Source organism: Jiangella aurantiaca (assembly GCF_004349105.1).
GTDB classification, from domain to species: Bacteria; Actinomycetota; Actinomycetes; order Jiangellales; family Jiangellaceae; genus Jiangella; species Jiangella aurantiaca.
On the sequence record NZ_SMLB01000041.1, the window covers coordinates 1 to 55,643 of the forward strand.

The window sequence follows — 55,643 nt, forward strand, 5'->3', positions numbered from 1 at the left end:
CCAACCCTCCCGCCCGCGGCTGGTCCACACCGTTCCGACGAACGTCGCGGCCGACGCATTCCTCGCGGCGACTCCGATGTGGCAGGCACCGATGACGCCGCCCTGGAACAAGGTCAGAGTCGACGTGTTCTCCACGCCGATATGGCAGTGCCCTATACGGACGTCTTCGAAGGTCACGTCGTCGAACGATCCGCTCGGATAGTCGTTGGGGTCGATGATCCCGCCGATTCCCCGGTTCGAGAAATGCTCGATCCGAAGATTCCGCACCCGCGGATTCTTGACCTTCAACGGTGACGGGCCCGGATTCGGGTCGCCGATGACGAGGCCGTCGTCGATCCAGGTGTCGCCATCGATCGCGCCATCGATGTAGAGCTCCTCGAACCCGGCTGCCGCGTGGGCGGAGATGCGCGCGAACGGAGAGAAGTTCGCGGCGGCTTTCAAGTAGCTGATCTTCGGGTAGTGGGTGACGAGGTCGCCCCGGACGAGCACACCGGTTCTGTTGTTGTCGATGGTGCCGGTGATGTAATACGTGCCAGGCTGTAGGTAGACCGTCCCACCTCCGCTGTCGCCGACGGCTTGGATGGCGGCGTTGATCTGTGCCGTGTCGTTCGTGCCGTCGGTCTGGAAGTCGTCGGTGGACTCAGGGCCGACGGTCACCCAGATCCTCGACTGGAGCCCGTTGGGTGCGGCATGTGCGGTCTGTGCGGGCAGGCCGCCCGCTCCTGCGGCGGCCGCGCCGACGACACCCGCGGCTCCGGCGCGGAGGACATGTCGGCGGGTCGGCGGCGTCGGTGCGGTGGTGGGTTCCATGCGTATCCCTCCCGACTCCGCCCGCTCACCGGACGCTCTGAGATCGGGAGGTCTCGCGCCAGGACCAGCCGTCCCAGATCAAGGTGAGGATGTCGACGGCGTACGACCCGGTGGAAAGCTCCAGGCTCCCGCCGGCCACCTTGAGGTTGTCCGGCCAGGTCGCCTGGTGCCCGCCGGCCGCGTCCTGCGTGAGCTGAAGCGTCAACGTGTCGCCCCGATATCCACCCTTCGGAAGCGTCACCTGGATGTCATCGGTCAGGGTCGCCGCGATGTGCTGACCCCGGACCCGATCGAACACCACGGAGCCGGCGACGGTCCCGTACGAGTGGTGCGTGTTGTCGTTGTTGAGCACGTTGCCGATGTTGACCAGCGGATCATAGGTCTCGCCGCCGGCGAGGGTGCAGCCGGTGATGGCGATGTGCCGGCTTCGGATGTGCGTTCGTGAGTCCTGCCAGGCCTTGTTCCCGGCTCCCAGAGCGAAGACGCACCCGGTGACGGTGATGTTGTGGGTCGGATACGTGTCCGTGTCCTGGAAGTGGATGCCCACGGCCGCGGTGTTGAACTCACAGTTGACGATCTTGATCTTGTTGCTGGACTTGATGTTGAGCCAGGTCTGCACCGAACCACCGCTGAACCACACGTTCGATATCCAGCACTGAGTCTGATACTGCAGGTCGATGCCGATCCCGGAGTTCGCCGACACGATGCTGTTGGAGATGAACAGCGCGCCTGGAATGGTGGGCCCGGTCGGATCGATGTCCGGGTCCGCGTCCCATACGGTGGTGATCGAGTTCGTGGCGCCCCGCATCCGGCAGAGATTCACGACAGCGCAGTCGGCATTTCCGAGCTTGAGCAGGTTCGTCGTCCGCCCGCCGCCGTCGAGCGTGAGCTGCTCGAACTGGACCCCGTGCGTGAGGTCATCGTTGGCTACCGGATTCGGGTCGGCGGCCGAGGAGAACATGTCGGTCAGCGGTGCGGCGGCGACGAGCGCGGTGCCGCCGACGGTGTTGCTTGCGGACTTCACGAACTCCTCACCGACGATGCGCACGTGCGGATCGAAGGGAAAGGTGATCGTGGACGTGATGTTGTAGATCCCAGTCCGGATGTAGACGATCCCGCCGCCCTGTCCGGCAACGTGATCGATCGCCGCCTGGATCTGTGCGGTGTCGTTCGTGCCGTCGGTGGGAAAGTCGTCCGTTCCGTCGTTACCGACGGTGACGAAGGCTTTCGCTTGCAATCGACGCACTCGCGCGGCGTCGGCCGTTGGCGCCAGGGCGGCGACGGCTCCCATGCCGACCAGGCTTGCGGCTCCGGCGCGAAACAGGTGACGACGCTGCGTTCCCTTCGGGGTGGATGTGGCTTCCATGCCGTGCTCCTCTCTGAGACGGGACAGCTTTGAGTCCGGGTTCGGTTCCGTTCACGTCGATGTCGCGTCGATCAGCTGGGGTCGGGCCGGGTGCCGGCCGCACGACGTGGTGCGGATCTCGTTGGGCCAGGCCAGCGGGACTCCCAGGCCGGCGGTCAAACGGTGTTGGAAGTCCGCGAGCCGCCGGCGGTCGGCACGGACGGCTCGCGGCGGGACGCCCCTGGTCAAGGATTCGGCGACCAGTGCCCCCACGGCCTCGCCGATGCTCCACTCGACCGGATGGAGGCGGTAACAGCCGTTGGTGATGTGTGTGGTGCCGACGTTCTTCGCCGCCGGCAGGAGGTTCTCCACCCGGACCGGCAACAGGGCACCCAGGGGGATCTGGAAGGGATAGCAGTCGACATCGACATAGGTCCGGCCGGCCGTGCTGGGGTGCAGGTCGATGCGGTAGGACCCGATGCCGACACTGTCGTCGAACACCTCCGATCCGGCGAGGCCGCCTCTGGCGTCGACCCCGACGTGCTGTTCCACCACTGTGAACTCGGCCTTGATCCGGCGCGCCTCCCGGACGTACGGCATCTTCGCCAGGCCGTCGGCGGTGTCGACGACGTCGGGCCGCAACCGCAGGCCGGGATATCCGTGGCCGCCGTCCACACGCGGCGCCTCGGTCTGCATCCAGTACAGGAAGGACAGCGACAGGTCACGCGCACGGTCCAGGGCGCGTTCCCGGGTCTGAGCGTCGACACCCAGCAGGGGGAGCTCCCAGTAGTCGATCTGAGGCCAGTTGACCAGGGTGATGTCGGACTCGCCGATCTCGGCGGGATCCACCGGACCGGCCATGGCGCCATCGGCGCCGCCGTGGTGGTCGAACAAGTGGCTCGCCAGAATGCGGCGGTAGCGCCACAGATCGCGCGCACCGTTCTCCCGGACGCTGTCGAAGATGAAGCGGTCGCGCCGGGCCAGGCTGATGGGTTCGACGTCGGTCCACGACAGCTGCGGCCCCGGCCAGAAGGGCGCCACCGTCGTATGCCAATCGTCGTAGCCGACCGGCTTGTCGGTGAGGTGGTTCTCGCCCGCTCGATGTTCGATGGGGAAGCACCACGAGATTGCCTGCTGATCGAGTGGGTCGGCGTGCGGGGCGGCGTGTGGCTCGCCTGTCTCGTCCTGACCCTCCGCTCCGATAACGTGCTCCACACCGGCGAGCTCCAGCAGGTCACCGAGCTCCGTGGCATCGACGACGTAGTCAGCGGCGATGTTCACGCGGGCACCGTCGGCGTGCCGATCGAACGAGACCGCTTCGACCCGGTCGCCGGCGCAGCTCACCGCCGCCGGGCGATGCCGCATGAGGGTCGTGAGGCGCCCGAACGCGCGCCAAGGCGCCAGCATCTCGTCGATGGCCGCAACGGCTACGCGGGGCTCGTGACACAGTGGGCTGACGTAGCCCAGACCGGGATTCAGCAGAAGGTCGGCCGCGGCCGGTTCCCGGAGCGGATAGTTGCGCCGGTAATAGTCGCGGATCTTCCGGCGTAGCCGCCGGTAGCTCGGCGAGGAGTAGCGAGACTCGATCCACGGATGCTCGTCCGGCGGTACCGCTTGGCTGGTCAGCTGTCCACCGAGCCAGTCGGTCTCCTCGGTGAGCACCACCGTGGCGCCGAGCTGAGCGGCGGTCAACGCCGCAGCTACGCCGCCGAGCCCGCCGCCGACGACGAGCACGTCGCATCGCAGGTCAGACATGGATCACCCCTTCACGCCACCTTCGGAGAGGCCGGCGATGAAACTGCGCTGGTTGAAGATGAAGACAGCCACGACCGGCAAGACCACCAGCACCGCGCCGGCCATGGCCGGGCCGTACATGACATTTCCACCGGTCAAGAACTTGGACAGGGCGAGTTGCACCGTCTCCGCCTCGAGGGAGCTGGTGACGACGAGGGGCCACAGGAAGTCGTCCCACACGGCGGTGAAAGAGAAGATCGCCACGACGGCCACGAGCGGACGAGCCAGCGGGACATAGATCCGCCAGAACGTGGTGAGCTCGTTCGCCCCGTCGATACGCGCGGCCTCGCCGAGATCGTCGTCCAGGCCCAGGAAGTATTGCCGCGCGAGGAAGATGTTGAGCGGGGCGATCAGGTGTGGCAGCACCACCGCGCCCAGTGAGTCCAGTAGACCCGTTCCGCCCTGGCCGAGCAGGTCGTTCCCGCCGACCAGTGGAAATCCCTTCGTCATGAGGAACAACGGGATGAGCGTGACCGCGACCGGGACCATCGCCGTGGAGATCATCAGGAGGAAGACGAGCGTGCCCCCGCGAAACGGCAGCTTGGCGAAGGCATAGCCGGCCAGCACCGCGAAAGTGCAGTTGACCAGCACAGCGACGCCGGCCACGATCGTCGAGTTGATCATGGCCCTTCCGACGTTCCCGGATGTCCACGCGGTGGCGAAGTTCTCGAAGGTCGGATCAGCCGGCAGGATCTGCGGAACGTCGGTGAAGACCTCGGCCTCCGGCTTGAACGCGATCGACAGCATCCACAGGAACGGCATCATGACCAGCACCGTGGCGATCAAGAGCACGAGGAACGTCCCCGGCCGCCGACGGGTCGCCCACCGCAGGCGGATCCGTCCACTACCGGCCATGCTTGCCGACGTCATGGGTTCCTCCCCATCCGGCGCAGGACCATGAACGAGAACACGAAGATCAGCGCGAACAAGACGAACGCCATCGCACTGGCCGTGCCGAACCGGTTGTTCTGGAAGGCCTCCTCGTAGATGAGGAAGTTGGTGGTCGTCGTCGAGCGGAGCGGTCCCCCACCGGTCAGGATGAAGATCTCCGCGAACGACTGCGCCAGATAGACGATGTTGAGAATGACGACGTAGGTGGTCACCGGTCGCAGGCCAGGAAGCGTGACGTAGCGGAACCGCTGCCACGCGTTCGCGCCGTCCATGGTCGCGGCCTCGTAGAGCGCCCGTGGAATCGCCTGCAGACCGGCGAGGAAGAGCACCATGTTGCCGCCCAGGGCCTTCCAGATCCGCATCCCGGCGACCGCATGAAGTGCGCTGCCCTCGTCGAGCAGCCAGGTCCGGGGTTCCAGACCCACCTGCCCCAGCACATGGTTGAACCAGCCGTCCGGCGAGTAGAGCCACAGCCACACCAGGCTGACCGCGGCCAGCGGAACGATGCGCGGGAGGAACAGCCCGGCCCGGAACAGGCCGATCCCTCGGGTGCTGCGGTTGGCCAGCAACGCCAGACCAAGAGCGAACGCCACGGCGAACGGCAGCACCTCGGCGACGAACTGGACGGTGACGCGGACCGACGCGTGGAAGTCCGCGTCATTCAGCAGGCCGGCGTAGTTGTCGAAGCCCACGAGTTCCGGACCGCCCCGGTCCAGCGGGCTGTAGGTGGTGAGGCTGAGGTATAGCCCGTAGAGGACCGGGAACAGGTGGAAGATGCCGATGTAGCCGGCAGCCGGAGCGACGAAGAGCATGCCCATCAGCCGCCGCTGCGACGCTGGCCCTCTCCGGCGCGGGCGCCCCGACCGGCGCGGGATCCGGTGCGGTGCGGGTGCCGGCGGGCGTACCGCAGTAGTCATGCCTCTACTCGCCGGCCAGCAGTGGTCCGGCCTCGGCGGCGGCGTCGTCGAGCGCCTGTCGAGGTGAGACCTCACCGTGCAGCGCGCGCTCGAGATGCTTGTCAAGGAGGTTGCGCACCTCCACCCATGCGGGAACGTTCGGGCTAGCGACGAACTGGGAACCCGCCTCGATGAACGACGCGATCAACGGCTCGGATGCGACGTAGTCGCCGTCCACCGCCGAGGCCCGGACCGGGATCTGGCCGGTGACCTCGGCATAGCTCTCGGCGACCTCCGCCGAGAGCATGAACTCCATGAATGCCCAGGCCAGCTCCTTGTTGTCCGAGTCCTTGCTCATGAACAGGCCGGGGCCGGGCCCACCGAACATGACAGCGTCGGCGGCTCCACTCATCGGCTCGATGAGTGCGATCTGCTCGGCCAGCTCCGGACGGGCGCGCGCGATCTGGACGGCCTGTCCCGACGTGACCATCACCATCGCGGCAGCTCCGGTGGCGAGTGGGTTCTGGGCCGCCGGCTGGTTGGCGAAGTCCGCGCCGAGCAGGTCAGATACCGGCGAATCACCCTGATGCAAACCGACGAAGTACTCCAGCGCGCGCACGCCGGCGTCCGACGTCCACGCCACCTCCGTGCCGTCCTCGGAGAGCAGTTGACCTCCTTCGGAGCCGAGTAGGCCCATGAAGGACTGGACGCGCTGGATGCTCCCGGTCTGCAGGATGAGCCCGGCGGTGTCGTCGTCGGTGAGTTGGACCGCGGCGTCGTAGGCGTCGGTCCAGCTGGCCGGCGGACCGTCCGGATCGAGCCCCGCCGCGGCGAACAGATCCTTCCGGTAGGCGATGAGACGGCCCTCTCCCCCGAGCGGGATCATGTACTGCGTGCCGTCGACCTGTCCGCCGACGAGGAAGGACGCGAGGTCGTCGAGGTCCGCGGGGTCCATCGTCTCGACGAATTCGTCGAGCGGTTCGAGTCGATCCGCCTCCACGAGCCCCGCGGCGGCCGCCGGGCCGTGACCGAACACGTCTGGCGCTGTGCCGCCGGCGAAGCCCGTGTTGAGTCTGGTGGAGACGTCCTCCCACGGGACGAACGTGACCTCGACGTCGGCGTCGTGCATGGACTCGAATCGCGGTACGAGCTTGTCGGTGACGAGTTCGATCTCGTCAGGGTTGTTGCCGGGGAACCAGACCGTCAGGGATCCGCCGTCATTGGATTCTGCGTCGTGGGTGCCGGCGCCGGTGTCGGCACTGCCGCCACCGGTGCCGCACCCGGCCAGCACCAGGACCGATGCTGCCGTGAGTGCTGCCAGCCAAGGCTGGCAAGACATTGTGCGCATGAGTCTCTTCCTTCCGTGACCGTCGACGATGCCCACAGGCAACCGCCGGTGATGGAGTGGAGGGACTGTTCAGTCGTGCGACGACGAGCTCAGCGCCTGGGTGGCGCCGCCGCGATCGTCGAGTCGTCTGGAGCCGTGCAGGGCAGAAGGATCTGGAACTCTCGCGGCACGTCCGGCGCGGTGAGCATGTCGACGAGTAGACGTACCGCCTCGCGTCCCATCTGGTTGCGCGGTATCCCCAACGTGCTCCAGCGCCGTGACGCAGAGGAGCCGCCGGAGGCGCCGATGAGCGCTATGGACAGGTCGTCCGGGATCGACAAGCCGCGTGCAGCCGAGTATTCGGCGATGCGCATCGCGACCTCCTGCCTCTCGACGAGAAATGCCGTCACGCCGGTGGCGAGACTCCGGTCCAGCCACTGCGCGGTGACATCGTCCTGTTCGAGGTATGCGACGCCCGGAGTGATTCCATTGCTCGCGCACCCGGATCGATAGCCGGCCTCTCTGTCCCGGGACGCCTCGTACCGCTCGGCATAGCCGACGTAGCTGACCTGGCGATGACCCAGTGTGGTCAGCCTTCCGACCAACTCGGCGGTCGCCGACGAGTAGTCGGCACCCACCCACGCGATCTCCGTGTCGGGAACATCACGACGTCCCACGTGGACGAACGGATAACCGTCTGCGGCGAGGCGAGCCAAGTCGGAGTTGTTGCTCCCGATACCGAGAAGCACACTGCCGTCGGCCACGTTCAGGCGGTTTGCGCCGTCGCGATAGACCCGACGCTGGCCGGTGGGGTCCTCGGTTGAGGTGAACAGGACCAGGTCGTAGCCCACGGCAACGGCCTGCTCTTCGATTCCGATCAGGAACTCGTGATAGAAGTCGCGCTGGCTGATGGGAAAGACCGACTCGAAGGTGTGCACGCCGAGGAGCCGATTGCGCTTCCCCTTCAAACTGCGCGCTGCTGTGTTGGCGACATAACCAAGCTCCCGGGCGGCATCCATGATCCGCTGAGCGGTCTCACGCGGTATGCGCTGCTCCGCCGACCGTCCGCCGATGACCGCCGAGACCGCTCCTTGGGACACGCCGGCCGCTCTGGCGATGTCAGCCTGCGTCGGCGCCTGACGGCGGTGTCGGACTGCCACGGTTGCCCCCTGCTTTTTCGTAATAGCCATGTGCGATTCGAAGCTGCTGTAGTGCTAATACGTAATAGCGAAGATTAGACCTGTCGTGCCCGGCTGTCAACCAATTGGCCTGAGGACTTACGCCTGCGGGGGCCCGACCTGCCGATGGACGGCTGGGCTGGATCCATCTAGACCATCCTGATCACCGACCACCAGGTCACCGTCGTCGAGCGATCCACCGGCGAAATCCTGGCCACCCACACCATCGACCCGACCCGCACCTACTGGCGCAACGAACGGGTGTCCCGACATCGCGCTTCCTGGTCGAAAGCCGCACGTTCGACGGCCGGATCCAGTTGCTCGAGTACGTTCCCACGGTGCTCGATGGGCCACCTGGCGCCGGGGACTGGACACGTCGAGGGACCTGACCGAAGGGTCCGAGCCCAGGCCGCGCCGTCAGCTGCGCTGGATGAACTGTGGCTCGATCAGCTCGGTGCGGTTCGGGTGCGGGCCTCGATTCGTTCCCGTGCGCCGGGCGGCCGGAATCACGCCATGGAGCAGCGGATCCTGCGTGGCGTGCTGCCGGCTCGAGAGCCGCTCGGCGAGATCCTTCTCGATCTCGGCCAGCGATTCGGCACCGGCAAGGTTGTGCGTCTCGTGCGGATCCGCTTCCAGGTCGTACAGCTCGACGCGGGGACGTGGCGCCAGGTCGTCGATCCCCTGGGCCGAGGGCGACAGGGCGACGCATCGACACCGTCACCGAGCACAGGTGCGCAACCGCGATCAGCAGGCCCTCGGAGGAGACTCCGCACGATCGTGAGGAGGGCGGCCAAGCCGAGCTTGAGACCATTGCAGCACGACAGCAACACGACGAGATGCAGCCAGCCGGGCCCGCCGGACGCCGCGCCGTACGCGCACAACGCGGCGACCACGAAGAAGCCGGCGGCCAGCAGCTCGCCCCACGACGACGACCGCTCGATCCGCGCGCGAGTGCATCGACGGCGACGCCGACCGCCACCGCCTACGGATCGAGGAAGCGCTGAGCCGGCCGGAGACCGCTCAGAAACTTGGCCACGTATTCCCCAAGAACAGCCGTAGAGAGCCGCCTACAGCCGTTGACGGCCGACAGACGATAACGGCCCCTCACCTAGGTTCTAGCAGGTGAGGGGCCGTTTCATGAGCGTAGCCCCGACGGGATTCGAACCCGCGCTACCGCCTTGAGAGGGCGGCGTGCTAGGCCGCTACACAACGGGGCCGTTGCGACCGTGGTCGCGAGGTGAAACTGTACCCGAGCCTCGCTCCGACTCCAAACCGGCTGGAGATCGTCGCCTGGGCCGTGCCGGGCGCTGGGGTACCAGGACTCGAACCTAGACTAACTGAACCAGAATCAGTCGTGCTGCCAATTACACCATACCCCACTGGATCGCACGGGTTTCCCCACGCGACCGCCCGGTAAGGATAGCGGTCGGGCCGCGTCCGAACCAAACCGGCGGCCCGGCCGCCATCCATGATCACGCCAGCCGCAGCAGCAGCCGGTCCAGCCCCACCAGGAACCCGGTGGCCGCGGCGTTGCGCCCGGTCAGAGTGAGCGTCAGCGAATGTGCTCCAGCCGACAGCTCGAGCGACCCGAGCGGCACCGGGTCGGCGATCCGGACGGCGTTGTTGAAGCCGTCGAACGCGGGCCCGATCGGCGCGCCGTCGATCGACAACTGGACGATGCCGTAGTCGATCGCCTGGGTGAGCACCGCCGAGAGCTCGTACCGGCCGGTCGTCGGCACGTCGAAGCGCAACGTCGCCGCGTCCGACGCCGACGAGGCCCGGAACCACAGCTGCGCTCCGCCCGACCACGACACCCCGCAGCAGTTGCCCTGGGGCTCGATCGGCGCGGTGGCCGAGACCGCGGGCAGCAGCGACTCGGCCTCGACACTCAGCGTGCGGCCGCTCGTGCCGCTCACCGCGTCCGAGTAAGGACCGGCGTTGCCGGACGAGTCGACGGCGCGCACGCGGTAGTGCCAGGTCTCCCCCAGCCCCAGTCCAGCATGGACGAAGCCCGGGGACGTCACCGTGCCCACCAGGGTCGACTGCGACGGCGTGAAGCCCGGCTCCCGCGACGCGTGTACCTCGTAGCGGGCCACCGCCACGTCGTCGGTCGCGGGGTCCCAGCGGACGGAGACGGCGTTCGCCTCTGTGCCCTCCGCGACCACCCCCGACACCGGCGACGGCGCCGACCGGTCCGCGAACGGGCGGACGTGCGACAGGATCTCGTAGGACGCGGCGGTCCACGCAGGTGCGCCCTCGATCGGCGACAGTGTCACCGTCAGTGACGACTTCCCGGCCGTCAGTGCCGGCGGCAGCTCGAACTCGTCGTGCAGCCAGCGCGAGTGCGTGTTCCGCAACGGCTGCCGCCACACGCCCGCGGCGACGCCGTCGACCGACACCGTCACCGCCTGACCGGCCTCGGCCTGGTCGGACAGCCGCCGCAGCCGGACGCCGCCGTTGCGCGGGTCGACGTCCACCTCGTACGACACAGCGGCAGAAGCGTCCGACACCGTCGCCGTCACCGGGACCACATCGTCGTCGCCCTCGAAGGTGGAGGTCAGCATCCGGCCGCCCGCACCGGCGGGCACGGCGTCGGTGACCCGCAGCGCGGCCTCGTCGCGGTGGCCGTACCAGAACGCCGTCGATCCGTAGACCGCCGGCTCGTTCGCCGTCGGGCCGTGCTCGATGCCGAACCGCAGCCCGGTGCGGAACTCCACGGCGTCGGTGATCATCAGCCGGTACGCGGCGTCGCACTGGTACTCGCAGCCGAACCCGCGCGTCTCCATCTCCGGCGCGCCGTTCATCGGGTTGGAGAACTCGTTGCGGTTGAAGTACCAGCCGCCCTCGTAGAAGTCCTCCGAGCCGGTGCCGTTGATCTGCGGCGTCCGCGCGCCGTCGACGTACACCCGCTCGTCGCCCTCGAGGTAGTTGCGGACGTTGCCGCCGGTGATGCGGCCCTCCATGGTGTGGTTGACGCCCACGAACTTGCCGTGGCCGACCACGTCGAGGAAGACCCAGTCGCGGCCGGACTCGGTGTCGCCGCGGCGGCTCTCGGCCCGGAAGTAGCCCAGCGACGGCGACCCGCCGCGCAGCCCACGCGCGACCGACGGGTCCCGGGCGTAGGTGATCGACGACGACCCTGCCTCGAGCGCCACGTCGGACTCGTTGACCAGCGTCACCTCCGCCGACCGGCCGTACGGCATCGGCCACCACGCGCGGTACCAGCCGTCGTCCGCGGTGTCCATCGCGTACATCAGCGACCGCACCTCGTTCTCGCCCAGCCCGGAGCCGAAGAACTCGCCGACCGGCGCGTCCACCGTCTGCTCGCCGTCGAAGGAGATCCGCAGCCGCAGGCCGCTCAGCAGGGCGTCGGACGCGGCGACGACGGGCTCCTGGCCGGGGTCGGCCGGGTAGGTGTACGTCCGCTCGCCCTGCCACCGCTGCTCGACGATGACGTAGTCGTGCGCGACCTCGCTCTCCCGAGCGGCCGCCGACGCGCCGACGTCCACCTCGTCGGTCCGCACCGGCGAGCCGTCGACGACGGAGTCCACCCAGTAGCGGAACTCGTTGTAGTCGATCCCGGCGGAGACGAACGTGTTCGTGATCGTGATCTCCGACTTGCCCGCGGTGGCCGACGCCGGCAGCTCCACCGTCTGGTCGGCCCACTCCCCGCCGGTGCCGGGCAGCGGCTGCCACTCCGCCACCTGGACCCCGTCGACGGAGACCGTGGCACGCTGGTCGGCCGAGAACGTGTCCAGCCGCCGGGTGAGCCGCACGCCGTCGTTGTCCGGGTCGACGGCGACGGTGAACGTGCTGGTCCCGACGTGGGCGCGGCCGTCGTCGGTGACGCTCGGGCCCTCCTCCGGCCCGACCACCTGCGGCAGCTGGAGCGCGAGCTCCGTCAGCAGCCCGGAACCGCTGAAGCGGCCCAGCCGGACGCTCTCCCCCGCCGCCAGCTCGAAGTCGCGTTTCGTCGTCCGGGCGTCCGGGCGCGCGGGCTTCGGGTCCGCCGTCCCGTAGGCCTCGAGCGTCGCCAGCACGTCCTCCGGCACTGCCGCCGGGTCGAACGTCTCCACGCCCTCGGCGGTGGCGAACGTGCGGTGCGTGACGTGGTGGAACAGCGGGTTGTTCGTGGTCGAGACGCGCATCGACTCGCGGTACGGCATGGGCACCTTGATGGTGACGCCGCCGGAGCTCTGGTCGGCGTTCGCGACCAGCGGGAACACGAACGGCGGGCCGAGCTCGCCGTCCACGACGTCCTGGAGCGGGGCGTCGAGCACCACCGCGCCGTCCAGCTCGACGACGATGCTGCCGCTCGCCGAGACGTTGCCGCCGTCGCGGGTGAACCAGATCGAGTCGATCTCGCCGGCGCCCGTGTGCTCGGCGATCACGCAGCCGTGCTCGCCCTGGCGCAGGCACGAGTAGGTGCCGACGAACCCGTCGTCGTTGCCGCCGGCGCGGTCGTGGCTGGAGAACTGCTCGGCGCCGACGCCGGTGTGCAGCTCTGGCAGCCGGTCCAGCTGCCGGAAGACGTCCCAGCCGACGGCTCCGTTGGGATTCCCGACGGGCTCAGGCGCGGCGCCCGCGGCCGGTGCGGCCGCGGCCGGAGCGGCGACGAGGGCGGTGATCAGGATCAGTCGTGCCAGCTTCATGTCACTCCCTACTGGGTGGCGTTGCGGGCGTAGACCTCGGCGGCGTTCTCCTGGGTGATCAGCTCGGTCTCGAGGATCTGTTCCTTGTCGACGTCGGCGCACTCGACGAGGATCTGCTCGGCGGTGGCGATGGCCTCCTTGCCGCCGGTCGGGTAGACGAACGTCGCCGACAGCCGGCCCTCCTCGACGGCCTTGATGCCGCCGGACGGGATCGGCAGCGCGTCGATGCCGATGAAGGCCATCTCGGACTCGCGGCCGGCGGCCTGGGCGGCGAGGTAGGCGCCCTCGGCCATCGGGTCGTTGTGCGCGTAGACGACGTCGATGGACTGCTGCGCCTGCAGGATCGCCTCGAACTGGCTCTGCCCCTTCTCGCGCAGCCAGTCGCCCACGCCCTCGGCGATGATCTCGATGTTCGGATTGGCGGCGACGCCCTCGCGGAAGCCGTCGGCCCGTTCCTGCGCCGGCGTCGACCCGGGCAGCCCCTTCAGCTCGGCGACGGTGCCGCCGTCGGGCAGCAGCTGAGTGGCGACGTACTCGCCGGCCGCCCGGCCGATCTCGGTGTTGTCCGCGCCGATGAACTGCGTGTAGGAGTCACCCTCGATCTTGCGGTCCAGGACGATGACCGGGATGCCCTCGTTGTAGGCCCGCTCGACGACGGCGGTCAGCGGCGCCGCCTCGTTGGGGCTGATGATGAGCAGGTCGATGCCCTGGGTAAGGAAGTTCTCGACGTCGGCGACCTGCTTGGCGTTGTCCTGGGCGGCGTCGGCGAACACGACCTCGAACTGGCCGACCTCGGCGGCCGCGGCCTCGATGTCGTCGTCCATCTGCTGGCGGTACGGCTCGGCGACGTTGGCCTGGCTCATGCCGATCAGGTACTCGCCGTCGGCGCCGGCGCACTCCGCGCCCTCCTCGGGCGAGGCGTCGCCGCCGGCGGACTCGGGCACGTCTGACTCGGTGCCGCAGGCGGCGGTGAACAGCAGCGCGGTGCCGCACAGCGCGGCCAGGCTACGAGTGGATCGGGACATGGGGGGTTCCTCTCGTGGGAGTCACTTCTGCTGGGATCGGAAGGCCTGGATGCCGGCCGCGGCGACGATGATCACGCCCTTGATCAGGAGCTGGACGTTGGAGTCGATGTTGTTGAGGGCGAGGATGTTGTTGAGGATGCCGAGCAGCAGGGCGCCGGCGAGCGTGCCCGACACCGTGCCGACGCCGCCCATGAGGCTGGTGCCGCCGATCACCACGGCCGCGATGGCGTCCAGCTCGTAGCCCATGCCGTCGTTGGGACTGCCCTGGTTGAGCTGGCCGGCGTGGATGATCCCGGCGAGCGCGGCGAGCAGCCCGGAGATCGCGAACACCGTCACCTTCACGCGCGTGACGGGGATGCCGGACAGCCGGGCCGCCCGCTCGTTGCCGCCGATCGCGTAGACATGCCGGGCGAACACCGACTTGCGAACGACGATCAGCGCGATGACGCCGACGCCGGCGAAGATGAGCGCCGGGATCGGCACCGTCCCGTTGAACGTCCGCGAGTTGAGCAGCGAGAACGCCCGAGGTGCGACGTCGGCGCCGTCGCCGTAGGCCAGCGCGATCCCCTGCCCGCCGGACCAGATGCGGGCCAGGCCGCGGGCCACCTGCAGCCCGGCCAGGGTCACGATGAACGCCTGGATGCCCAGCCGCGCGGACAGATAGCCCTGAGTGGCGCCGAAGGCCAGCCCGATCGTCAGGATGATGAGGATCGTCATGGCGACGCCGAAGTCGTGCACCATGAGCAGGCTCGCCGTGCCGGTCGCGGCGAGGCCGAGGATCGCGCCCACCGACAGGTCGATGCCCGCGATGAGGATGACGAACGTCATCCCGATGGCCAGGATCCCGATCTCGGAGACCGCCCGGACGATGTTGAGCAGGTTCTCCGAGTTCAGGAAGACGATCTCGCCGCCGCGTCGTGGTGAGAACACGATCGCGGCAAGGAAGACCAGGATCAGCGCCACGTAGCTCTGCAGCGTGAAGAACCGCTCCGGGATGACGAACCGGCGCCGCTTGGTCGCGGCCTCGGCCGTCGGTTCGGTGGTGTCGACGCTCATCCGGCCTCCACGGTGGTGTGCTGTTCGAGGCTCGCCGCGGCGAGGATCGCCTCCTGCGTGGCGGTCCGGCCGTCGAGCACGGTGACGATGCGGCCGCCGCGCAGGACGGCGACGCGGTCGCAGATGCCCAGCAGCTCCGGCAGCTCCGACGACGCGACGAGCACGGCCATGCCGCCCGCCGCCAGGCCGGCGAGCAGCCGGTAGATCTCGGACTTGGCGCCGATGTCGACGCCGCGGGTTGGGTCGTCGAGCAGCAGCAGCCGCGGCTCGCGCAGCAGGTGCCGGGCGAACACGACCTTCTGCTGGTTGCCGCCGGACAGCGTGCCGACGGCGGACTCGGCGCTCGCGGTCTTGATGTGCAGGTCGCGGATCGACGCCGCGACGGCCGACCGCTCCCGCGACGCGCGCCGCCAGCCGGCCCGGGCCAGCGTCGGCAGCGCCGAGAGCACGATGTTCGCGGCGACCGACTCCATCATCACCAGCCCGCTCACCCGCCGGTCCTCGGGCACGTAGCCGATGCCCGCGGCGATGGCGTCGCGCGGGCTGGCCAGCCGCACCGGCGCGCCGTCCAGCTCGACGGTCCCGGCGAGCCGGTGCCCGGCGAGGCCGAACAGCGCGTCCAGCAGCTCGGTCCGGCCGGCGCCGAGTAGCCCGGCGAGGCCGACCACCTCGCCGGCGCGCACCTCGAGGTCGACGTCGCGCGGCTCGGTGCGCCCGCCGCCCGGGTGCTCGGCGACGGTGAGCCCGCGGACGCCGAGCCGGACGGCCTCGCGCGGCGGCTCGCGGTCGGGGAAGAGCTGCTCGATCGGCTGGCCGACCATCATGCGGATCACCTCGGCCGGTGCGGTCTCGGCGACGACGAACGTGCCGGCGTTGCGGCCGTCGCGCATGACGGTGCCGCGGTCGGCGATGACGGCGATCTCGTCCATGCGATGGGAGATGAAGACGACGCCGACGCCGCGGCGCCGCAGCCGCGGGATGATCGCGAACAGCCGCTCCACCTCGGAGTCCGACAGCGCCGACGTCGGCTCGTCCATGACGAGGATCCGCGCCTCGAGGCTCAGCGCCTTGGCGATCGCGACCATCTGCTGCTCGCCGACCCGCAGAGAGCTCAGCGTGCGCGCCGGCGACAGATCGATGCCGATGTCGTCGAGCAGCTCGCGGGCGTGCCCGCGCATCGCCGCGCGGTCGAGGGTGCGGAACCGGGTGCGCGGCTCGCGCCCGAGGAAGAGGTTCTCGGTGACCGTCGCCTGCGGCACCAGGTCGAGCTCCTGGTGGATCATCGCGACGCCTGCGGCCTGCGCGTCGGCCGGCGTCGCGAATGCGACCGGCTCGCCATCGATCTCGATCGCGCCCGCGTCCGGCCGGACGACCCCGGACAAGACGTTCATCAGCGTCGACTTGCCGGCGCCGTTCTCGCCGAGCAGCGCATGCACCTCACCGGCGCCGACCGTCAGGTCGACCCCGCGCAGCGCGTGGACGCCACCGAAGTGCTTCACGATGCCGCGCATCTGGAGCAACGGTGCGAGCAATCGATTTCTCCTCTCGGTGCGGCGGGGCCCGGCAGTACTCGCGGGGGTGGTTACGCTCGGTCGGCCGCCGGGAGGCGGTGGGTCGGAGTCGGGTAGGACGGCGCGAACGACGCGGGCGGCCCGGTGGCCGCGGTCGACACCGTGCCCGTGGCGACGTCGGCGGCGGTCACGGCGGCCTCGACCGCCGCGTCCAGCTCGTGCGGGCGGCACGCGATGCGGGCGTTGAGCACGGCGGTCATCGGGCTCCCGGCGGGACGGGCAGCGTGCGGGCTGGCGTCGAGGTCGGCGACCGGCCGACGCGCCGGGTCGACCAGGCTGAGCTTGGTGAGCCGGCCGCCGGTGTCGATCGCCACCTTCGCGTGCCCGATCGTCCAGCCGTACCGCGCGGCCGCGGCGCCGAGGTGAGCCAGTGCCGCCTCGCCCCAGCGCGCGGGCGCGACGGGCGCCGCACCCGCCGGCTCCAACCGCAGCGCGTGGTTCAGCCAGGCCAGCTGGGCCTCGGCGGCGGCGTAGCGGTCGTAGTCGATCTCGAGGTCGCACGGCCGGGCGCCGCCGCCGTCGCCGGTCAGGACGTCCACGAGCGCGGCCAGGCCCTCGCCCGTCGCCGCCGAGCACTCGAGCACCAGCGCGTGCGGGCACCGTCGCCGCAAGCCAGCGGCGACCTGATCGACGTCGAGCCGGGGGATCGCATCGATCTTGTTGAGCGCGACGACCTCGGCGTCGGCGAGCTGCCGGTCGTAGAGGTAGGCGAGGTCGGACCGCTCGTCGCTCAGCCCCAGCGAACGGCCGAGGCCGGCGTGCCGGAGCGGGTCGACGACGGCCACCAGCGGCGCCACCGTGAGGCCGGCGCCGTAGCGCCGGCGCAGCGGCCGGATCACCGTCGCCTGCAGGTCCGTGCAGCTGCCCACCGCCTCGGCCAGGACGGTGTCGGCGCCACGCTCGATCGCCGCGGTCACCACCGACTCCAGGTCCTCGAACCGGCAGCAGAAGCAGCCACCCGTCACCTCCGCGACGTCATCGCTGGTGAGCGCGGCGACGCTGGTGTCTACCAGCTGCTCGCCCTGGTCGTTGGTGACGACGGCGACCCGGTGTCCGCGCGCCTGCAAAGCGCGGGCCAGCGCCCCGAGCGTCGTCGTCTTGCCCGCACCCAGGAATCCGCTCAGCGCGACGAAGCGGACGCTCATGCGACCGTCACCACCAGCGTGTCCGCCGTGGTCAGCTCGACGTCGCCGGCCAGCGTGACCAGGACCCGCCCGCCGTCGGCGCTGACGCCGGCGACGTCGAGCCGGCGCCGCCGCCGGTCGGTCACCAGCTCGGCCACGACCTGCCGCCGGCCCGGCCGCTCCGGCACCGCGGTCGCGAACGTCCGCACCCGCAGCCGGCCGTAGCGCAGCTCGACCTCGCTGCGCTGCCGGTCACCGGTGCGCCGCTGCCGGTACAGGCCCCAGCCCTCGGCGACGGTGAACGCGGCGGCGACGTCGGACGGGTCGCCGAGCCGCGGCGCGAAGCCCAGGTGGCCGCGCGGGCCGTGGTACTCGTAGCCGGTGGCGGCCAGGTAGACCGCGTGACTCATCATGGCGCGGGCGTAGTGGTCGGAGCACTCGATCTCGTTGTACGGGTTGCGCTTCTCGGCGCTGTAGCGGTCGTGCACCGCCCGGATGACCGCCAGTGCCTCGTCGGCCATCCCCTCGGCCAGCAGCAGCGCGGCGAGCTGGTACTCCTGGCCGGTCCAGACCTCGTTGAAGTAGGCGACCAGACCGGGATCGCCGTCGCCCGGCGCGCTGTCGGCGCCGCCGAACGGCCAGGTGCACATGACGGTGCCGGCCTCGCCCTCGGTGCTATAGGTGCGGCCGCCGACGATGCCGGACTCGTCCTGGTAGGCCTGCGCGTCCGGCAGGTGGTTGTTGCGCACGAGGTTGGTCAGCGCCGTCAGCGTGTGCTGCCGCTCGAACACCCGCGGGAGGCCGAGCTGGTGGGCGTAGGTCTGCCCGAACAGCTGGTCGATGTGGCAGCCGCGGTTGGAGTTGGTGGCGTCGGCGTGGGCGGGGTCGACGACGTGCTCGTAGTAGCCGTACGTGTCGTTCCACAGCGTGCCGTCCAGGTGGGCGCTGCCGGCGTCGGCGAGCGAGCGGCAGCGGTCGGCGAACGCGGAGTCGCCGACGTCGACGGCCATCTCGGCGGCGGCGCGCAGCGCGGCGACGTACAGCCCGGTGATCCACGGGATCTCGCCGTACCAGGAGGCGTCGAGGGTGTTGTACTGCTCGGCCTCGAGGACGCCGTCCGGGCTGCCGCCGTCGCCGCTGCCGTCGTGGTCGATCAGGTACTCGGTGGCCTTCTTGACCTGCGGCCAGATGCGGCCGAGGAAGGCGCCGTCGGCGGACATCTGGTGTTCGCGGTAGGTGCGCAGGATCGTGCCGCACTGGCCGTCGTGAGCGACCCGCCGGTGCGCCTCACCGCGGTAGTCCATGGCGCCGGTGTCCTCGTGGAAGGCGATGCCGTAGTCGACCCGCTCGCGGGCGTCGCGCTCCAGCTCGGGGAAGAGCCGGCCGACCGACTGCGCGTAGTTCCACACGTGCGTGCACGTGCCGTCGCAGCAGTAGATGCCTTCCCACGCGTAGAACCGGCCATTGTGGAAGCGCAGGCAGGTGCCGGTGGCAACGGTCGAGGCGGGGATCAAGGTGCGCTCGAGGAACCAGACCGGCAGCGTGGCGTCGTCGTACCAGGTGGTCGCGAACGTGTGGGTGGCGGATGCGAGGTCGTCGCCGCGTTCGGCCAGGTCGGTGACCACGGCGGCGGCGTCGGCGTACGTCTCGGCGTAGTGCCGGCGCAGCGCCGCGGCCCCGGCGATGTAGCCGAACCGGGTGCCGATCTTCGGGAAGTGCCAGGTCAGGGCGTACCGTACGGTCTGCTCCTCCCCCGGCGCGAGGGTCACGGGGACGGTGACGGTGCCGGCGAGCGTGCCGCTGCCGCCGTCGATCTGCAGCGGCCCGTCGGCGGAGTCGAACCACGCGTCGGGGCCGGACCAGTCGGCGATGGACGGCCGCACGGTGGCGTCGGGACGGCCGAAGACGGCCAGGCCGAACGTGCCGGCGTCGGGCAGCTCGTCGAGCGGCCGCTCGTTGATCGGCACGTCGGAGAGCCAGATGCGGTCGCAGTTGACGTGCGCCCAGCCCCCGACGCCCTCGTCGTGCAGCTCGATGACCGCGGTGCGGCCCTCGTAGGCGCTGACGTCGATGGCCTTCGCCCGCATCACCTCGGAGTTGTGGCCGGTCAGCCGGGCGACCACCTCGCCGTCGACGACGACCTTCAGGCCGGCGTCGACCCGATTGCCGCCGGCGATGTACGCCGCAAGGTACCGGCGCTCGATGGCGAACGGCGCGCTGGTCAGCGTGCCCTTGTGGTCGTCGGCGGGCGGGCCGCCGTCGCGCCAGTTGTGCGAGGTGACGAAGCGCTGGCCGTTGACGTTCAGCGGGCCCTCGCGGCGGAAGTACGCCGGCGCCTCGGCCTCGGTGACGGGGCCGGACCCGAATGCGGTGCCGGTGGCGGTCCATGGCGCGTACGTCGTGCGCTCCCAGTCCTCGAGGACGACGTCCGGGCGCGGCGCGGGCCGGTCGGTGAACAGGATGCGGTCGACGTTGACGTGGCCCCAGCCGCCGGTGGCGGTGTCGAGGATCTCGATGGTGGCGGCGCGGCCCTGGTGGGCGGAGACGTCCAACCAGTAGGTGCGCAGCAGCTCCTCGTTCGCGCCGTCGGCGGAGGCGACCACCGCACCGTCGACGAGGACGTTCAGGCAGGTGGCGCCCGCGTGGTCGCCGCCGCCGACCCGGACGACGATGCTGGACCGCTCGACGGTGAACGGCGGGCTGGTCAGCCGTCCGGTGTGGGTGTCGGCCTCGACGATGTCGTCGCCGTCGCGGAAGTGGTGCGTGCTGACGAAGCGCCTCCCGCTGACGCCGAGGCCGCCGCCGCGCAGCATGTAGCCGGGCAGCTCGTCGACGGCGACCGGGCCGGGGCCGAACGCGGTGCCGGTGGCGGTCCACGGCGCGTAGGTCTCGCGCTCCCAGTCCTCGAAGACGATGTCCGGGCGCTCCGGCTGAGGGCCGTCGTAGGTCGCAGCGGAGTGGACGAAGCCGGCCGCTCGGGCTTCGTCGAGCGGGCCGGTCGTCAGCAGGATCGGCTGGGTGTGCCGGCTGTCGAGGCAGACCGGGTTCTCCGCGACGCCGAGCAGCTGCGCGGAGACGGTGCGATCGGACCGGTTGCGCAGCGTGTACTCGAACACCGTGGCCGGCAGCGACGAGTCCGCGACGTTGGTCGGCACGAACGGCGAGAACGCGTCGAGGTCCACCTCGAGCGGGCAGCCGTCGTCACGCAGTTCCACGTGCCCGATCGGGTAGCGGCCGCGGAACCTGACGTCGCCGAACCCGTCGCCGTCGAGGGTCCGGGTCGTGGCCGCGCCGCCGTCGCTCCAGCGCAGCGCGAAGCCGGTGGTGAAGACCGGGTCGAAGTCGACCGGGCCGGCGTAGTGCAGGCCCTGCCAGTCGTCGCCGCCCCAGCGGAAGCTGTCGGCGTTGAAGACGTCCCAGAGCCAGGTGCGGCCGTCGCCGGAGAGGTACACCTGTCCGGTGCACGCGCCGCCGACCGGCATACCGACTCGGCGCAGGGCCCTGCCGGTGTACTCGGTCGCCGTGCCGCGCGCGGCCAGGCCGTCCAGCCAGCGCCGGTCGAAGTGGCTGGTGGCCGGAACGGCGCGGGTGTTGACGGTGGCGTCGGCGCTGGTCGGCCAGAGCCCGAGGGCGGCGCCGGCGCCGGCGGCTCCGAGGGCCGACAGCGCGATGAACGAGCGCCGGCTCAGGCCGTCCGGCTCGCATGATCCGCCGCCGCCACAGCACGCCGCGGTCTCGGGGTTCGTCGGGGTGAGATCGATGCCCATCGCGTCCTCCGGGGGTTGGACGACAGACCCGCGAAATCGATTGCTGAGGACCCTAGGCGGTTTGTGACAACTGTGTCAATGGCCGATTACAGGCAGGTTGTCCATGCGTCGGTGGCGGTGTCTGCGCGCGCGTCGCACACCCCGGTCACGACGGTCGCGCGGACATGGCGCCCCGGCCCGCCATGATGGAGGCCGTTACGAGGACTTCTCTCCGACGATCGCCTGCATCACCAGGATTTCTGGAGCCTCGACACGATTGCAGTCGTGGTGAGGCTCCAGAAAACGTCGTGATGTGCTCCGGATCGGGGTGGAATCTCACAAGGTGGACGCCGCGCGGGCACCCGGCGCGGACCACGAACCGGCGCGGAGTCAGCTGCCGACGCGGGCCAGGGCGGCGTCGAGGCGGGTCAGCGTCCGCTCACGGCCGAGCAGCTCCAGCGACTCGAACAGCGGCGGCGACACCCGGCGGCCGGTGACGGCGACCCGGACGGGGCCGAACGCGTGCTTGGGCTTCAGGCCGAGCTCGTCGACCAGCGCCGACCGCAGCGTGGCCTCGATCGACTCCGTCGTCCACTTCTCGTCGGCCGCCAGCCGCTCGCGCGCCGCGCGGAGCACCGGCCGGGCGTCCTCCGTCAGCACCTTGGCGACGGCGTCCTCGTCGAACGCCACGGCGCCGGGAGCGAACAGGAATCCGAGCATCCCGACGGCCTCGGCGAGCACCGTCATCCGCTCCTGGACGAGCGGCGTCGCGGCGCGCAGCAGGTCCATCGACTCGGCCGGCACCTCCGCCGGCAGCACCCCGGCCGCCTGCAGATACGGCGCCATCCGCTGCGCGAGGTCGTCGGGTGCGAGGCGGCGCAGCCAGACGCCGTTGATGGCCTCGGCTTTCTTGAGGTCGAACCGGGCCGCGGCGGAGTTGACGCGCGTGACGTCGAAGGCGGCGGCCATCTCGTCCATCGAGAAGACCTCGCGGTCGTCGCCGATCGACCACCCGAGCAGCGCGAGGTAGTTGAGCAGGCCCTCGGGCAGGAAGCCGCGGTCGCGGTAGAGCTGCAGCGACGACTCGGGGTCGCGCTTGGAAAGCTTGCGGTTACCCTCGCCGGTCACCAGCGGCAGGTGCCCGAACCGCGGCAGCGGCCCGGACGCGAACCCGATGTCGCGCAGCGCCTGGTGCAGCACCAGCTGCCGCGGCGTCGACGACAGCAGGTCCTCGCCGCGCAGCACGTGGGTGATCCCCATGAGGGCGTCGTCGACCGGGTTGACCAGCGGGTACAGCGGCTGGCCGTTGGCCCGGACGATGACGTAGTCGAACAGATTGAAGCGGTCGACGGTGATCTCGCCACGGATGAGGTCGACGAACGTGACGTCCTGGTCGGGCATCCGCAGCCGCAGCACCGGCTGCCGGCCCTCGTCCTGGTAGGCGGCGACCTGCTCGGCCGTCAGCGTCCGGCACTTGCCGTCGTAGCCGCTGGGCCGGCCGGCGGCCCGGGCGGCCTCGCGCCGCTCGTCCAGCTCCTCCGGCGTGCAGTAGCAGTGGTAGGCGTGGCCGGTCTCCGTCAGCCGGGACGCGGCCGCGGCGTAGATGTCGTGCCGCAGCGACTGCCGGTACGGCGCGTACGGGCCGCCGATGTCCGGGCCCTCGTCCCAGTGCAGCCCGAGCCAGCGCAGCGCGTCGAGCATCGCCTCGTACGACTCCTCGCTGTCGCGCGCGGCGTCGGTGTCCTCGATGCGGAACACGAACGTGCCGCCGTAGTGCCGCGCGAACGCGGAGTTGTAGAGCGCGGTCCGGATCACCCCGACGTGCGGGTTGCCCGTGGGCGACGGGGAGTAGCGCACGCGGACGTCGGCGGGGGCGACGTCACCGAGCACGAAAGCGTCCGACGAGCCGGCGCCGTCAGTCACAGCAGATCACCTTGCGTTCTCATCATTTCGAAGCAGACAGACGTGGATGCAACCGCAGGGTACCGTCAGTCCGCGGCGACGACGGGGTTGGCCAGCACGCCGATCCCCTCGATGGTGACGGCGACGTGGTCGCCCGCGGCGATCGGGCCGACGCCGGCCGGTGTGCCGGTGAGGATGACGTCGCCGGGCAGCAGTGTGAACGCGGCGCTGATGTACTCCACCAGCGTCGCGATGTCGAAGATCAGCTGGGACGTGCGGCCGCTCTGCCGTTCGTCGCCGCCGACCCGGCAGCGCACCGCGAGGTCGCTCGGGTCGAGGTCGGTCTCGATCCACGGGCCGAGCGGGCAGAACGTGTCGAAGCCCTTGGCCCGGGCCCACTGGTTGTCCGTCTTCTGCAGGTCACGGGCCGTGACGTCGTTGGCGCAGGTGTAGCCGAAGATCACCTCTGAGACGCGGTCGCGCGGCACCGATCTGGCGATGCGCCCGATGACGACGGCGAGCTCGGCCTCGTGGTGCACGTTCTGCGACTGGGGCGGCAGCACGATGGGCTCGTCCGGGCCGATGACGGACGTGTTCGGCTTGAGGAAGAGCAGCGGCTCCTCCGGGAGCGGGTTGTCCAGCTCGGCGGCGTGGTCGGCGTAGTTGCGCCCGACGCCGATGACCTTGCTGCGCGGGATGACCGGCGCCAGCAGCCGAACGTCCTCCAGCGCCAGCTTCTCGCCCGTCAGTTGCGGAGACCGGTACAGCGGGTCGCCCTCGAGGACCGCGATGACGGTCGCTCCGCTCTCGTCCTGCCCCACCGCTCCGAAGCGTGGGTCGTCCCCCGTCGTGAACCTCGCGATACGCACGACGGCGAGCGTATCCCGACCGCGGCCCGGGCGGCCGAGACCCTAGCCATGCACGGGCGTCACACCTAGGGTCATGGTCCATGACCGACGCCTCGACGACGCGGCACACGGCCCGTGAAGGCTCCGAGACTCCGGACGTCGGCGAGCTCATGGCCAGCTACGACGAGGAGCTGCCCGCCCGCCGGTTGTCCGGCCGCGTCGCGCTGGCCGTCGGCGTGCTCTGTTTCGGTGTCGCGGTGTTCGTCCTGCGCCAAGTGTTCTGGCCGCTCAGCGCCGGCAATCAGTACTACCTCATGCTGTTCCTGGCGTTCGTGCTGCCGCTGATCTTCCTCTGCTACCGCCCGGTGACGAAGCGCGCGCGAGCCGACCTGGCCGGCCTGGCGGACTCCGCCGGACGGCCGGCGGACAACCCCGGCCCGCTGAACTGGGCGCTGGCCGCGGTCGCGCTGGTCGCCTGCCTGTACCCGGTCCTGCCGGTGACCCTCGGCGAGTCCGGCGGCGGGTTCGACGCGTTCCTCGACCGCCAGGGGTCGCTGACCGGACTCGACGTCCTCATGGGCGCGATCGTGCTGGTGCTGGTCATCGAGGCGACCCGGCGGACGACGGGCTGGATCCTGCCGATCGTCTGCGTCACGTTCCTGCTGTACGCGTACTACGGCGGCTTCCTGCCCGCCTCGATGCCCGGGTCGCACGCCGGCATCGACTTCGACCAGATCATCAACGCGCTCTACAACGACCCGAGCGGCTTCTACGGCGTCCCGCTCGACGTCTGTGCCACGTACATCGTGCTGTTCACGATCTATGGCGCCGTGCTCGACCGGACCGGCGCCGGCCAGTTCTTCATCGACCTCAGCTTCGCGATCTTCCGCCGCTCGCGCACGGCGCCGGGCCGGACGGTAGCGCTGTCCGGGTTCCTGCTGGGGACGGTGTCTGGGTCCGGGACGGCTACGGCGGTCGGCCTCGGCGCCGTGACCTGGCCCGTGCTGAAGAAGGCCGGCTATCCGCGGGAGAACGCCGGCGGCATGCTGGCGGCGTCGGGCATCGGCGCGATCCTGTCGCCGCCCACGCTCGGTGCGGCGGCGTTCATCATCGCCGAGTACCTGGGCCGCTCGTACCTCGAGGTGCTGGTCTGGGCGCTGGTGCCGACGCTGCTGTACTACCTCGGCATCTTCCTGGCCATCGAGATCGACGCCCGCAAGGCCGGGGTCGAGGCCGTCGACGTCGAGCGGAAGAACCCGTGGCGACTGCTGGCGCGGTCGGGCTATCACTTCCTGTCGCTCGGCATCATCGTGCTCTTCCTGGCCGTCGGCATGACGCCGTTCCGCGCCGTCGTCTACGCCACCGCCATCGCCGTCGCGTTCGGGGTGATCGACGCCGTCGTCAGCCGGCGCGGCCGCGACTGGCCCGGCGTCGCAGCCGACACCGCCCGCGTCGTCTACCTCTCGCTGTCCGACGGGGTCCGCTCGGTCCTGCCAGTGGCCGCCGTGTGCGCCGCCGCCGGCATCATCGTCTCGACCATCACCAAGACCGGCCTCGGCCAGGTGCTGTCCGACCTGCTCATCGACGCCGCGTCGGCCGCGACCGACAACCCCACCGTCGTGCTGATCCTGAGCGCCGTCATGGCCGCGATCGCGATCCTGATCCTCGGGCTGGCGGTGCCGGTGACGGCGTCGTTCATCATCAGCTGGGTCGTCATCGGCCCCGCGCTGTTCGACCTCGACGTGCCCGCTCCGGCCGTCGCGATGTTCATCTTCTACTTCTCCGTGCTGTCCGAGGTGTCGCCGCCGACGGCGCTCGCCGCGGTCGCGTCGGCGGCCATCACCGGCGGGCGGGTCATCGCGACCATGTGGCAGGCCTGCAAGTATGCGCTGCCGGCGTTCCTGGTGCCACTGGCGTTCGTGCTGACGGACAACGGCTCGGCTCTGCTGCTGGAACGCCCGGCCGGCGACGTCGTCTGGACCGTGGCGGTGTCGGCAGTCGCCGTGGCCACGCTGGCCGCGGCGGCGGGTGGCTGGCTGGTCCGGCGGGCCGGGCCGGTCGAGCGCACACTGTGCTTCGTCGGCGCCGCGCTGCTGCTCTACCTGCAGCCGATGTCGATCGCGATCGGCGCGGGCGTGCTCGCCGTCGCCGTCGTCGTCCACCTCGTCGTCCCGCCACGCAACCCGCAGCTGACCCCGTCGTCGACCCCGCCCCCCGCTCGAGAGGAGACCCCGACATGAGAACTCGCGTCGTCACCCGGTTGATGGTGGGCGTGCTCGCGACCGGCCTGGCCGTGTCCGCCTGCGGCGGCCGGCAGACCACGGAGCCCAGCGACGAAGGCGGCGGCGACGCGGGCGCGTGCGAGGCCGGTTCGGGCCGCATGACCATCGCGACCGGCAACTCGACCGGCGTCTACTACGTGCTCGGCGGCGGGCTCGCGCAGCTGATCGGCGACGAGACCGACATCACCGCGACGGCCGCCGAGACCGGCGCGTCGGTGCAGAACATCCAGCAGCTGGTCGCCGGCGATTACGACCTCGCGTTCTCGCTGGCCGACACCGCCGCCGACGCGACCGAGGGCACCGGCTCCTTCGACGAGCCGCAGCCGGTGCAGGCGCTCGGGCGCATCTACCCCAACTACACCCAGGTCGTCGTGCGCACCGACTCCGGCATCACCTCGGTCGAGGACATGGCCGGCAAGACCATCTCGACCGGCTCGCCGAACTCCGGCACCGAGGTCATCGCGAATCGCCTGCTCGAGGCCGCCGGCCTGGACCCGGCGAGCGACGTCCAGGCGCAGCGACTCGACCTCACGAAGACCGTCGACGGCATGAAGGACGGCTCGATCGACGGGCTCGTGTGGTCCGGCGGCCTGCCGACGGCCGCCATGACCGACCTGTTCACCTCCCTGGGCGACGACATCGCGTTCATCGACGTCACCCCGCTCCTGCCCGCCCTGCAGGAGATCAACCCCGTCTACACCGAGGGCGAGATCCCGGCCGAGACGTACGGGACGGACGCCGCGGTGCCGACGATCGTCGTGCCGAACGTCCTGCTGGTCCGGGACGACCTCGACGAAGGGACGGCGTGCGCGCTGACGAAGCTGGTCTACTCGAACGTGGAGGCGCTGACCGAGGTTCACGCCGCGGCCGCCGACATCGACATCTCCCTGGCGACGGAGATCGACCCGATCCCGCTCCACCCCGGCGCCCAGCAGGCCATCGACGAACTGCAGTGAGTTCGTAGGCTGGGTGGGTGATCCTGGCCGAGGAGAGGTGGCGGGCGCGGACGGCGTCGCACGAGGCGCGCGTCGACGCGCTGGTCGGGGCGCACCTGAAGCGGCGGCGGGCCGGCCGGGCGCACCCCGTCCACGACTTCCTCTTCACCTACTACAGCTTCAAGCCGGCCCAGCTGCGGCGCTGGCACCCGGGCGTGGGCGTCGCGCTCGCCGGGTCGCCGCCGCACGCGTCGTGGTCGGGCTACGTCGAGGGGCCCGACGGCGTCATCGTCGGCCCGTCGGTGGTCGAGCGGCGCGCCGCCACCGTCGCGTGGGTACGCGCCCTGCTGACGGCGACCGCGTCGCGGCCGGCGCACCACGGCTGCTTCGGCCTGCACGAGTGGGCGATGGTGTACCGGATGGCGCCGGGCGACGTCCGGCACGAGGCGTACCCGCTGCGGCTCGGTCACGACGGCACCGACGCCGTGGTCGAGGCGCACGAAATCAAGTGTTCGCACTTCGACGCGTTCCGCTTCTTCACCGACGAGGCGCGGCCGCGGAACGCGCTGACGCCGACCCGCGAGCTGCAGCCGTCGTTGGAGCAGCCCGGCTGCCTCCATGCGGGCATGGACCTCTACAAGTGGGCCTACAAGCTGGTGCCCCTGGTGCCGTCGGAGCTCGTGGCGGACGCCTTCGAGCTGGCCGCGGAGATCCGCGAGCTCGACATGCGCGCGTCGCCGTACGACCTGGCCGGGCTCGGCTACGAGCCGGTCCGTATCGAGACCACCGAGGGCAAGCGCCAGTACGTCGAGCAACAGCGCGCCTTCGCCGCCCGCGGCGCGGTGGTCCGCGACCGCCTCCTCGCCGCGATCGACGTCGAGCCGCTGCCGCTCGCGTGGTGAGGGGTCAGGGGTCGACGATCCGCCCGCGGTCCTCCCACCATTGGAGCTGCCGCTCCGCCTCACCCTCGCCGGGAGCACCTCACTCGCGTCAGGACCGCATGTCACCCCGACGCGGTCACCGTTCCGTGCTCAGACGGGTGAAGTGCTCCCGACGCGAGTCACGAGGCCGGCCCGCCCCGCTCGGCCAGGCCGCGCCACAGGACGTCCCGCTCGTGGTCGGCGAGCGGAAGATCGAGCTGGTCACTGATCACCACGCCATCGTGCCCGATCCCGGACGCGTGGGCCACGGACCGCTGTCGCGGAACGCGGTCACGGGACGCGGGTGAGCCACTCCTCGGTGCCGAACTTCGACGCGACCAGGTCCTCGGCCAGCCGCAGCGTCTTGTCGTCCAGCTCGTCGTCGGTCAGGCCGTAGCGGGATCGGAACGTCTCCACCATGCGGTCGATGACGTCGGCCCGCGGCAGACCGGTCTGCGACCGCAAGGGATCGACCCGCTTGTTGGCGCTCTTCGTGCCCTTGTCGGACAGCTTCTCGCGGCCGATGCGCAGCACCTCGAGCATCTTCGCCGCGTCGATGTCGTAGGCCATGGTGACGTGGTGCAGGGCGACGCCGCCGGCGAGGCGCTTCTGGGCCGCGCCGGCGATCTTGCCGGCCGGCGAAATGATGTCGTTGATCGGCTGGTAGCTCGCCTCGATGCCGAGGTCGCGCAGCGCCGCCACCACCCACTCGTCGAGGAAGGCGTAGGAGTCGACGAAGGACAGGCCGGAGACCAGCGACTCGGGCACGTACAGCGAATACGTGATGGTGTTGCCGGGCTCGACGAACATCGCGCCGCCGCCGCTGATCCGCCGCACGACGTTCACATCGTGCCGCCGAGCGCCGTCCATGTCGACCTCGTTGCGCAGCGACTGGAAGCTGCCGATGATCACCGCGTTGGAGGCCCATTCCCACACTCGCAGCGTCGGCGGCCGCTCCCCGGCGCCGACCTGCTCGGCCAGCACCTGGTCCAGCGCCATCTGCAGCGCCGGCTCCTGCGGGCCCTCGTGCAGGAAGTGCCAGTCGTGGTCGGTCCAGGACGTCGCCCCGGCCAGGGCTCGGCGGACGGCGACGGCGACGGCCTCCGCTGAGAACCCGAGCAGGACGACGCCGTCGAGGACGGCGTTCACCCGCGCGGCCAGCTCGGCGGCGGACAGCGTGACCGGCGCGCCCACCAGCGCGGCGTCGATGCGCTCCAGCGCGTCGTCGGGCTCGAGGAAGAAGTCGCCGCTGACACGCGCGTACCGAATCGCGCCGTCGAGCACGTCGAGGTCGACGACGACCAGCTTGCCGCCCGACACCTTGAACTCACCATGCATGATCGCATCAACCTGCCCGGACGCACGGCTGTTCCCCCGCTGGTTCCTTTCCCTTGCGGGACTCTCGGCCGTTCGGGACCTCGCGGTCGACGTTGTGGCTAGGCTCCGACCATGCGAGCGTGGCGTGAGAACCCGGCGGCGGCGCGCTGGTGGCACCTCGTGACCGTCCTGGTCATCGCCGTATCCCTCATCGCCCAGCTGGTGCTGGTGATCCAGGGCACCAATGTGCTGGTCGAGGACGGCGAGGAGGCCCCGTCGACGGCGATGCGGGTCGTGAACTTCTTCAGCTTCTTCACCGTGCAGAGCAACATCCTGCTGGGCGCCGGCGCGGCGGTCCTCGCCGCGAACCCGCGCGCCGACGGACGTCGTTTCCGTGTTCTCCGCATCGCCGGGCTCATCGGCATCAGCGTCACCGGCGTGGTCTACGTGACGCTGCTGCGTGGCCTGGTCGACCTCCACGGCGTCGCGCAGCTCACGAACCTCGGCTTCCATTACCTGTCGCCGCTGCTCGGGGTGATCGGCTGGCTGCTGTTCGGGCCGTGGCCGCGGTTCAGCCCACGCGTCCTCGTCATCAGCCTGGCCTGGCCGGTCGCCTGGCTCGTTTACACCCTGATCAGGGGCGAGATCGTCGACTGGCACCCGTACCCCTTCATCGATGTCGGCGACCTCGGCTACGGCCGCACGCTGCTGAACTCCGCCGGCGTCACCGTCCTGCTCCTCGGCGTCGGCTGGCTGTTCGCCACCGGCGACCGTAGGCTCGGTGACCGTGCCGGATCTGACGACGTATCTCGAACACGCTGACCACGATCCGGACTCCCTCTACGACGCCTTCACCGAGTGGGCCGCCGAGCGCGGCTTCGACCTCTACCCGGCGCAGCAGGAGGCGCTGATCGAGCTGGTCTCCGGCTCGCACGTCATCCTCAGCACGCCGACGGGGTCGGGCAAGAGCCTGGTGGCCGTCGCCGCGCACTTCGCCGCCCTGGCCGACGGACGGCGGACGTTCTACACGGCGCCGCTCAAGGCGCTGGTGTCGGAGAAGTTCTTCGCGCTGATCGAGATCTTCGGCGCGGCCAACGTCGGCATGATGACCGGCGACTCCAGCGTGAACCCGTCGGCGCCGATCATCTGCTGCACGGCGGAGATCCTGGCCAACATCGCCCTGCGCAGCGGCGAGGACGCCGACGTCGGCCAGGTCGTCATGGACGAGTTCCACTTCTACTCCGACCCGCAGCGCGGCTGGGCCTGGCAGGTGCCGCTGCTGGAGGTGACGAACGCGCAGTTCCTGCTGATGTCGGCCACCCTCGGCGACGTCGCGTTCTTCGAGAAGGACCTGCAGCGGCGGACGGGGCGCGACGTCGCCGTCGTCACGTCGGTGCAGCGCCCGGTGCCGCTCACGTACTCCTACTCGCGCGAGCCCATGCACGACCTGCTGGCCGAGCTGCTGTCCACCCACCGCGCGCCGGTCTACGTCGTCCACTTCACCCAGGCGGCCGCGGTCGAGCGGGCGCAGGCGCTGGTGAGCGTCAACGTCGCCAGCCGCGAGCAGCGCGACCGCATCGCGGCCGAGATCGGCGGCTTCCGGTTCAGCTCCGGGTTCGGGAAGGTGCTGTCGCGGCTGGTCCGGGCCGGGATCGGCGTGCACCACGCCGGCATGCTGCCGAAGTACCGCCGGCTGGTCGAACGCCTGACCCAGGCCGGCTTGCTCAAGGTGGTGTGCGGGACGGACACCCTCGGCGTCGGCATCAACGTCCCGATCCGCACCGTCGTCTTCTCCGGTCTCACCAAGTACGACGGTGTGCGCACGCGGCAGCTGTCCGCCCGCGAGTTCCACCAGATCGCCGGGCGAGCCGGCCGGGCCGGGTACGACACCCTCGGCGAGGTGATCGTCCAGGCGCCGGAGCACGAGATCGAGAACGAGCGGCTACTGGCCAAGGCCGGCGACGACCCCAAGAAGCGCCGGCGCGTGGTGCGGAAGAAGCCCCCGGAGGGGTTCGTCTCGTGGGGCCAGGCGACGATGGAGCGGCTCATCGCCGCCGAGCCCGAGCCGCTGAGTTCCAGCTTCGAGATCAGCAACGCCATGGTGCTCGGCGTCATCAGCCGGCCCGGCGACGCGTTCGCGCACATGCGAAAGCTGCTCACCGACAACCACGAGCCGCCGTCGCGCACCCGCAAGCACGTGCACGACGCCATCGCGATCTACCGTGCGCTGGTCGCCGCCCAGGTGGTCGAGCGGCTCGATCCGCCCGACGCCGAGGGCCGGACGGTGCGGCTCACCGTCGACCTCCAGCCGGACTTCGCGCTCAACCAGCCGCTGTCGCCGTTCGCGCTGGCCGCGTTCGACCTGCTCGACCCCGAGTCGCCGGCCCACGCGCTGGACCTGCTCTCCGTCGTCGAGGCGACGCTGGACGATCCGCGGCAGGTGCTGTCGGCGCAGCAGCACAAGGCGCGCGGCGAGGCGATCGCGGCGATGAAGGCCGAGGGCATCGAGTACGACGAGCGCATGGAGCTGCTCGACGGCGTCACGCACCCCAAGCCGCTGGAGGAACTGCTGGACGCGGCGTTCACGATCTACCGGCAGAGCCACCCGTGGGTCGGCGACTACGAGCTGTCGCCCAAGGCCGTCGCCCGTGACCTCTACGAACGCGCGATGAGCTTCGGCGAGTACGTCGCGTTCTACGGCCTCGCCCGGTCCGAGGGGCTGGTGCTGCGCTACCTCGCCGACGCCTACCGCGCGATGCGCCAGACGGTGCCCGAGGAGGCCCGCACCGACGACGTCGCCGACCTCGTCGAGTGGCTGGGCGAGCTGGTCCGCCAGGTCGACTCCAGCCTGCTCGACGAGTGGGAGGCGCTGCGCAACCCCGCGGCGGCGGCCGAGGCGCACGGCGAGGCGCCGGTCGAGAACGCGCCCCGGCCGATCACCGAGAACCGGCGTGCGTTCCTGGTCAGCGTGCGCAACGCGCTGTTCCGGCGGGTCGAGCTGGCCGCCCGGCGGGACTGGGCCGGGCTGGCCGACCTGGACTCCGCCGACGACTGGGACGCCGACGACTGGGCCGACGCGCTGGACCCGTACTTCGACGAGCACGCCGACATCGGCATCGGCCCCGACGCGCGCAGCGCGAAGATGCTGATCGTCACCGAGCACCCGGACCGCTGGGAGGTCCGGCAGATCCTCGACGACCCCGCCGGCGACCACGACTGGGGCTTCACCGCCGTCGTCGACCTCGCCGAGTCCAACGCCGCCGGCTACCCCGTCGTGGCCATCAGCGAGGCCGGCCGCCTCTAGGAGTGCCGGGCAGACCGGCGATGAGAACGCGCCTGCAAAAGTCGATCTTGGAGTTCTTCGGCCATCTATCGGGCAATTCGGACCGCAATAGGCGAACAACTCCAAGATCAACTTTTGCTGGGCCTTAGAGCCCGTTGACATGTGACCATTTGGTCACCTATCGTTCCAGCCATGACCGACGACGACCGGGTCTTCAAAGCACTCGCCGATCCCACGCGGCGGTTCCTGCTCGACCTGCTCTTCATGCGTGACGGCCGCACGCTGACCGAGCTGGAGTCCGAGCTGGAGATGAGCCGCTTCGGGGCGATGAAGCATCTGCGCGTGCTGGAAGAGGCCAACCTCGTGGTCACCCGGCGGTCGGGACGGGAGAAGCTGCACTTCCTCAACCCCGTCCCGATCCGCGAGATCCACGACCGGTGGATCGACAAGTACACGGAGCTCCACACCACGGCGCTCCTGGAGCTCAAGGCCGAACTGGAGGACGAATCATGAGCACCGCGACAGCGACCACCACGCAGGTGTACCGCATCTACATCAAGGCGACCCCGGAGGCGATCTGGGACGCCATCACGAAGCCGGAATGGACGGCACGCTACGGCTACACCGGCCTGGCCAGCTACGACCTGCGGCCGGGCGGCGCGTACACCGTCGCGCCGACGCCGGAGTTCAAGGCCGCGGCCGAGGCGCAGGGCTTCCCGTGCCCCGACGTCATCGTCGACGGCGAGGTGATCGAAGCCGAGCCGCCGCGCAAGCTCGTCACCACGTTCCGGATGCTCATGGACCCGGCGATGGCCGAGGAGGGCTTCACCCGACTCACGCACGAGATCTCGCCCGCGCCGGACGGGAAGTCGTGCTCGCTGACGGTGACGCACGAGCTGGCCGGCGCGCCGCTGCTGGCGGCGATGGTGCACGGCGACAACGAGGCCGAGGGCGCCGGTGGCGGGTGGGTCTGGGTGCTCAGCGACCTCAAGAGCCTGCTCGAGACCGGCGCTCCCCTCGCCGGATGAGGCCTGCTCGGCCGGCCGGCCACGCCGGCCGGCCGGATCCGGCTCATCGCCGTCCCCGAGACCAGAACGATCCTTCACACCGACCGCAACCACCGCAACGACGCGAACAGGAGCACATCATGGACCACGTCACCTCTGCCGACGGCACCACGATCGCCTATGTGACCCAGGGCGCGGGACCCGTACTCGTCCTCGTCAACACGAGCCTGGACGATCACCACGGTCTCGACGCGACCGCCGCGGCGCTGGCGCGCGACTTCACCGTCGTCGGCTACGACCGCCGCGGCGTCGGCGAGAGCGGTGCCGGCGGACCGTACGCCCCCGAACGCGAGGTCGAAGACCTCGCCGCGGTGATCCAGGCCGTCGGCGGTTCGGCCGCGCTGGCCGCCGGCTCGGGAGGATGCGGATTGGTCCTCGACGCCGCGACCGCGCTCGGCGACGCGGTATACGGGATCTACCTCTTCGAGCCGCCGTTCATCATCGACGACTCCCGCTCACCCGCGCCCGCGGGCTGGGTGCAGCAGGTGGAGTCCTTGGTCGCCGACGACCGGCGCGGTGATGCCATCGAGCTGTTCATGACGAAGCTCGTCGGCGTCCCGGCCGAGTACATCGAGCAGATGAAGGCCGACCCGTCGTGGGAGCACATGGCGGCGCACGCACACGTGCTCGGTCACGACGGGCGGATCCTCGCTGGCACGCAGGACGGGAAGCCGCTGCCCACCGACCGGTGGAGTGTCGACCAGCCGGCGGTCGTCGCCGTGGCGGAGCACTCCGAGCCGTTCTTCGACGCTGCCGCGGAGGCGCTGCTCGCCCAGTTGCCTCGTGGACGGTACGAGTCCTTGCCCGGTCTGGACCACTCCGCCTTCTGGACCGCACCCGACGCGATCGCTGCCTCCATCGTCACGGCCCTGCTCACGAACGCGTCGAGCTGACGTCTCCGGCGGCCCGTGATCGATTCGATCGAACCGATCATGGGCCGAACGGCTGATCTTGGTCAACACGCCGTATTTCGGTGCGACACGCCGGGTCGAAAGTGACACAATTCACGTTGGCCATACCGCACGACACAACGTCACGAGAAGGGACCAAGCGTGATCCGGGGGATCCTCGACCACGGCAGCAACGGCTGGCGGGTCGAACTGTACGACACCGAACCTCTCCGCCGTACCATCATCGAGATCGACGCACTGCCCACGTGGGCCGACGCCTCGGCTGTCATGAGCAGCGCGTTCAAGCTCGTCAGCTGAGGCGAGGCCATCCCGCTCAGCTGATCGAGGCTCCCCCCTGGCGCAGCAGTCCGTAGGTGACGGCGTCGACGAGCGCCTCCCACGAGGCCTCGATGATGTTGGCCCCGACACCCACGGTCTCCCAGGACGTCTTCCCGTCCGTCATCTCCACGAGCACGCGCGTCACCGCGTCCGTGCCGTGGGCCGCGTCCAGGATCCGCACCCGGAAGTCGATCAGCTCCAGCTTGTCGATCTCCGGGTAGAGCGCGCCGATCGCGGTGCGCAGGGCGTGGTCGAGCGCGTTGACCGGACCGTTCCCCTCGCCGGTCACGACGACGCGCTCGCCCCCCGCCCTCAGCTTCACCGTCGCCTCGCTGACGGCGTCGCCGCCGGGGCGCGACTCCGTGATGACCCGCCACGACTCCACGTCGAAGTAGCTCGGCCGGCCCTCGGCCTCCTCGCGCAGCAGCAGCTCGAACGACGCGTCGGCCGCCTCGAACGTGTACCCGGCGGCCTCCAGGTCCTTCACCCGCTGGGTGACCCGGGTGACCAGCTCGCGGTCGCCGGACACGTCGTAACCCAGCTCGCGGCTCTTCAGCTCGACGCTGGCCCGGCCGGCCATGTCGGACACCAGCAGCCGCATGTCGTTGCCGACGTGCGCCGGGTCGGTGTGCTGGTAGAGGTCGGGATCGACCTTGATCGCGCTGGCGTGCAGGCCGGCCTTGTGCGCGAACGCGCTGGCGCCGACGTACGGCTGGCGCGAGTAGGGCACGATGTTGGTCAGCTCGGAGACGGCGTGGGCGATGCGCGTGGCCTCCTGCAGCGCGCCGTCGGGCAGCACCGTCATGCCCCGCTTGAGCTCGAGGTTCGCGACCATCGTGATGAGGTCGGCGTTGCCGGTGCGCTCTCCCGTGCCGTTGACGGTGCCCTGCACGTGGGTCGCGCCCGCGTCGACGGCGGCGACGGAGTTGGCAACGGCGCAGCCGGTGTCGTTGTGGGCATGCATGCCCAGGCGGGCGCCGGTCTGCGCGAGCACGTCGCGCACCGTCGCGGTGACGTCGTCGGGCAGCATGCCGCCGTTGGTGTCGCACAGCACGACGACGTCGGCGCCGGCCTCGGTGGCCGTCCGCACCACCTGCAGCGCGTACGCGGGGTTCGTCCGGTACCCGTCGAAGAAGTGCTCGGCGTCGACGAAGACGCGCCGGCCGTTCCCGACGAGGAAGCCGACCGTGTCGGCGATCATCGCCAGGTTCTCGTCCAGCGTGGTGCGCAGCGCCCGCTCGACGTGTCCGACGTGGCTCTTCGCGACCAAGGTGACGACCGGCGTCTCGGCGTCGAGCAGCGCCCGCACCTGCGGGTCGTCGGCCGCCGTCGTGCCCGCCTTCCGGGTGGCGCCGAACGCCGCGAGCTGCGCATTCTTGAGGTTCAGCTCCGTGCGCGCGCGGCGGAAGAATTCGGTGTCCTTGGGGACGGCGCCCGGCCAGCCGCCCTCGATGAACCCGACCCCGAGCTCGTCCAGGTGGCTCGCGATGGCGAGCTTGTCCTGCACGGAGAGCGAGAGCCCTTCCTGCTGGGCGCCGTCGCGAAGCGTGGTGTCGTACACGTGGAACTGCTCGGGGTCGGTCACTGCTCTGTCCTCACGGGGTCGGCGGACAAACAAAAAGACCTCTCGCGGATGCGAGAGGTCTGCGCGCCTGGCATTGCTGCTGGGTGCCGGCGCGCCTACGAGATAATCAGCGAGTAAGTCATCGCACAGCAGTATGGCACAGTTCGCGCAGCGGATGGAGGGGGATCCATGAACGTGGTCGTCCGGCCGGTCACCGGAGCCGACCGCGACCTCGTGGTCGACCTGCTCTCGGCGGCCTGGGGCACCACCGTCATGGCGGTGCACGGCGAGCTCTTCGACGCCGCCGACCAGCCCGGATTCTTCGCCGTCGCCGAAGGTGAGCCGGCCGGCCTGCTGACCTACCGCGCGGGCGACGACGACTGGGAGATCACGACGCTGGAGTCCGTGCGGCCCGGGCTCGGGGCGGGGACGGCGCTGCTCGACGCCGTCGGCGCGGCCGCTGCCGCCGCCGGTGCCCGCCGCCTCTGGCTCATCACGACCAACGACAACGTGCACGCGCTGCGCTTCTACCAGCGCCGCGGCTTCGACCTCGTCGCCCTCCACCGCGACGCCGTCACCCGGTCGCGGCAGACGCTGAAGCCGGAGATCCCACTCGCCGCCGACGGCATCCACATCCGGCACGAGCTGGAGCTCGAGCGGCTGCTGCGGTGAGCCCGGGCGCACGGAGGCCGGAGTGCCGTTTATCGGGAGTTGTGACGTTGGCCGTCCCCCTGCTGCCCCATTCTCTTGCCGCGAACGGGCAGCTACCAGGGGGACGGGGCGAGTCTGGGCACACCTCGATGTGCACCGGCGTGTTTCGGTGTGGCGTTGGTGTTGTGGACAGCGATGATCATCAAGGATCGCCTACCTCACGAGGATTACCCGAGCCTCACCACGATTGCAGGCGTGTTGATGCTCGGGTAATCCTCGTGAGGGCAGCAGGGGGACGGCCCACGCTGCGTTCCTCGCCAACGCCCGCGAACCAGACGCGACCTACCCCCGGATCGGGGTCGGCGAGCCTCATTTCCAGCTGGGTGGGCGGTCAGACGACGCGGTGCATCCAGCCGTGGGGGTCGTCGGCGCGGCCGTACTGGACGTCGAGGAGGGCCGAGCGGATCTCCTTCGTCACCGGGCCGGGCTCAGAGCCCATGGACAGCTCGCCGCCGTCCCAGGCGAGCCGGCCGAGCGGGGTGACGACGGCGGCCGTGCCGCAGGCGAACACCTCGGTGATGTCGCCGGACGCCACCCTGTCGCGCCACTCGTCGATGGAGAAGCGGCGCTCGTCGACCTTGTAGCCGCGGTCGGCGGCCAGCGCGAGGATGGAGTCGCGCGTGATGCCCTCGAGGATGGTGCCGGTCAGCTCGGGAGTGACGATGCTGCCGTCGGCGTGCACGAAGTAGAGGTTCATGCCGCCGAGCTCCTCGACCCACTTGCCCTCCACGGCGTCGAGGAAGCAGACCTGGTCGCAGCCGTGCTCGATGGCCTGCTGCTGCGCGATGAGGCTGGCCGCGTAGTTGCCCGCGCACTTCGCCGCGCCGGTGCCGCCGGGAGCGGCCCGGGTGTACTCCGACGACAGCCAGATGTCGACCGGCTTCACGCCGGACGAGAAGTACGCGCCGGCCGGCGACGCGATGACGCAGAACGTCACCTGCTTGGCCGGGCGCACGCCGAGGAACACCTCGGAGGCGAACATGAACGGGCGCAGGTAGAGGCTGGTCTCGCCGCCGGACGGCACCCAGTCGGCGTCGGTGCGGACCAGGAGGTCGACGGCCTCGACGAAGGACTCGACCGGCAGCGACGGCAACGCCATGCGGTGCGCGCTGCGAATCATCCGCTCGCCGTTGGCCGCCGGGCGGAACGTCCAGATGGTGCCGTCGGCGTGCCGGTAGGCCTTGAGCCCCTCGAAGATCGCCTGGGCGTAGTGGAGGACCGCCGTGGCGGGGTCGAGGGCGAGCGGCGCGTACGGACGCAGCCCGGCGTCGCGCCAGCCGTCAGGGGTCCAGGTGGCCGTGACCATGTGGTCGGTGAAGTTCGTACCGAACCCGGGGTTCGCCAGGATCTCCGACCGGCGCTCGGGAGCTACCGGGTTCGACGTCAGCGTCGTCGAGAACTCCAGTGCCGGTGCGGTCGCTGTCATGGCGGTGCTCCACTTCGAGGTTCCCCGATCGCGCTGTTCGGCAGCACGACGGTCAGTTAGTTGGACGTCCAACCAACGCTACCGATCATCGCGTTCGGCGTAAACGGTGCGTGGCCAACGACCCTCGGCGATCATCACCTCCCGCAGCACGTCGGGCCGGTCGGTGATGATGCCGTCGACGCCGGCGCTGATCAGCCGATGCATCGTGGCAAGGTCGTCAACCGTCCAAACGATGAGGCGCAACCCCAGGTCATGGGCGCCTTCGACCAGACGGTCGATGAATATCGGGAGTCTACCCCAGCGCAACGGGACGTGCACGAAGCCCCCGTTGGCGAGCCGCCGCGGCGGCGCGACCCGCCCGTGCGAGCAGGCCAGCCACGACACCAGCGACCGCCAGCCCAGCGCGCACGACAGCCCCGGCCCCAGGTCGGCCCGCAGCGCCGCCAGCCAGCCGTCCCACGCCCCGGCGAGGCACACCCGCTCGACGGCGTTCGTGGCTCGCAGCACGCGCGACAGCGGCTCCAGCGCCGCCTCGTCCTTGACGTCGATGACGAACTTCGCGTCCGGGAACGCGGCCAGTACATCGTCCAGCCGGGCCACCGGCTCCGCGCCGAGCACCGTCAGCCGGCGGATCTCGTCCCATGTGCGCCGCTTCACCGGCCCCCGCCCGTCCGTCACCCGGCCCAGCCGCGCGTCGTGGAAGGCGAGGCAGACGCCGTCGGCCGTGATGCGGACGTCGGTCTCGAGGTACCGCAGCCCGAGAGCGTACGAGCGCTCGAACGCGGCCAGGGTGTTCTCGGCAGCCAGCCCCGCCCCACCCCTGTGGGCGATGGCCAGCACGTGCGGCTCCACTCCGTAACGAGTCAGGCTCACGGCCCTACGGTGACAGGCCCCAACGCGAAGATCGACGGCGAAGTGCCTGTTCGCGGCAGGGTTCACAGAAGGTTCACCGATGGGGCGACCACGGGTGGCCGCGCGGTCAGCGTGGGCCCGCGGGAGGGGTCGCGGGCCCACGCCGACGTCCTTGCGACGAGCTACTCCAGGCCGGCCGCCACGGCCGCCGTCCGGCCGCCGACGATCGGCAGCACGATGACGCTGCGCTCCGGCAGCACCGAGATGGTGGCGCGGTTCGGGTCGGCCTGGCTGCCGTAGTCGCGGTAGCTGCCGACGACGATGACGCCGATGCGGTGGCCCTCCGGGAACACGTAGTCCTCCGGCAGCAGCGGGAACTGCACGTCGTACGGCTTGCCCGGGATGAGCGGCGTGGGCGTGCTGTAGTCGTACAGGTTGACGCCGTCGATGATCCCCTTGGTCACGACCTCGCGCTGGGTGAGCGCGACCCGCTTGAGCACCTCCTTGTAGCAGGCGTCCTCGGCGTAGCCGCCCCACGTCGCCGTCGCGCCCCAGCAGTTCTGCTCGGTGCCCGTGAGCACGCCGTCGCCGGCGCGCTGGACCCGCTCGGCCGGCCCGTAGTCGACAAGGATCACGCCGAGGTTGGTGTCCGTCGTGTTCACCGTCGCGCCGAGCTTGAGCTCCGGCGTGCCGGAGATGTGCAGCGGCGCCTGGAGCGGCTCGGACAGATAGACCAGCCGGTTCGGCGTGACGGTCTCCTCGTTCGACACCATCGCGGTCTCCCGCTGAGCCGGGTCGTCGACGAAGCTCAGGACCGGGTCCGACGGACGGTTCGGCGTGACGGAGAGCCCACCCGCGGCGCCGGCGTTCGGCTGCAGCCACAGCCGGGTAGGCCGCGACCCCGGGATCGGCCAGTCGTTCGCCGTCTCCCACACATCCGGAGCGCGTTCGATGTCGACCATCGGCTCGTCCATGATCCCGTTGTCGACGTCCTGCAGCCAGTAGTCGAACCACTTGTGGATCTCGTCGACCCACGCGTCGCGGCGGAAGTCGAACGGGTCGACGTGGCCGGTCTGGGTCAGCCAGAGCTTGCGCGGGACGTCGTTCGCGGCGAGGCCGTACCACCACTTGCTGAAGTGGTCTGGGCGGACGTTCTCGTCGTTCAGGCCGTGGATGACGAAGACGCTGGCCTTGACCTTGTCCACGTCGCGGTTGTAATCGCGCACGTGCCAGAACGGGGTGTAGTCGCCGGTCTCATCGCCGTCGTTGGCCGACAGGAAGTCGCGCACCGGGCGGCAGTAGTCGCGGCGGTCCGGGTTGGTGACGATGTTGGCGAGGCTGGCGAGGTAGTTGTTGCCGCGCTGGATGACGCCGTTGCTGCGGGTGTAGTCGTAGTAGCTGGAGATCGCGCTGATCGGGACGATGGTCGTCAGCCCCTCGACGCCGGAGACCGCGGTGCCGTTGGCCAGCGTGCCGTCATAGGACTTGCCGATGAGCCCGGTCTTGCCGTTGTGCCAGTCGGCCACGACCTCGTCGCCGTCCTTGTCGACGCCGGTCGCCCGGCCGTTCAGCCAGTCGATGACCACCTTCGGCGACAGGTTGTCCGACGCGTCGTGCACCGTCGGGCAGCCGGTGGAGTTGTTCGTGCCGATCATGTCCATGAGGATCACGGCGTAGCCGCGCGGCACGAAGTAGTTGTCGTAGAAGAGTGGCCAGCGGTCCAGCAGTCCGTCGCCGTCCTGGTCGAGCTTCAGTTCCGACTCGTTGCCGCGGCCGAGCGTGGAGTAGTACGGACTCGGGTCCATGATCACCGGGACGTCGAGTCCCTGCTCGCTCGCCGCCGGCCGCATGATGTCGATCGCGACGATGTCGAGCTCGCCGTTCGCGTCGGAGTCGAACGGCGACGTGATGAAGACGCGCTCCCGGATCGCGTCGTCGTAACCGAAGACCGGCTGGGTCACGCCGTTCTCGACGACGATGCCGGGCTCGTCGTCGGCGGCGCCGGCGCCCACGCTGCTGGCGACCGCGGCGGTCGCTGTCAACGTGAGGGCGACGGGAACGGCGAGCAACCTGCGGGCTCTGACCACGTCTGTCTCCCATGTCCGGAGGGTCCGATCTGTGCCATGTCACATACAAGTGGGTGTGACAGAGCGTGTCAAGATCGGAGGGACCCGGCACGGGCGACGAAATGTGCTGGTGACGCCGCCCGCTCATCTCGTTGAGGAGGAGGCGGGCCGAGCGGCTCGCGCGTGAGGCGTCAGGCGGTGACGCGGGTTGCGAGGGCGTCGCCGACCTCTGCGGTGCGGCGCTTCGCCGTCCCGCGCTCTCCCAGGTCCGCCGCGACGGCGTCGACGATGCGCGCGGCCTGCTCGGACAGCCCGACGTGCTCGAGGAGCAGTCCCACCGACAGCACGGTGGCGGTCGGGTCGGCGATGCCCTGGCCGGCGATGTCCGGCGCCGATCCGTGCACGGGCTCGAACATCGACGGCGCGGTGCGGTCCGGGTTGACGTTGCCGCTGGCCGCGAGCCCGATGCCGCCGGTGATCGCGGCGGCGAGGTCGGTGAGGATGTCGCCGAACAGGTTGTCGGTGACGATGACATCGAACCGGCCGGGGTCGGTGACGAAGAAGATCGTCGCGGCGTCGACGTGCAGGTAGTCGACGGCGACCTCGGGGTACTCCTGGCCGACCCGCTCGACCGTCCGCCGCCACAGGTGACCGGCGTGCACCAGCACGTTGTGCTTGTGGACGTAGGTGAGCTTCTTGCGCGGCCGCGCCTGGGCGCGGCCGAACGCGTCGCGGACCACCCGCTCGACGCCGAACGCGGTGTTGACGCTGACCTCGTTGGCGATCTCGTGCGGCGTGCCGACCCGAAGGGCGCCGCCGTTGCCCACGTACGGCCCCTCGGTCCCCTCGCGGACGACGACGAAGTCGACCTCGCCGGGGTTCGCCAGCGGCGTCTCGACGCCGGGGAACACCCGCGACGGGCGCAGGTTCACGTAGTGGTCCAGTTCGAACCGCAACTTGAGCAGCAGTCCCCGCTCCAGTACGCCGCTCGGCACGTTCGGGTCACCCACGGCGCCGAGCAGGATCGCGTCGTGGCCGCGCAGCTCCTCGAGGACGGAGTCGGGCAGCGTCTCACCGGTCGCGTGCCAGCGCTTGGCGCCCAGATCGTAGGTGGTGGTGCCGACCTTGACGTCCGTGCCGGCCAGCACGGCGTCGAGCACCTTCAGGCCCTCGGCGACGACCTCGGTACCGATCCCGTCACCCGGGATGACTGCCAGGTTGAGACTGCGCGACATGGCCACACCGTACGACCGTCGTCCACATGATGGCACCCACGTCCCGCGATTCGGACGCGGTGCGCGTCGACCGAGGTCAGCGGGCGCTTACAGCGAGGTCCCGTCGGCCGTACTCGCCGCCGTTGTCGCGACGGTCGATGGCCTCCTGCAACGCGTGCCGGGCCTGCTGAGCCTGCTGCTGTTCCTCTGTCATGGTGCACTCCACAGATTTACTCGGTCGTCCAAGCATATGGAGCGCCGCGACGGCCGTCTCGCGTTATGGCGGACCATCTCAGGCTTCGAGACGGGATGCACGAACTCAACGATCGCCCACATCACGAGGATTACCCGAGCCTCAACACGCCTGCAGGCGTGTTGACGCAGCAGAAAACCTCATGATGGCCCCGAATCCCGGCGCGACGGGAATTCGGGACCTGCGGAAGAGCCTCAGCCGTCGAGGTCGACGGTCCGGCCCCACTCGGCGCCGATGGCGGCGACGATGTCGTCGAGCACCTGGCCGGGGATGGCCTGGTCGACGGTCATGGCGACGAGCGCGTTGCCGCCCTTGCTCGACCGGCTGACCTGCATGCCGGCGATGTTGACGTCGGCCTCGCCGAGCACCCGCCCGACGGTGCCGACGACGCCCGGCCGGTCGGTGTAGCGCAGGAACGCCATGTGCTCGGCCGGCACCACCTCGATGTCGTAACCCAGCACCTCGACGATCTTCTCGACGTGCTTGGGGCCGGACAGCGTGCCCGACACCGACACCGAGCGGCCGTCGGCCAGCACGCCGCGCAACGTCACCAGGTTGCGGTAGTCGTCCGACTCCTCGTCGGTGACCAGCCGGACCTCGACGCCGCGGTCAGCGGCGATGACCGGGGCGTTGACGTAGGAGACCGGGTCCTCGACGACGTCGGCGAAGACCCCCTTCAGAGCGGCCAACTCGAGGATCTTCACGTCGTTCGCGGTGATCTCACCGCGGACCTCGACGTCCAGCTGGGTCGCGACGCCGCCGGCCAGCGCGGTGAAGATGCGGCCGAGCTTCTCGGCCAGCGGGATACCGGGCCGGACGTCCTCGGCGATGGCACCGCCCTTGACGTTGACGGCGTCGGGCACCAGCTCGCCGGCCAGCGCGAGACGCACGGAACGAGCGACCGACACACCGGCCTTCTCCTGCGCCTCCTCGGTCGACGCGCCGAGGTGCGGGGTGACGACGACCGACTCGAAGTCGAACAGCGGCGACTCGGTGGTCGGCTCGGACGCGAACACGTCGATGCCGGCGCCGGCGACCCGGCCCTCCTTGAGCGCCAGGGCGAGCGCGTGCTCGTCGACGATGCCGCCACGCGCGGCGTTGATGATGCGCACCGACGGCTTCACCTTGCGCAGCGCCTGCTCGCCGATGAGGCCGACGGTCTCGGGCGTCTTGGGCAGGTGGACGGTGATGAAGTCGCTCTCCTCGAGCAGCTGGTCGAGCGACACGCTGTGCACGCCCATCTGCGCGGCCCGGGCGGCCGGCACATAGGGATCGTAGGCGATGACGTTCATGCCGAACGACGACAGGCGCTGCGCGACGAGGACGCCGATGCGGCCGAGGCCGACGATGCCGACGGTCTTCTCGTACAGCTCCACACCGGAGTACTTGCTGCGCTTCCACTCGCCACCCTTGAGCGCCTGGTTGGCCGGGGCGATGTTGCGGGCGGTGGACAGCAGCAGGCCGACGGCCAGCTCCGCGGCGCTCGTGATGTTCGACGTGGGCGCGTTGACGACCATGACGCCGGCCTGGGTGGCGGCCTTGACGTCGACGTTGTCGAGGCCGACGCCGGCGCGGGCGATGACCTTCAGCTTCTTGGCGGCGGCGATGGCCTCGGCGTCGACCTTGGTGGCGCTGCGGACCAGGATCGCGTCGACGTCGGTGATGGCCGGCAGCAGGGCCGCGCGGTCGGCGCCGTCCACCGTCCGGATCTCGAAGTCGGGCCCGAGCGCGTCGACGGTGGCGGGCGAGAGCTCTTCGGCGATGAGTACGACGGGCTTGGTCACGGTGGTCTAAACCTCCGGGGTGTCGGGCGAGGTGTGACGAGCGCGACACTGGGCCCGGGTGCGACCGAGTGTAACGCCACGTAAACCCAATTCGCACCCACCGGACGTACGGTGGTCGGTTCGTTGCGTTTAGGTTACGTAGGGTCCGGCCACGTCTCCCCACGCCAGGCCGCATCCCAGAACATCCACTCGAACCGGGTCGCGCGCGCGTAGGCGTCGTGCATCGCCGCGACGGTGCCCGGGTGCCGCTCGGCCTGTTCGTCGGCGAACGACTCCGCCCTGCGGGTGTCGGCCTCGAACACGGGGTCGCCGTACGTGCGTAGCCAGGCCTCGTACGGATGGTTCTCCCCGCTGGGGCGGTCGGACAGGACGGGGACCAGCTCGCGCCCGACCTCGGTGTAGACGCGGAAGCACGGCAGCAGCCCGGCCAGCGCGACCCCGGCGGGCGCCAGCGCGGCGTCGGCCTGCAGCGTGTTGACGTAGGCCAGGCAGGTCGGCGTCGGCTCCACATCGCCGACGGCGTCCGCGAGGGTCAGCCCGGCCTCGGCGAGCAGCGCCTCGTGCAGGAGCCGCTCGGCGTCGACGGCGCCGGCGGCGAACCGGGCCAGCACCGCCGCCTGCTCCGCCTCCGGCCAGCGGGCCGCCGTCGTCGCCAGAGCGCGGGCGTAACGGGACAGGTAGTGCGCGTCGTCGGCGATGTAGCGGAGGAACACCTTGCGCTCCAGCGTCCCGTCGGCCAGGCCGGCGAGGAACGGGTGGGCGCGGATGGCGTCGTACCAGGGAGCGGCCGCGGCCCAGGCGTCGGCGGAGAAGCTCATGCGCGTTCCCCCTCAGACGGCGCCGGCGTCCACCAGGCGTGGAAATGGTGCACGGGACCGTGGCCGGCGCCGACGTGCAACTGGTCGCCGGCGAGCAGGGCGTCGGTGAGGTAGGTCTTCGCCGCCTGGACGGACTCGCGCAGCGGCCGCCTGTGTCCCAGCCCGACGGCGATCGCCGACGACAGCGTGCAGCCGGTGCCGTGCGTGTTCGCCGTCGGGACCCGCGGCACCCGCAGCTCCAGCACACCGTCGTCGTCGGCCAGCACGTCGGTGGCGTCCGGCCCGGGCGCGTGCCCGCCCTTGACCAGCGCCGCCGGGCCCTTGGCGTGCAGCTCGGTTGCGGCGTCGGCGGCCTCCTCGGGCGCGACGGCGGGCAGCCCGAGCAGCGCCGCGGCCTCCGGCAGGTTCGGCGTGACGACGCTGGCCAGCGGCAGCAGCCGGTTGCGGATCGCCTCGACGGTCGCGTCGTCGACCAGCCGGTCCCCCGACGTCGCGACCATGACGGGGTCGACGACGAGGTGGCGGACTCCGTGCCGGCGGGCTGCGTCGGCGACCGCCTCGACGACGTCCGGGCTGCCCAGCATGCCGGTCTTGACCGCCGCCACGTCGAGGTCGGCGAAGAGCGCGTCCAGCTGCTCGGTCACGAACGAGCCGGGCACCGGGAGGACGCCGGTCACGCCGCGGGTGTTCTGCGCTGTCAGCGCCGTGAGCACCGCGCCGCCGTACGCGCCCAGTGCCGAGAACGTCTTGAGGTCGGCCTGGATGCCCGCGCCGCCGGACGGGTCGGATCCCGCCACCGTGATGATCGTGGGTGTCATGTGTCGCCGTCAGCTCCTCTCGCCGGGGAGGGAGCACGACGACGCCGGCCACTGCCGCCGTCACCGTCGGTCTCCCTGCGCCGGCATGACCCGGATCAGGTTCGGCGGGTGTGATCTCAGCCCACGCGGGGCACCCCGGCCGATCGGTTCTGCCGCCACCTTACCCGGCGGTGAGATGCTCCGCGAAGAAGGCGGCCGACCTTTCGATCGACAGCTGCCAGCCCGCCTCGAACGCGTGCGGCTCGCCCTCGTAGAGCTGCAGCGTGACGTCCTTGCCGGCGGCCCGCAGCGCGGCGTCGGTGTCGTGGGCCCACTGCGGCGGGCAGGTCTCGTCGGCGGTGCCGTGGTGGATGAGCAGCGGCTCGGTGACCCGGTCGAGAAACGTCACCGGTGAGACGTCGCGCCAGAACGCCGGGTTCTCCTCCGGCGCGCCATAGGCGGCGACGATCTCGGCGGTGAGGTCTTCCGTGCCCGGCCGGCCGCGGATCCAGCGGTCGAAGTTCTGGACGGCGTTCGAGCTCACCGACGCGTAGATCACCGCGGCGTCGACCAGTCCCGGCTGGACGACCAGCGTGTTCAGCGTGACGCCGCCGCCCATCGACCGGCCGAGCAGGCCGACCCGCTCGCCGTCCAGCTGCGGGATGTGGGAGGCCGCCCGCACCGCCAGCACCGCGTTGACGACGTCCTCGGTGTAGCCGAGCCGCAGCCGCACCTCGTTCGCGGGGTCGTCGTCGGAGCCGGCGTGGTTGCGGTAGTCGGTGTGCAGGACGGCGTAGCCCTGGCGGGCGAGGTAGTCCTGCTCGCGGCGCAGTCCGCGGCCGGTCGTATAGATGTCCGGGTCGATGTAGCCGTGCGCGAGGACGAGAACGGGGAGCGGGCCGTTGCCGGCGGGGAGGTTGAGGATGCCGCTGATGGTCAGGCCGCTGCTGCGGTAGGTGACGGCATACCGCGTGTAGGCGTCCGTGGTCTCCAGCACCTCGCCGAGCCGCAGGTCGCCGCCGTCGTACCGCTGGTGCATGAGCGCCGGCAGCGAGACGTGGTGTGGCGGGGTCGGTGTGGGCGTCGGGCTCGGCGTGGGTGATGGCGTCGGTGATGGCGTGGGCGACGGGGTCGGCGTCGGCGCGGCGGCCGGCGCGCTGGTACCCGACGAGGCCGGGCTGGGCGGGCCGCCGAGCTGGTCGCCGTCGTCGCCGGAGCAGGCGGCCAGCAGCAGCGCCGCGGCGGCCGCCGTCGCCGTCAGCCGGGACCTGAACACGTGGCCCATTCTCCCCGCATGATGGAGGCATGGCGCGGACGTATCGCACGACCCTGGCCCGGCGCATCGGCAACGCGGCCATCGCGACGGCGTTGAAGGCAGGGCTGGTGCCGCCGTACGCCCTGCTCACGGTGCGCGGGCGGAAGTCCGGCCGGCCGCGGACCACTCCCGTGCGGGTGATGACGCACGGCGGCCGGCGCTACCTCGTCGCGCCGTACGGCGACGTCGCGTGGGCGCGCAACGCCCGGGAGGCCGGCGAGGTGTCGCTGCGCCGCGGCCGCAACCGCGCCTCATACGCCGTCGTCGAGTGCGGTCCCGACGAGGCCGGCCCGGTGCTCAAGGCGTACCTACGGGTCGAGCCGATCACCCGTCCGTACTTCGACGCCCGCCCGTCCGACCCGCCGGCGGCGTTCGCGGCGGAGGCCGGCCGGCACCCCGTCTTCCGGCTGGAGCCGCGCTAGTTCCTTTCCCTTGTGCGGCTCGCGGCCCGCCTGAGACCTCGCGGTCGGCTTGCGGCCAATCAGGCCGCCTTGCGGAGGTCGGCCAGCACCTGCTCGCGGACGGCGCGTGGCTGGATGCCGAGCCGGTCGAACACCGCCGTCGTCTGCTGGTCGTCGCTGCGCAGCAGGCCGAGCAGGATGTGCTGCGTCCCGATCGAGTTGTCCTTGCGGGCCAGCGCCTCGCGCAGCGACAGCTCCAGCGCCTTCTTCGCCCGCGGCGCGAACGGGAGGTGCCCAGGCCCGCGGTCAGTCCGCTTGCGGCGGAAGACGCCGAACCGCTTGCCGCGGCCGGACGCCAGCGGCGCGTCGAGGGCGCCCTCGCCGAACGCCCGCTCGGCGCGCCGGCGCACCTCGTCGAGGTCGATGCCGAACGCCTTCAGCGCCTCGGTGTCCTCGTCGCCGAGCCGGTCTCCGCCGTCTCCCGCGACGGCGACCACCGCCTCGCGGCCGCGCTCGGCCGTCACGCCGAGCCGGGTCAGCGTCGCCACACCCGGCGCATCGGGCGCGGCGAGCAGCGACAGCAGCACGTGCTCGGTGCCGATCCAGCCGTGCCGCAGCTCGCGGGCCTCCTTCTGGGCCCCGATGACGACATCACGGGCCTCTCGGGTGAACCGCTCGAACATCCTTACCTCCTCGCGTGCTTCTTGTGCACGGCCTGTCTGCTGACGCCGAGGGCGGCCCCGATCTCCTCCCAGGACCAGCCCTGGCGGCGGGCGCTCTCGACCTGCAGCGCCTCGAGCCGCTCCACCAGCCGGCGCAGCGCGGCGACCGCCCGCAAGCCGACCCTCGGGTCGGCATCGACGGCCCCGGTCGCGGCGTCGACCGCCTCTCGTGCCTCCGATCCGGTCATGCTGTCAACATAAGCTGACAGCCGTAGGCGTGTCAACTCATGTTGACGAGGTCGGTTGTCGGTGGCCGCCGATACGGTCGCAAGGCATGATCGAACCCGACTTCGTCACCGCCACCCGCACCGCCTACGACACGGTCGCCGTGTCCTACGCCGAGGTCCTGCGCGACCACCTCGCCGGCGAGCCGTTCGACCGCGCGATGCTCGACGCGTTCACGTCGCTGGTCGGCACCGGAACCGGGCCGGTCGTCGAGGTCGGGTGCGGCCCGGGCCGCATCACCGGCTACCTGCACGGCCTCGGCCTCGACATCTCCGGCGTCGATCTGTCGCCGGCGATGATCGAGGTCGCCCGCGCCGCCCACCCCGGCGTCCGGTTCACGGTCGGCTCGATGATGGCCCTCGACGTCCCCGACGGCGCCCTGGCCGGGCTGGTCGCGTGGTACTCGATCATCCACACGCCGCCCGAGCTGCTCCCCGGCGTCTTCGCCGAGTTCCGCCGCGTCTTGCACGACGGCGGCCGGCTGCTGCTCGCCTTCCAGGTCGGGGACGAGCGGGTGCGGGTGGAGCAGGCGTACGGGCACTCCGTCGCGGTCGACGCGTACCGGCTGCCGCCCGACCACATCGCCGAGCTGCTCGCCGGCGCCGGCTTCGCCGTCGAGGGGCGGCTCGTCCGGGCGGCCCGGCCGCCGGAGAAGACGCCGCAGGCCTACCTGCTGGCGAAGGCGGAGGCGGCGGTGCCCTGACGCACTACGCGCCTCAGGGGGTCGGCTCGCCGCCCGTGATCATCCGGGCCGCCTTCGCGGCGCGGTCGTCGCGGGTCTGCTGCTTCTTGCCCTCGGCCACCCAGTCGGCGTAGCGCTTGCGGTGCGAGAACGGCATCGCCTCGTACGTCCGCAGCGCCGCCTGGTCGGCCGCGAGCGCGGCGCTCAGCTCGCGCGGCACGTCGACGACGCGCGGTTCGTCGTCCGGCTCGATCGCGACGTGCACGGTGTCGCCGACGTCGACGCCGAGCTCGGCGCGCTGGGCCTTGGGCAGGCCGATCCACCCGGCGCCGCCGTAGACGGCGACCGTCGTGCGGAACGCCGGCGCGCCGTTGACGGACACCCGGACCGGGGCGCGGGCCTTGCCGTACGCCTCCTTCGGGTCGAACGGCAGCGCGAAGCCGCCGCCCGGGCCGTCGTCGCCGATGAGCTCCGCGTCGAACTCCGCCGTCGCCATGCCGCCATTGTGCGCCCGGATCTGTCGGCGGGCACGCCTAGTCTCGGCACCATGACCGACAACGGCGTCTTCCCCTCCACCGACACCCCGTTCGGGCGGCGCGTGCACGAGCGACTCCGCGACGACCGCGTTCTGTGGCTGACCGTGGTTGCCCCCAGCGGCACGCCGCAGCCGAACCCGGTCTGGTTCGTCCGTGTTGGCGACGACATCGTCGTCTACAACGACCGGCACGCCGCGCGGCTGGACTGGCTCGACGAGCGGCCGCGGGTGGCGCTGCACCTGAACAGCGACCCCGACGGCGGCGACGTCGTCGTGCTGACCGGCCGGGCCGAGCTCCGCGAGGACATCCCGCCGGCACACGAGTCGCCCGAGTACGTCGCCAAGTACGGCCCTGACATGGTCCGCGTCAGCGGCAGCGCCGAGGAGTTCGTCCGCCAGTACTCCGTCGCGGCCGTCATCCGCATCGACCACATCCGCGGGTACTGAGGGCGGCCATCACGGACGCCGCGCGGCTTCCCTGCGCCGGCCGTCCACCGGGTCACTGGTCCGGACCTCGTGCTCGACCGGCTCACCGGCCCGACCCTCCGCCAGGCGCTGCTCGACTCAGCACCGGCGCCGCTCGCCGCCGCACCTGGCCGGGCCGTTCCGGGCCGCCGTCGGCGGCGCGCCGGTCGATCACCTCGACGCCGCGACGGCCCGGCACGCCTCCTGACCACCCCCTTCCGCCGGCGAAAGCACGACACAAAGCAGTGGAATCCAGGCGTGAACAGGAGCAAGATGGTGAGCACACAACCCGCCGAAGACTCTCGGGGTGCATCCATGTCCGGTCTCCACAACGACGCACCCGGCATGCTGCCGGTGCTCTCGAAGGGCAAACACCGCAATGCACGCAAGGGCGCGTGCTTCATGGAATTCGCGTCCTACCTCGCCGGCGAGCGCTGGAGCGACCACCCGTCCTGCACGCATCCGCTGCTGGCCGCGGTCGCCAGGCTGGTGAACGACGCCATCTCCGACGAGCGCCGGCCGGGGCTGGCACCGCTGGTCCCCATGGTCATCGGGGTCGACTCCGACGACCCGCGCATGGACGTCCACATCACGCTACGGGTCGCGGCGACGGCACTGCCGGTCGCCTCTGCGGAGCGCCAGCGGGTGCTGGCCGTCGCGCTGTTGTCGGCCGAGCGCATCCTCGACGAGCTCGACCACCGGCCGCCCGGCACGCTCACCGAGCGCAGCCGCGAGGCGCTGGCCAAGGTCCCGGTGGCGGCCAGGTGGGCGTACGACTTCGCCGAGGGCGAGCAGACCACGATGAAGGGGTTCCAGCGCTACGCGGCACCGACGGCGGTCCGCTGCGCGGTCGAGGGCGTCGCCAACGCCTGCGTCGCCGACCCCGACGCGCTGCTGCACGAGCTGCTCGAGCTGACCATCGCCGACTGCGCTCGCCTGGTCGAGCCCCGGGGCAGCACCGACCCGGCACGCTGGGCCGACGCCTGCCGGCTCACCGGCACGGTCAGGGTCTGACCGGACCCGGCGCGAGAACTTAGGTTTGCCTGAGCTAACTTAGCCGGGTGAGTTCTCGACTCAGGCCCACGTTCCTGCTCGTCGCGCTGCTCGGAGCCGCGGCCCTCGCGGGCTGCGGCTCCGGCGCCGACAGCTCCGATGACGACTCCGGCGACACCACCGGCAGCGCCGCGGCCGCCGACGACGCCGCCTTCCCGGTGACGATCAAGCACGCGCTCGGCGAGGCCACCATCGAGGAGGCGCCCGAACGCGTCGTCACGTGGGGGCCGTCCAACCAGGATTCCGTGCTCGCGCTCGGCGTCACGCCGGTGGCGATGCCGTTCTTCGACTACGGCGGCGACGACGAGGGCGTGCTGCCGTGGGTGCGCGAGGCCCTGGGCGACGCCGACCTGCCGGAGCTGCTGCCCAACGCCGCCGGCGAGGAGATCCCATACGAGGCGATCGCCGAGGCGCAGCCCGACGTCATCCTCGCCGTCTACTCCGGGCTCACGCAGGAGGAGTACGACACGCTCAGCGCCATCGCGCCCACCGTCGCTTATCCGGACGCGCCGTGGAGCACGCCGTGGCAGGAGCAGACCCGGGTGATCGGGCAGGCGCTCGGCCGCTCCGCCGAGGCCGAGCAGCTGGTCACCGCGACCGAGGAGTACCTTGCCACGCGCACCGACGAGTACCCGGAGCTGGCCGGCGCGACCTTCGCCTACGGGGCCGAGGACGGCGCGCAGCTCGCGCTCTACACGTCCGACGACGTGCGCGTACGGCTGCTCACCGACCTCGGCATGACGCTGGCGCCGTACGTCGACGAGCACGCGGAGGGCGACGGCGTCTACTACTACGTCTCACCGGAGCTGGCCGGCGACATCGAGTCCGACGTGTTCGTCGCCTGGTTCAACGACCAGGCCGCGGCCGACGTGTTCGCGGCCAACCCGGCGTACGCGCAGATCCCGGCGGTGGCGGCGGGCGCGTTCGCCCCGATCGCCGGCGAGGATTACGTGACCGCCAGCTCGGCGCCGTCGGTGCTGTCGATCCCGTGGATGCTCGACGAGTACCTGCCTCAGCTGGCCGACGCGGTGACCGCCTCGGGTGCCTCGGCGACCGGCGAGTAGACGCCCGCGGCGGCGAGATCGAAGTTGATCAGCGCCGCGGCGTCCACCCCGGCGGCGGCCGACTTGATCACCGTCGCGTAGCCGTCGGCGACGTTGCCGGCCGCCCAGATGCCGGGCACCGCCGTCTCGCCCGTCGGGTCGACGGACAGGGCGGTGCCGATGACCATGCCGCCGCGCTCCACCTCCACCGGCTCCAGGCCGAGGCCCGCGACCATGCCCGCCCGGGCGATCGGCTTAGGCTGCACGACGACGGCGCCCATGGGGACGACGAGGCCGCCCTCGAGCTCGACCCCGGTGATGGCGTCTTCCTCGATGCGCAGCGCCGCAACCGTCCCCTCGACGACCCGGACGCCGCGCGCGGCGAGGTCGGCCAGTTGCTCGTCGCCCAGCTCAGCGGCGGCGGTGTGCGCGAACAGCGTCACGTCCGCGGACCACTGCCGGAACAGCTGCGCCTGGTGCACGGCGCCGGCCGAGGTCGCCAGGATGCCGATCGGCCGGTCGCGCACCTCCCAGCCGTGGCAGTACGGGCAGTGGATGACGTCCCGGCCCCACCGCTCGCGCAGGCCGGGGACGTCCGGCAGGTCGTCGACGGCACCGGTGGCCAGCAGGATCCGCCGAGCCCGCACCTCGTCGCCGTCCTCGAGCCGGATGATGAAGTCGCCGGCCGCGCCGGTCACCTCCGCCACGGCCCCCGCGCGGATCTCGCCGCCGTAGCCCTCGATCTCGCCCCGGCCGATCCGGTACAGCTCGCCCGGCGCCGTGCCCTCGCGGCCGAGGTAGTTGTGCACACCACCGGCGGGCGCGTTGCGCTGCGCCCCAGCGTCGATCACCAGCACCGACCGCCGCGCCCGCGACAGCGTCAACGCCCCGCTCAGCCCGGCCGGGCCGCCGCCGATCACCACCACGTCGTAACCGTTCTCATCAGTCATACCGTCAGAGTGCGCGCATCACCCCATGGGCGGCAAGGTTCGTTGCCGATCTGGCAAACTCGTCGGCATGGAGGACGAGTCGCTCGGCCAGGTGCTCGACGCGGTCGGGCCGCGGCTGCGTGAGCTGCGCCAGCAGCGCGGCGTCACCCTGGCCCAGCTGTCGGAGAGCACGGGCATCTCGGTGAGCACGCTGTCGCGGCTGGAGTCGGGCGGACGGCGGCCGACGCTGGAGCTGCTGCTGCCGATCGCGCGGGCGCACCGTGTCCCGCTGGACCAGTTGGTCGACGCGCCGGGGACCGGCGACCCGCGGCTGCGGCTGCGCTCGTTCGAGCGCAACGGGATCACCTACGTGCCGCTGTCCCGGCGGCCGGGTGGCCTCCAGGCGTACAAGCAGATCTTCCCGCCGGGCGTCCCGTCGCCGGAGCTGGAGCAGCGCTCGCACGAGGGCTACGAGTGGATGTACGTGCTGTCCGGCCGCATCCGGCTGCGGCTCGGCCCGCACGACGTCACGCTGAAGGCCGGCGAGGTGGCCGAGTTCGACACTCACGTGCCGCATTGGTTCGGCAACCCCGGCCCGGGGCCGGCCGAGGTGATCAGCCTCTACGGCCCGCAGGGCGAGCGCCTGCACGTGCGCGCCCGCCCCAAGCACTGATCGGCGCGGCCGCGCTCACGGCAGGTCGATGCCGTGCAGGCCGCCGTCCTGGTCGCCGAAGACGAGGACCCCGTCGACGACGACCGGGGTGCTGAAGGTGTTCGCCGGGCCGGTCTGCAGCCGGTGCGCGATGGCCCCGGTCGCGACGTCGACGCCACCCAGCAGCCCGGTGGTCGCGACCACCCAGGCGGTGCCGCCGGCGATCGCCGGGCCGGTGTTCAGCGTGCGCGCGCCCAGTTCGGCGTACCAGCGCCGCGTCCCCGTCGCCGGGTCGACGAGCTGGAACCGGCCCCACTCGTCGACCAGCAGCAGCCCATGCTCGGTCAGCCCGGACGGCGGGTACATGCAGCCGCTGGCCACCTGCCAGCGCAGCACACCGGTCGCGGCGTCGACGGCGAACGTGCTGGACACCGTCGCGAACAGCACGAGGCCGCCGGGCAGCAGCTCGACGGTGTCGTCCCAGGCGCCGTAGAGCAGCCGGCCGTACGTGTTCGTCCGCGACGTCGTGCTGAACCGCCACAGCCGCTCACCCGTGACCGCGTCGAACGCGTACGCGTATCCGTCGCCGCTGCCGGCGTAGACGCGCGTCCCGTCGCAGGCGGCCCGGCCGGCGAAGAACCCGCCCAGGTCGGCCCGCCACAGCTCGGCACCGTCCGCGGCGGCGACGGCGTACAGCGTGCGGCCGGCAGAGAACACCACGGCCGGCGTCGATCCGAGCGTCGTCAGCAGCGGCGCGGACAGCACCGGCGCGCCGGCGTCGGCGCTCCACCGCTCCGCGCCGTCCGCGGCGGCCAGGGCGTACAGCCGGTGGTCCGCCGACGGCACGAACACGGTCTCCTCGGTGACGGCGGACGCGCGCAGCACCGGTCCGACGGACGCGGTCCAGCGCGGCCGCCGTCACCGAGGAGACCGTGTTC

General features: G+C 70.9%; 44 protein-coding genes, 2 tRNA genes, 2 pseudogenes and 1 riboswitch. Of the genes and pseudogenes, 16 read left to right on the forward strand and 32 right to left on the reverse strand.

The annotated features are described in order from the left end of the window. From E1262_RS22530 to E1262_RS22615, 17 genes and pseudogenes are all read right to left on the reverse strand, one after another. A pseudogene (locus tag E1262_RS22530) lies at positions 1 to 810 on the reverse strand (hypothetical protein); the annotation flags it as partial. Positions 811 to 835: 25 nt separating this feature from the next. Continuing rightward, positions 836 to 2,176, reverse strand: coding sequence for a pectate lyase family protein (locus E1262_RS22535; RefSeq protein ID WP_132105839.1), 1,341 nt, complete (start codon positions 2,174 to 2,176; stop codon positions 836 to 838). 51 nt (positions 2,177 to 2,227) lie between these two features. Next, positions 2,228 to 3,910: an FAD-dependent oxidoreductase gene (locus E1262_RS22540; protein WP_132105841.1), complete on the reverse strand. Its 1,683-nt coding sequence runs from the start codon at positions 3,908 to 3,910 to the stop codon at positions 2,228 to 2,230. Between the two features lie 3 nt (positions 3,911 to 3,913). Then, positions 3,914 to 4,735, reverse strand: coding sequence for a carbohydrate ABC transporter permease (locus E1262_RS22545; RefSeq protein ID WP_162606034.1), 822 nt, complete (start codon positions 4,733 to 4,735; stop codon positions 3,914 to 3,916). Positions 4,736 to 4,815: 80 nt separating this feature from the next. Then, positions 4,816 to 5,652: a carbohydrate ABC transporter permease gene (locus tag E1262_RS22550; protein ID WP_162606035.1), complete on the reverse strand. Its 837-nt coding sequence runs from the start codon at positions 5,650 to 5,652 to the stop codon at positions 4,816 to 4,818. Between the two features lie 109 nt (positions 5,653 to 5,761). Further along, a complete protein-coding gene (locus E1262_RS22555) occupies positions 5,762 to 7,084 on the reverse strand; it encodes an ABC transporter substrate-binding protein (protein WP_132105847.1) in 1,323 nt (440 codons plus the stop codon). A gap of 89 nt (positions 7,085 to 7,173) precedes the next feature. Then, on the reverse strand, positions 7,174 to 8,223 hold the full coding sequence (locus tag E1262_RS22560) for a LacI family DNA-binding transcriptional regulator (RefSeq protein WP_203454221.1): 1,050 nt from the start codon (positions 8,221 to 8,223) through the stop codon (positions 7,174 to 7,176). Between the two features lie 1,162 nt (positions 8,224 to 9,385). After that, positions 9,386 to 9,458, reverse strand: a tRNA-Glu gene (locus E1262_RS22570). Between the two features lie 90 nt (positions 9,459 to 9,548). Continuing rightward, a tRNA-Gln gene (locus tag E1262_RS22575) sits at positions 9,549 to 9,620 on the reverse strand. Between the two features lie 93 nt (positions 9,621 to 9,713). After that, a complete protein-coding gene (locus tag E1262_RS22580; protein ID WP_132105849.1) occupies positions 9,714 to 12,893 on the reverse strand; it encodes a DUF2961 domain-containing protein in 3,180 nt (1,059 codons plus the stop codon). An 8-nt stretch (positions 12,894 to 12,901) separates the two neighbouring features. After that, a complete protein-coding gene (locus tag E1262_RS22585) occupies positions 12,902 to 13,918 on the reverse strand; it encodes a substrate-binding domain-containing protein (protein WP_132105851.1) in 1,017 nt (338 codons plus the stop codon). Between the two features lie 21 nt (positions 13,919 to 13,939). Beyond that, complete coding sequence (locus E1262_RS22590) at positions 13,940 to 14,974, reverse strand: ABC transporter permease (RefSeq protein ID WP_132105853.1); 1,035 nt, start codon at positions 14,972 to 14,974, stop codon at positions 13,940 to 13,942. Further along, positions 14,971 to 16,485: a sugar ABC transporter ATP-binding protein gene (locus E1262_RS22595; RefSeq protein ID WP_132105855.1), complete on the reverse strand. Its 1,515-nt coding sequence runs from the start codon at positions 16,483 to 16,485 to the stop codon at positions 14,971 to 14,973. The genes E1262_RS22590 and E1262_RS22595 overlap by 4 nt, the downstream gene beginning before the upstream one ends. A gap of 71 nt (positions 16,486 to 16,556) precedes the next feature. Next, positions 16,557 to 17,690: a GTP-binding protein gene (locus tag E1262_RS22600; RefSeq protein WP_132105857.1), complete on the reverse strand. Its 1,134-nt coding sequence runs from the start codon at positions 17,688 to 17,690 to the stop codon at positions 16,557 to 16,559. Continuing rightward, the gene (locus E1262_RS22605) at positions 17,687 to 21,436 is read right to left on the reverse strand and encodes a GH116 family glycosyl hydrolase (RefSeq protein ID WP_132105858.1); all 3,750 of its coding nucleotides are present in this window, start codon (positions 21,434 to 21,436) and stop codon (positions 17,687 to 17,689) included. The genes E1262_RS22600 and E1262_RS22605 overlap by 4 nt, the downstream gene beginning before the upstream one ends. Positions 21,437 to 21,805: 369 nt before the next feature. Further along, entirely contained in the window at positions 21,806 to 23,338 is a 1,533-nt protein-coding gene (gene gltX / locus E1262_RS22610; protein WP_238993016.1) for a glutamate--tRNA ligase, read from the reverse strand. Positions 23,339 to 23,403: 65 nt separating this feature from the next. After that, a complete protein-coding gene (locus E1262_RS22615; RefSeq protein WP_132105860.1) occupies positions 23,404 to 24,186 on the reverse strand; it encodes a fumarylacetoacetate hydrolase family protein in 783 nt (260 codons plus the stop codon). Between the two features lie 80 nt (positions 24,187 to 24,266). Between E1262_RS22615 and E1262_RS22620 the strand changes: the two genes are divergently transcribed. From E1262_RS22620 to E1262_RS22630, 3 genes are read left to right on the forward strand one after another with little or no spacing between them, the layout of a single operon-like run. Continuing rightward, positions 24,267 to 26,405 carry a TRAP transporter permease gene (locus E1262_RS22620; protein ID WP_132105862.1) on the forward strand — a complete coding sequence of 713 codons (2,139 nt, stop codon included), beginning with the start codon at positions 24,267 to 24,269 and terminating at the stop codon, positions 26,403 to 26,405. After that, the gene (locus tag E1262_RS22625; RefSeq protein WP_132105864.1) at positions 26,402 to 27,403 is read left to right on the forward strand and encodes a TAXI family TRAP transporter solute-binding subunit; all 1,002 of its coding nucleotides are present in this window, start codon (positions 26,402 to 26,404) and stop codon (positions 27,401 to 27,403) included. The genes E1262_RS22620 and E1262_RS22625 overlap by 4 nt, the downstream gene beginning before the upstream one ends. Before the next feature lie 20 nt (positions 27,404 to 27,423). Then, the gene (locus tag E1262_RS22630) at positions 27,424 to 28,284 is read left to right on the forward strand and encodes a 3-methyladenine DNA glycosylase (RefSeq protein WP_132105917.1); all 861 of its coding nucleotides are present in this window, start codon (positions 27,424 to 27,426) and stop codon (positions 28,282 to 28,284) included. A gap of 309 nt (positions 28,285 to 28,593) precedes the next feature. Here E1262_RS22630 and E1262_RS22635 read toward each other — a convergent pair whose 3' ends face one another. Next, on the reverse strand, positions 28,594 to 29,640 hold the full coding sequence (locus E1262_RS22635; protein WP_132105866.1) for a lipoate-protein ligase LplAB: 1,047 nt from the start codon (positions 29,638 to 29,640) through the stop codon (positions 28,594 to 28,596). A 111-nt stretch (positions 29,641 to 29,751) separates the two neighbouring features. Between E1262_RS22635 and E1262_RS22640 the strand changes: the two genes are divergently transcribed. From E1262_RS22640 to E1262_RS30485, 6 genes are all read left to right on the forward strand, one after another. Then, entirely contained in the window at positions 29,752 to 30,441 is a 690-nt protein-coding gene (locus E1262_RS22640) for a Pr6Pr family membrane protein (protein WP_132105868.1), read from the forward strand. Further along, positions 30,407 to 32,923, forward strand: coding sequence for a DEAD/DEAH box helicase (locus tag E1262_RS22645; RefSeq protein WP_203454226.1), 2,517 nt, complete (start codon positions 30,407 to 30,409; stop codon positions 32,921 to 32,923). The genes E1262_RS22640 and E1262_RS22645 overlap by 35 nt, the downstream gene beginning before the upstream one ends. 171 nt (positions 32,924 to 33,094) lie before the next feature. Further along, complete coding sequence (locus E1262_RS31455; protein ID WP_132105872.1) at positions 33,095 to 33,415, forward strand: ArsR/SmtB family transcription factor; 321 nt, start codon at positions 33,095 to 33,097, stop codon at positions 33,413 to 33,415. Next, positions 33,412 to 33,930, forward strand: a complete 519-nt coding sequence (locus E1262_RS31460) for an SRPBCC domain-containing protein (RefSeq protein WP_132105874.1) — start codon at positions 33,412 to 33,414, stop codon at positions 33,928 to 33,930. Before E1262_RS31455 ends, E1262_RS31460 begins: the two co-directional genes overlap by 4 nt. Before the next feature lie 119 nt (positions 33,931 to 34,049). Then, the gene (locus E1262_RS22660; RefSeq protein WP_132105876.1) at positions 34,050 to 34,862 is read left to right on the forward strand and encodes an alpha/beta fold hydrolase; all 813 of its coding nucleotides are present in this window, start codon (positions 34,050 to 34,052) and stop codon (positions 34,860 to 34,862) included. Between the two features lie 159 nt (positions 34,863 to 35,021). Then, the gene (locus E1262_RS30485) at positions 35,022 to 35,177 is read left to right on the forward strand and encodes a hypothetical protein (RefSeq protein ID WP_157524349.1); all 156 of its coding nucleotides are present in this window, start codon (positions 35,022 to 35,024) and stop codon (positions 35,175 to 35,177) included. 16 nt (positions 35,178 to 35,193) lie between these two features. Here E1262_RS30485 and cimA read toward each other — a convergent pair whose 3' ends face one another. Then, positions 35,194 to 36,783 carry a citramalate synthase gene (gene cimA / locus E1262_RS22665; protein WP_132105878.1) on the reverse strand — a complete coding sequence of 530 codons (1,590 nt, stop codon included), beginning with the start codon at positions 36,781 to 36,783 and terminating at the stop codon, positions 35,194 to 35,196. 168 nt (positions 36,784 to 36,951) lie between these two features. Between cimA and E1262_RS22670 the strand changes: the two genes are divergently transcribed. After that, positions 36,952 to 37,434, forward strand: coding sequence for a GNAT family N-acetyltransferase (locus E1262_RS22670; protein WP_132105880.1), 483 nt, complete (start codon positions 36,952 to 36,954; stop codon positions 37,432 to 37,434). Between the two features lie 370 nt (positions 37,435 to 37,804). Here E1262_RS22670 and E1262_RS22675 read toward each other — a convergent pair whose 3' ends face one another. The 8 genes from E1262_RS22675 to E1262_RS22710 form a co-directional block, all read right to left on the reverse strand. Then, complete coding sequence (locus E1262_RS22675) at positions 37,805 to 38,899, reverse strand: branched-chain amino acid aminotransferase (RefSeq protein WP_132105882.1); 1,095 nt, start codon at positions 38,897 to 38,899, stop codon at positions 37,805 to 37,807. Between the two features lie 78 nt (positions 38,900 to 38,977). After that, entirely contained in the window at positions 38,978 to 39,772 is a 795-nt protein-coding gene (locus E1262_RS22680; RefSeq protein WP_162606036.1) for a glycerophosphodiester phosphodiesterase family protein, read from the reverse strand. Between the two features lie 161 nt (positions 39,773 to 39,933). After that, the gene (locus E1262_RS22685; RefSeq protein ID WP_203454223.1) at positions 39,934 to 41,838 is read right to left on the reverse strand and encodes a Xaa-Pro dipeptidyl-peptidase; all 1,905 of its coding nucleotides are present in this window, start codon (positions 41,836 to 41,838) and stop codon (positions 39,934 to 39,936) included. Positions 41,839 to 42,008: 170 nt separating this feature from the next. After that, positions 42,009 to 43,052 carry a 3-isopropylmalate dehydrogenase gene (locus E1262_RS22690; protein WP_132105886.1) on the reverse strand — a complete coding sequence of 348 codons (1,044 nt, stop codon included), beginning with the start codon at positions 43,050 to 43,052 and terminating at the stop codon, positions 42,009 to 42,011. A 426-nt stretch (positions 43,053 to 43,478) separates the two neighbouring features. After that, positions 43,479 to 45,068, reverse strand: coding sequence for a phosphoglycerate dehydrogenase (gene serA, locus E1262_RS22695; protein ID WP_132105888.1), 1,590 nt, complete (start codon positions 45,066 to 45,068; stop codon positions 43,479 to 43,481). A gap of 134 nt (positions 45,069 to 45,202) precedes the next feature. Continuing rightward, positions 45,203 to 45,886: a TenA family protein gene (locus tag E1262_RS22700; RefSeq protein ID WP_132105890.1), complete on the reverse strand. Its 684-nt coding sequence runs from the start codon at positions 45,884 to 45,886 to the stop codon at positions 45,203 to 45,205. Beyond that, positions 45,883 to 46,704 (reverse strand): bifunctional hydroxymethylpyrimidine kinase/phosphomethylpyrimidine kinase, encoded by an 822-nt coding sequence (thiD, locus tag E1262_RS22705; RefSeq protein ID WP_132105892.1) that lies wholly within the window; start codon positions 46,702 to 46,704, stop codon positions 45,883 to 45,885. Before thiD ends, E1262_RS22700 begins: the two co-directional genes overlap by 4 nt. 54 nt (positions 46,705 to 46,758) lie before the next feature. Continuing rightward, positions 46,759 to 46,852: riboswitch (TPP riboswitch) on the reverse strand. Positions 46,853 to 46,864: 12 nt separating this feature from the next. Beyond that, positions 46,865 to 47,959, reverse strand: a complete 1,095-nt coding sequence (locus E1262_RS22710) for an alpha/beta hydrolase family protein (RefSeq protein ID WP_203454224.1) — start codon at positions 47,957 to 47,959, stop codon at positions 46,865 to 46,867. A gap of 29 nt (positions 47,960 to 47,988) precedes the next feature. On the opposite strand from E1262_RS22710, the gene E1262_RS22715 reads away from it, so the two are divergent. Then, positions 47,989 to 48,420 (forward strand): nitroreductase family deazaflavin-dependent oxidoreductase, encoded by a 432-nt coding sequence (locus E1262_RS22715; protein ID WP_132105896.1) that lies wholly within the window; start codon positions 47,989 to 47,991, stop codon positions 48,418 to 48,420. A 59-nt stretch (positions 48,421 to 48,479) separates the two neighbouring features. On the opposite strand, the gene E1262_RS22720 is transcribed toward E1262_RS22715, so the two are convergent. Both E1262_RS22720 and E1262_RS22725 read right to left on the reverse strand, forming a co-directional pair. Continuing rightward, the gene (locus E1262_RS22720; RefSeq protein ID WP_132105898.1) at positions 48,480 to 49,082 is read right to left on the reverse strand and encodes a Clp protease N-terminal domain-containing protein; all 603 of its coding nucleotides are present in this window, start codon (positions 49,080 to 49,082) and stop codon (positions 48,480 to 48,482) included. A gap of 2 nt (positions 49,083 to 49,084) precedes the next feature. Beyond that, on the reverse strand, positions 49,085 to 49,309 hold the full coding sequence (locus tag E1262_RS22725; RefSeq protein ID WP_119659484.1) for a hypothetical protein: 225 nt from the start codon (positions 49,307 to 49,309) through the stop codon (positions 49,085 to 49,087). 86 nt (positions 49,310 to 49,395) lie between these two features. Here E1262_RS22725 and E1262_RS22730 point away from each other — a divergent pair, with 86 nt between their 5' ends. After that, positions 49,396 to 50,049, forward strand: coding sequence for a class I SAM-dependent DNA methyltransferase (locus tag E1262_RS22730; RefSeq protein ID WP_132105900.1), 654 nt, complete (start codon positions 49,396 to 49,398; stop codon positions 50,047 to 50,049). 13 nt (positions 50,050 to 50,062) lie between these two features. Here E1262_RS22730 and E1262_RS22735 read toward each other — a convergent pair whose 3' ends face one another. Next, positions 50,063 to 50,524 (reverse strand): YdeI/OmpD-associated family protein, encoded by a 462-nt coding sequence (locus E1262_RS22735; protein WP_132105902.1) that lies wholly within the window; start codon positions 50,522 to 50,524, stop codon positions 50,063 to 50,065. Positions 50,525 to 50,575: 51 nt separating this feature from the next. On the opposite strand from E1262_RS22735, the gene E1262_RS22740 reads away from it, so the two are divergent. The 3 genes from E1262_RS22740 to E1262_RS22755 all read left to right on the forward strand — a co-directional run bounded on the left by E1262_RS22740 (position 50,576) and on the right by E1262_RS22755 (position 53,145). Continuing rightward, entirely contained in the window at positions 50,576 to 51,010 is a 435-nt protein-coding gene (locus E1262_RS22740) for a TIGR03667 family PPOX class F420-dependent oxidoreductase (RefSeq protein WP_132105904.1), read from the forward strand. 333 nt (positions 51,011 to 51,343) lie between these two features. Then, entirely contained in the window at positions 51,344 to 52,042 is a 699-nt protein-coding gene (locus E1262_RS22750; RefSeq protein WP_203454225.1) for a hypothetical protein, read from the forward strand. 47 nt (positions 52,043 to 52,089) lie between these two features. Next, positions 52,090 to 53,145: an iron-siderophore ABC transporter substrate-binding protein gene (locus E1262_RS22755; RefSeq protein ID WP_132105905.1), complete on the forward strand. Its 1,056-nt coding sequence runs from the start codon at positions 52,090 to 52,092 to the stop codon at positions 53,143 to 53,145. Here E1262_RS22755 and E1262_RS22760 read toward each other — a convergent pair. Beyond that, entirely contained in the window at positions 53,094 to 54,074 is a 981-nt protein-coding gene (locus E1262_RS22760; RefSeq protein WP_132105906.1) for an NAD(P)/FAD-dependent oxidoreductase, read from the reverse strand. The genes E1262_RS22755 and E1262_RS22760 overlap by 52 nt on opposite strands. Positions 54,075 to 54,141: 67 nt before the next feature. Here E1262_RS22760 and E1262_RS22765 point away from each other — a divergent pair, with 67 nt between their 5' ends. Further along, positions 54,142 to 54,726 carry a helix-turn-helix domain-containing protein gene (locus E1262_RS22765; protein ID WP_132105907.1) on the forward strand — a complete coding sequence of 195 codons (585 nt, stop codon included), beginning with the start codon at positions 54,142 to 54,144 and terminating at the stop codon, positions 54,724 to 54,726. A 15-nt stretch (positions 54,727 to 54,741) separates the two neighbouring features. Here the strand turns inward: E1262_RS22765 and E1262_RS22770 are convergent. Next, positions 54,742 to 55,599 (reverse strand): annotated as a pseudogene (locus E1262_RS22770) (outer membrane protein assembly factor BamB family protein); the annotation flags it as partial. Between the last annotated feature and the right edge of the window lie 44 nt (positions 55,600 to 55,643).

Bases quoted from the DNA above. Each gene is read 5' to 3' on its own strand.
- E1262_RS22740 (WP_132105904.1), top strand. From the start codon at position 50,576: ATGACCGACAACGGCGTCTTCCCCTCCACCGACACCCCGTTCGGGCGG.
- E1262_RS22715 (WP_132105896.1), top strand. From the start codon at position 47,989: ATGGCGCGGACGTATCGCACGACCCTGGCCCGGCGCATCGGCAACGCG.
- E1262_RS22760 (WP_132105906.1), bottom strand. From the start codon at position 54,074: ATGACTGATGAGAACGGTTACGACGTGGTGGTGATCGGCGGCGGCCCG.
- E1262_RS22590 (WP_132105853.1), bottom strand. From the start codon at position 14,974: ATGAGCGTCGACACCACCGAACCGACGGCCGAGGCCGCGACCAAGCGG.
- E1262_RS22725 (WP_119659484.1), bottom strand. From the start codon at position 49,309: ATGACCGGATCGGAGGCACGAGAGGCGGTCGACGCCGCGACCGGGGCC.
- E1262_RS22605 (WP_132105858.1), bottom strand. From the start codon at position 21,436: ATGGGCATCGATCTCACCCCGACGAACCCCGAGACCGCGGCGTGCTGT.
- E1262_RS22720 (WP_132105898.1), bottom strand. From the start codon at position 49,082: ATGTTCGAGCGGTTCACCCGAGAGGCCCGTGATGTCGTCATCGGGGCC.
- E1262_RS22540 (WP_132105841.1), bottom strand. From the start codon at position 3,910: ATGTCTGACCTGCGATGCGACGTGCTCGTCGTCGGCGGCGGGCTCGGC.
- E1262_RS22580 (WP_132105849.1), bottom strand. From the start codon at position 12,893: ATGAAGCTGGCACGACTGATCCTGATCACCGCCCTCGTCGCCGCTCCG.
- E1262_RS22585 (WP_132105851.1), bottom strand. From the start codon at position 13,918: ATGTCCCGATCCACTCGTAGCCTGGCCGCGCTGTGCGGCACCGCGCTG.
- thiD (WP_132105892.1), bottom strand. From the start codon at position 46,704: ATGACACCCACGATCATCACGGTGGCGGGATCCGACCCGTCCGGCGGC.
- E1262_RS22750 (WP_203454225.1), top strand. From the start codon at position 51,344: ATGTCCGGTCTCCACAACGACGCACCCGGCATGCTGCCGGTGCTCTCG.
- E1262_RS22595 (WP_132105855.1), bottom strand. From the start codon at position 16,485: ATGCGCGGCATCGTGAAGCACTTCGGTGGCGTCCACGCGCTGCGCGGG.
- E1262_RS22600 (WP_132105857.1), bottom strand. From the start codon at position 17,690: ATGAGCGTCCGCTTCGTCGCGCTGAGCGGATTCCTGGGTGCGGGCAAG.
- E1262_RS22730 (WP_132105900.1), top strand. From the start codon at position 49,396: ATGATCGAACCCGACTTCGTCACCGCCACCCGCACCGCCTACGACACG.
- E1262_RS22660 (WP_132105876.1), top strand. From the start codon at position 34,050: ATGGACCACGTCACCTCTGCCGACGGCACCACGATCGCCTATGTGACC.
- E1262_RS22670 (WP_132105880.1), top strand. From the start codon at position 36,952: ATGAACGTGGTCGTCCGGCCGGTCACCGGAGCCGACCGCGACCTCGTG.
- E1262_RS22700 (WP_132105890.1), bottom strand. From the start codon at position 45,886: ATGAGCTTCTCCGCCGACGCCTGGGCCGCGGCCGCTCCCTGGTACGAC.
- E1262_RS22555 (WP_132105847.1), bottom strand. From the start codon at position 7,084: ATGCGCACAATGTCTTGCCAGCCTTGGCTGGCAGCACTCACGGCAGCA.
- E1262_RS22635 (WP_132105866.1), bottom strand. From the start codon at position 29,640: ATGCATGGTGAGTTCAAGGTGTCGGGCGGCAAGCTGGTCGTCGTCGAC.
- E1262_RS22620 (WP_132105862.1), top strand. From the start codon at position 24,267: ATGACCGACGCCTCGACGACGCGGCACACGGCCCGTGAAGGCTCCGAG.
- E1262_RS22625 (WP_132105864.1), top strand. From the start codon at position 26,402: ATGAGAACTCGCGTCGTCACCCGGTTGATGGTGGGCGTGCTCGCGACC.
- E1262_RS22550 (WP_162606035.1), bottom strand. From the start codon at position 5,652: ATGCTCTTCGTCGCTCCGGCTGCCGGCTACATCGGCATCTTCCACCTG.
- E1262_RS31460 (WP_132105874.1), top strand. From the start codon at position 33,412: ATGAGCACCGCGACAGCGACCACCACGCAGGTGTACCGCATCTACATC.
- E1262_RS31455 (WP_132105872.1), top strand. From the start codon at position 33,095: ATGACCGACGACGACCGGGTCTTCAAAGCACTCGCCGATCCCACGCGG.
- E1262_RS22675 (WP_132105882.1), bottom strand. From the start codon at position 38,899: ATGACAGCGACCGCACCGGCACTGGAGTTCTCGACGACGCTGACGTCG.
- E1262_RS22640 (WP_132105868.1), top strand. From the start codon at position 29,752: ATGCGAGCGTGGCGTGAGAACCCGGCGGCGGCGCGCTGGTGGCACCTC.
- E1262_RS22765 (WP_132105907.1), top strand. From the start codon at position 54,142: ATGGAGGACGAGTCGCTCGGCCAGGTGCTCGACGCGGTCGGGCCGCGG.
- E1262_RS22690 (WP_132105886.1), bottom strand. From the start codon at position 43,052: ATGTCGCGCAGTCTCAACCTGGCAGTCATCCCGGGTGACGGGATCGGT.
- E1262_RS22535 (WP_132105839.1), bottom strand. From the start codon at position 2,176: ATGGAAGCCACATCCACCCCGAAGGGAACGCAGCGTCGTCACCTGTTT.
- E1262_RS22735 (WP_132105902.1), bottom strand. From the start codon at position 50,524: ATGGCGACGGCGGAGTTCGACGCGGAGCTCATCGGCGACGACGGCCCG.